Annotated in this window: 49 protein-coding genes (1 of these 49 only partly in view); 27 read left to right on the plus strand and 22 right to left on the minus strand. The window is 73.9% G+C overall.

Annotation, left to right across the window (positions count from 1 at the left end; genetic code table 11):
* Positions 1–272 carry the 3' portion of an ankyrin repeat domain-containing protein gene (locus M8J74_RS16100; protein ID WP_249837056.1) on the plus strand. Its footprint begins 145 nt before the window's first position, so the window shows 272 of its 417 coding nt (coding positions 146–417); the start codon falls outside the window, past its left edge; its stop codon occupies positions 270–272.
* On the opposite strand, the gene M8J74_RS16105 is transcribed toward M8J74_RS16100, so the two are convergent.
* Together M8J74_RS16105 and M8J74_RS16110 are read right to left on the minus strand one after the other, a co-directional pair.
* Positions 250–1,140, minus strand: a complete 891-nt coding sequence (locus M8J74_RS16105; RefSeq protein ID WP_249837057.1) for an LLM class flavin-dependent oxidoreductase — start codon at positions 1,138–1,140, stop codon at positions 250–252. The genes M8J74_RS16100 and M8J74_RS16105 overlap by 23 nt on opposite strands.
* Before the next feature lie 18 nt (positions 1,141–1,158).
* A complete protein-coding gene (locus M8J74_RS16110; RefSeq protein WP_249837058.1) occupies positions 1,159–2,178 on the minus strand; it encodes an aldo/keto reductase in 1,020 nt (339 codons plus the stop codon).
* A gap of 138 nt (positions 2,179–2,316) precedes the next feature.
* Here M8J74_RS16110 and M8J74_RS16115 point away from each other — a divergent pair, with 138 nt between their 5' ends.
* Complete coding sequence (locus M8J74_RS16115) at positions 2,317–2,916, plus strand: TetR/AcrR family transcriptional regulator (RefSeq protein WP_249837059.1); 600 nt, start codon at positions 2,317–2,319, stop codon at positions 2,914–2,916.
* On the opposite strand, the gene M8J74_RS16120 is transcribed toward M8J74_RS16115, so the two are convergent.
* The 6 genes from M8J74_RS16120 to M8J74_RS16145 form a co-directional block, all read right to left on the minus strand.
* Entirely contained in the window at positions 2,913–3,683 is a 771-nt protein-coding gene (locus tag M8J74_RS16120; protein ID WP_249837060.1) for a class I SAM-dependent methyltransferase, read from the minus strand. The two genes, M8J74_RS16115 and M8J74_RS16120, sit on opposite strands and share 4 nt — an antisense overlap.
* The gene (locus M8J74_RS16125; protein ID WP_249837061.1) at positions 3,680–5,248 is read right to left on the minus strand and encodes a phytoene desaturase family protein; all 1,569 of its coding nucleotides are present in this window, start codon (positions 5,246–5,248) and stop codon (positions 3,680–3,682) included. Before M8J74_RS16125 ends, M8J74_RS16120 begins: the two co-directional genes overlap by 4 nt.
* A gap of 95 nt (positions 5,249–5,343) precedes the next feature.
* On the minus strand, positions 5,344–7,701 hold the full coding sequence (locus tag M8J74_RS16130; RefSeq protein ID WP_249837062.1) for a serine/threonine-protein kinase: 2,358 nt from the start codon (positions 7,699–7,701) through the stop codon (positions 5,344–5,346).
* A gap of 62 nt (positions 7,702–7,763) precedes the next feature.
* Entirely contained in the window at positions 7,764–8,606 is an 843-nt protein-coding gene (locus M8J74_RS16135) for an oxygenase MpaB family protein (RefSeq protein WP_249837063.1), read from the minus strand.
* Between the two features lie 9 nt (positions 8,607–8,615).
* A complete protein-coding gene (locus M8J74_RS16140; RefSeq protein WP_249837064.1) occupies positions 8,616–9,794 on the minus strand; it encodes an acyl-CoA dehydrogenase family protein in 1,179 nt (392 codons plus the stop codon).
* 100 nt (positions 9,795–9,894) lie between these two features.
* Positions 9,895–10,269, minus strand: a complete 375-nt coding sequence (locus tag M8J74_RS16145; RefSeq protein ID WP_249837065.1) for a four-helix bundle copper-binding protein — start codon at positions 10,267–10,269, stop codon at positions 9,895–9,897.
* 117 nt (positions 10,270–10,386) lie between these two features.
* On the opposite strand from M8J74_RS16145, the gene M8J74_RS16150 reads away from it, so the two are divergent.
* Together M8J74_RS16150 and M8J74_RS16155 are read left to right on the plus strand one after the other, a co-directional pair.
* A complete protein-coding gene (locus M8J74_RS16150; RefSeq protein WP_058927205.1) occupies positions 10,387–10,740 on the plus strand; it encodes a DUF6479 family protein in 354 nt (117 codons plus the stop codon).
* A gap of 42 nt (positions 10,741–10,782) precedes the next feature.
* Positions 10,783–11,133 (plus strand): DUF8129 domain-containing protein, encoded by a 351-nt coding sequence (locus M8J74_RS16155; protein WP_249837066.1) that lies wholly within the window; start codon positions 10,783–10,785, stop codon positions 11,131–11,133.
* Positions 11,134–11,307: 174 nt separating this feature from the next.
* Here the strand turns inward: M8J74_RS16155 and ppdK are convergent, their stop codons facing one another.
* Entirely contained in the window at positions 11,308–13,983 is a 2,676-nt protein-coding gene (gene ppdK, locus M8J74_RS16160; RefSeq protein WP_249837067.1) for a pyruvate, phosphate dikinase, read from the minus strand.
* A 12-nt stretch (positions 13,984–13,995) separates the two neighbouring features.
* Positions 13,996–14,898: a universal stress protein gene (locus M8J74_RS16165; protein WP_249837068.1), complete on the minus strand. Its 903-nt coding sequence runs from the start codon at positions 14,896–14,898 to the stop codon at positions 13,996–13,998.
* Between the two features lie 165 nt (positions 14,899–15,063).
* Between M8J74_RS16165 and M8J74_RS16170 the strand changes: the two genes are divergently transcribed.
* The 12 genes from M8J74_RS16170 to hypE all read left to right on the plus strand — a co-directional run bounded on the left by M8J74_RS16170 (position 15,064) and on the right by hypE (position 26,239).
* The gene (locus tag M8J74_RS16170) at positions 15,064–15,708 is read left to right on the plus strand and encodes a universal stress protein (RefSeq protein ID WP_249837069.1); all 645 of its coding nucleotides are present in this window, start codon (positions 15,064–15,066) and stop codon (positions 15,706–15,708) included.
* An 80-nt stretch (positions 15,709–15,788) separates the two neighbouring features.
* Positions 15,789–16,277: a hydrogenase maturation protease gene (locus tag M8J74_RS16175; protein ID WP_249837070.1), complete on the plus strand. Its 489-nt coding sequence runs from the start codon at positions 15,789–15,791 to the stop codon at positions 16,275–16,277.
* A complete protein-coding gene (hypF, locus tag M8J74_RS16180; RefSeq protein ID WP_249837071.1) occupies positions 16,274–18,559 on the plus strand; it encodes a carbamoyltransferase HypF in 2,286 nt (761 codons plus the stop codon). Before M8J74_RS16175 ends, hypF begins: the two co-directional genes overlap by 4 nt.
* Before the next feature lie 6 nt (positions 18,560–18,565).
* Complete coding sequence (locus M8J74_RS16185) at positions 18,566–18,823, plus strand: HypC/HybG/HupF family hydrogenase formation chaperone (RefSeq protein ID WP_058927196.1); 258 nt, start codon at positions 18,566–18,568, stop codon at positions 18,821–18,823.
* A gap of 147 nt (positions 18,824–18,970) precedes the next feature.
* On the plus strand, positions 18,971–20,107 hold the full coding sequence (locus M8J74_RS16190) for a 4Fe-4S dicluster domain-containing protein (RefSeq protein ID WP_249837072.1): 1,137 nt from the start codon (positions 18,971–18,973) through the stop codon (positions 20,105–20,107).
* Entirely contained in the window at positions 20,107–20,571 is a 465-nt protein-coding gene (locus tag M8J74_RS16195) for a Crp/Fnr family transcriptional regulator (RefSeq protein ID WP_058927194.1), read from the plus strand. Before M8J74_RS16190 ends, M8J74_RS16195 begins: the two co-directional genes overlap by 1 nt.
* Positions 20,568–21,374, plus strand: a complete 807-nt coding sequence (locus tag M8J74_RS16200; protein WP_249837073.1) for an FAD/NAD(P)-binding protein — start codon at positions 20,568–20,570, stop codon at positions 21,372–21,374. The genes M8J74_RS16195 and M8J74_RS16200 overlap by 4 nt, the downstream gene beginning before the upstream one ends.
* Position 21,375: 1 nt before the next feature.
* Positions 21,376–22,128, plus strand: a complete 753-nt coding sequence (locus tag M8J74_RS16205) for an NADH-quinone oxidoreductase subunit B family protein (RefSeq protein ID WP_249837074.1) — start codon at positions 21,376–21,378, stop codon at positions 22,126–22,128.
* On the plus strand, positions 22,125–23,486 hold the full coding sequence (locus tag M8J74_RS16210; RefSeq protein WP_249837075.1) for a Ni/Fe hydrogenase subunit alpha: 1,362 nt from the start codon (positions 22,125–22,127) through the stop codon (positions 23,484–23,486). Before M8J74_RS16205 ends, M8J74_RS16210 begins: the two co-directional genes overlap by 4 nt.
* Positions 23,479–24,105 carry a CBS domain-containing protein gene (locus tag M8J74_RS16215; RefSeq protein WP_249837076.1) on the plus strand — a complete coding sequence of 209 codons (627 nt, stop codon included), beginning with the start codon at positions 23,479–23,481 and terminating at the stop codon, positions 24,103–24,105. Before M8J74_RS16210 ends, M8J74_RS16215 begins: the two co-directional genes overlap by 8 nt.
* A complete protein-coding gene (gene hypD, locus M8J74_RS16220) occupies positions 24,102–25,208 on the plus strand; it encodes a hydrogenase formation protein HypD (RefSeq protein WP_249837077.1) in 1,107 nt (368 codons plus the stop codon). The genes M8J74_RS16215 and hypD overlap by 4 nt, the downstream gene beginning before the upstream one ends.
* The gene (hypE, locus tag M8J74_RS16225) at positions 25,205–26,239 is read left to right on the plus strand and encodes a hydrogenase expression/formation protein HypE (RefSeq protein ID WP_249837078.1); all 1,035 of its coding nucleotides are present in this window, start codon (positions 25,205–25,207) and stop codon (positions 26,237–26,239) included. Before hypD ends, hypE begins: the two co-directional genes overlap by 4 nt.
* Positions 26,240–26,430: 191 nt before the next feature.
* On the opposite strand, the gene M8J74_RS16230 is transcribed toward hypE, so the two are convergent.
* Both M8J74_RS16230 and M8J74_RS16235 read right to left on the minus strand, forming a co-directional pair.
* Entirely contained in the window at positions 26,431–27,024 is a 594-nt protein-coding gene (locus M8J74_RS16230) for an Rv1733c family protein (protein WP_249837079.1), read from the minus strand.
* A 2-nt stretch (positions 27,025–27,026) separates the two neighbouring features.
* Positions 27,027–28,016, minus strand: a complete 990-nt coding sequence (locus tag M8J74_RS16235; protein ID WP_249837080.1) for an Acg family FMN-binding oxidoreductase — start codon at positions 28,014–28,016, stop codon at positions 27,027–27,029.
* A 260-nt stretch (positions 28,017–28,276) separates the two neighbouring features.
* On the opposite strand from M8J74_RS16235, the gene M8J74_RS16240 reads away from it, so the two are divergent.
* On the plus strand, positions 28,277–29,077 hold the full coding sequence (locus tag M8J74_RS16240) for a GerMN domain-containing protein (protein ID WP_249837081.1): 801 nt from the start codon (positions 28,277–28,279) through the stop codon (positions 29,075–29,077).
* A gap of 65 nt (positions 29,078–29,142) precedes the next feature.
* On the opposite strand, the gene M8J74_RS16245 is transcribed toward M8J74_RS16240, so the two are convergent.
* The 5 genes from M8J74_RS16245 to M8J74_RS16265 form a co-directional block, all read right to left on the minus strand.
* Positions 29,143–29,340, minus strand: coding sequence for a hypothetical protein (locus M8J74_RS16245; RefSeq protein WP_058927185.1), 198 nt, complete (start codon positions 29,338–29,340; stop codon positions 29,143–29,145).
* 30 nt (positions 29,341–29,370) lie between these two features.
* Positions 29,371–29,880, minus strand: a complete 510-nt coding sequence (locus M8J74_RS16250) for a flavodoxin domain-containing protein (RefSeq protein ID WP_249837082.1) — start codon at positions 29,878–29,880, stop codon at positions 29,371–29,373.
* Positions 29,881–29,900: 20 nt separating this feature from the next.
* The gene (locus tag M8J74_RS16255) at positions 29,901–30,638 is read right to left on the minus strand and encodes a CBS domain-containing protein (RefSeq protein WP_058927183.1); all 738 of its coding nucleotides are present in this window, start codon (positions 30,636–30,638) and stop codon (positions 29,901–29,903) included.
* A gap of 12 nt (positions 30,639–30,650) precedes the next feature.
* The gene (locus M8J74_RS16260) at positions 30,651–33,344 is read right to left on the minus strand and encodes a bifunctional acetate--CoA ligase family protein/GNAT family N-acetyltransferase (RefSeq protein ID WP_249837083.1); all 2,694 of its coding nucleotides are present in this window, start codon (positions 33,342–33,344) and stop codon (positions 30,651–30,653) included.
* Between the two features lie 115 nt (positions 33,345–33,459).
* The gene (locus tag M8J74_RS16265; RefSeq protein WP_249837084.1) at positions 33,460–35,841 is read right to left on the minus strand and encodes a phosphoketolase family protein; all 2,382 of its coding nucleotides are present in this window, start codon (positions 35,839–35,841) and stop codon (positions 33,460–33,462) included.
* 36 nt (positions 35,842–35,877) lie between these two features.
* Here M8J74_RS16265 and ppk2 point away from each other — a divergent pair, with 36 nt between their 5' ends.
* Positions 35,878–36,681, plus strand: coding sequence for a polyphosphate kinase 2 (ppk2, locus tag M8J74_RS16270; protein ID WP_249837085.1), 804 nt, complete (start codon positions 35,878–35,880; stop codon positions 36,679–36,681).
* A gap of 5 nt (positions 36,682–36,686) precedes the next feature.
* On the opposite strand, the gene M8J74_RS16275 is transcribed toward ppk2, so the two are convergent.
* From M8J74_RS16275 to M8J74_RS16285, 3 genes are read right to left on the minus strand one after another with little or no spacing between them, the layout of a single operon-like run.
* A complete protein-coding gene (locus tag M8J74_RS16275) occupies positions 36,687–37,559 on the minus strand; it encodes a universal stress protein (RefSeq protein ID WP_249837086.1) in 873 nt (290 codons plus the stop codon).
* Positions 37,560–37,564: 5 nt separating this feature from the next.
* On the minus strand, positions 37,565–38,587 hold the full coding sequence (locus M8J74_RS16280; protein ID WP_249837087.1) for a zinc-dependent alcohol dehydrogenase: 1,023 nt from the start codon (positions 38,585–38,587) through the stop codon (positions 37,565–37,567).
* A 31-nt stretch (positions 38,588–38,618) separates the two neighbouring features.
* On the minus strand, positions 38,619–39,524 hold the full coding sequence (locus M8J74_RS16285; RefSeq protein ID WP_249837088.1) for a universal stress protein: 906 nt from the start codon (positions 39,522–39,524) through the stop codon (positions 38,619–38,621).
* Positions 39,525–39,970: 446 nt separating this feature from the next.
* Here M8J74_RS16285 and M8J74_RS16290 point away from each other — a divergent pair, with 446 nt between their 5' ends.
* The 3 genes from M8J74_RS16290 to M8J74_RS16300 all read left to right on the plus strand — a co-directional run bounded on the left by M8J74_RS16290 (position 39,971) and on the right by M8J74_RS16300 (position 42,944).
* Positions 39,971–41,683 (plus strand): SulP family inorganic anion transporter, encoded by a 1,713-nt coding sequence (locus M8J74_RS16290; protein WP_249837089.1) that lies wholly within the window; start codon positions 39,971–39,973, stop codon positions 41,681–41,683.
* Between the two features lie 104 nt (positions 41,684–41,787).
* The gene (locus tag M8J74_RS16295; protein ID WP_249837090.1) at positions 41,788–42,252 is read left to right on the plus strand and encodes a cyclic nucleotide-binding domain-containing protein; all 465 of its coding nucleotides are present in this window, start codon (positions 41,788–41,790) and stop codon (positions 42,250–42,252) included.
* The gene (locus M8J74_RS16300) at positions 42,249–42,944 is read left to right on the plus strand and encodes a CBS domain-containing protein (RefSeq protein ID WP_249837091.1); all 696 of its coding nucleotides are present in this window, start codon (positions 42,249–42,251) and stop codon (positions 42,942–42,944) included. Before M8J74_RS16295 ends, M8J74_RS16300 begins: the two co-directional genes overlap by 4 nt.
* Positions 42,945–43,066: 122 nt before the next feature.
* Here M8J74_RS16300 and M8J74_RS16305 read toward each other — a convergent pair whose 3' ends face one another.
* Entirely contained in the window at positions 43,067–43,570 is a 504-nt protein-coding gene (locus M8J74_RS16305; RefSeq protein ID WP_249837092.1) for an Rv1733c family protein, read from the minus strand.
* 222 nt (positions 43,571–43,792) lie between these two features.
* Between M8J74_RS16305 and M8J74_RS16310 the strand changes: the two genes are divergently transcribed.
* The 4 genes from M8J74_RS16310 (at position 43,793) to M8J74_RS16325 (ending at position 47,023) form a co-directional block, all read left to right on the plus strand.
* On the plus strand, positions 43,793–44,494 hold the full coding sequence (locus M8J74_RS16310) for a response regulator (protein ID WP_058927173.1): 702 nt from the start codon (positions 43,793–43,795) through the stop codon (positions 44,492–44,494).
* Positions 44,495–44,624: 130 nt separating this feature from the next.
* The gene (locus M8J74_RS16315) at positions 44,625–45,641 is read left to right on the plus strand and encodes an Acg family FMN-binding oxidoreductase (protein WP_249837093.1); all 1,017 of its coding nucleotides are present in this window, start codon (positions 44,625–44,627) and stop codon (positions 45,639–45,641) included.
* An 86-nt stretch (positions 45,642–45,727) separates the two neighbouring features.
* Complete coding sequence (locus tag M8J74_RS16320) at positions 45,728–46,390, plus strand: GAF and ANTAR domain-containing protein (protein WP_283948228.1); 663 nt, start codon at positions 45,728–45,730, stop codon at positions 46,388–46,390.
* 258 nt (positions 46,391–46,648) lie between these two features.
* Positions 46,649–47,023 carry a hypothetical protein gene (locus M8J74_RS16325; RefSeq protein WP_249837095.1) on the plus strand — a complete coding sequence of 125 codons (375 nt, stop codon included), beginning with the start codon at positions 46,649–46,651 and terminating at the stop codon, positions 47,021–47,023.
* 206 nt (positions 47,024–47,229) lie between these two features.
* Here the strand turns inward: M8J74_RS16325 and M8J74_RS16330 are convergent, their stop codons facing one another.
* Positions 47,230–48,036: a universal stress protein gene (locus tag M8J74_RS16330; RefSeq protein WP_249837096.1), complete on the minus strand. Its 807-nt coding sequence runs from the start codon at positions 48,034–48,036 to the stop codon at positions 47,230–47,232.
* A gap of 242 nt (positions 48,037–48,278) precedes the next feature.
* Here M8J74_RS16330 and M8J74_RS16335 point away from each other — a divergent pair, with 242 nt between their 5' ends.
* Complete coding sequence (locus M8J74_RS16335; RefSeq protein ID WP_249837097.1) at positions 48,279–48,821, plus strand: universal stress protein; 543 nt, start codon at positions 48,279–48,281, stop codon at positions 48,819–48,821.
* Between the two features lie 201 nt (positions 48,822–49,022).
* A partial coding sequence (locus tag M8J74_RS16340; RefSeq protein ID WP_249837098.1) for an ABC transporter ATP-binding protein occupies positions 49,023–49,664 on the plus strand: 642 nt, incomplete at its 3' end.

Below are 49,664 nucleotides of genomic sequence, written 5' to 3' on the forward strand. Positions count from 1 at the left end.
CCGCCGTCAACGGCCGGGCCCCGATCGTCCGTCTGCTCCTGGCGGCCGGCGCCCCGCCCGACGCCGAGAGCGGCGGGATCGGCGCGGAGGGCACACCGCTGTGCGCCGCCGCGTGCTGGGGACACACCGAGGTGGTACGGGAGTTGCTGGCACACGGCGCCGATCCGTCCCTGCGCGAGGATCACGGCACCGGCTGGTCCCCGCTGCGGTGGGCCGAGAACGGCCCGCACCCCGGCACCGCCGCACTCCTCACCGCGGCCGGTGCGGGCTGACCAGTTCGTCGGCGACCCAGCGCGCGACCCCGGCGGGGTACGGCGCCGGCAGCCCGAGCACGATGTGCCCGAAGCCGGCGTCGAGGACCTCGCCGATCGCGGCGCGGGTGGTGCCGGGCCGGTCGTAGTCCACGGGCAGGTGGACCGAGCGGGTGACGGCCGCCGGATCGCGGCCGATCTCGGCGCAGTAGCGGTCGAGCAGCGCGCTGCGGCGGACCACGTCCTCGAGGTCACCGCCCGGGATGTTCCACAGGTCGGCGTGCTCGGCGGCCACCCGCAGGGTCGCGGCGGAGCGGCCGCCGATCAGGATCGGCGGATGCGGGCGCTGGACGGGCTTGGGGTTGGCGAAGGCTCCGGTGAGGTGGTGCTGGGTGCCGTGGAAGTCGAAGGGCTTGTCCTCCGTCCACAGCCGCCGGATCAGCGTGCAGGCCTCGGCGAGACTCCGTACCGCGTCCGCGGTGTCCTGGAAGGGCAGGCCGTACGCCGGGTACTCGCGCCGGGCCTCGGGAGGGTGGGGGCGGGAGCCGACGCCGATGCCGAAGTCGAGCCGGCCGCCGGAGACGATGTCGACGGTCGTGGCGATCTTGGCCAGGACGGCGGGGGGCCGGAACCTGTTGCTGGTCACCAGCAGCCCCAGCCGCAGCCGCCGGGTCTGCGCGGCGAGGGCCGACAGCAGCGTCCAGCCCTCGAGGATCGGCCCGTCCGGGTCGCCGCCGATCGGCATGAGGTGGTCGAACAGCCAGGCGTGCTCGATCTCCGGAACGGTGTCCGCCTCGCGCCAGACGGTGAGGACGTCCTCGTACGACACCTGCATGGGGGCGGTCATGATCCCGAAGCTGGGGGTGGTCGGCCGGGTGGTCTGTGACATGGCGGTTCTCCCCGGGTCTCAGCGGCGCCGCAGCGACGCGTCCAGCAGCGCCGGCGGCGCGTCGAACTTCTCGTGGGCGGCGAGGTCGGTGCCGGGCGCGACGACGGCGTCGATCGCGTCGAGCACGTCGGCGGAGAGCACCGTGTCGGCCGCGGCGAGCTGGCTGCGCAGGTGGTCGAGGGTGCGCGGGCCGATGAGCGCGGCGGTGACGGCGGGGTGCGCGGTCACGAAGCCGAGGGCGAGCTGGATCAGGGTCAGTCCGGCCTCGTCGGCGATCTCGGCGAGCCGCTCGACGGCGTCGAGCCGGGCCCTGTTGTGGGGCAGGCTCAGGTCGAAGCGTTCCGGCATGAGCGCCGAGCGGTTGGTGGTGACGTCACCGCCCCGGCGGACGGCGCCCGTCAGCCAGCCCGAGGCGAGCGGGCTCCACACCAGTACGCCGAGGCCGTACTCCTCGGCCACGGGCAGGACATGGGCCTCGACGCCGCGCTGCAGGATCGAGTAGCTGGGCTGTTCGGTGACGTAGCGGCCCAGGTGGTGCTCGCGGGCGGCCCACTGGGCCTGCACGATGCGGTGGGCGGGGAAGGTCGAGGAGCCGAAGTAGCGGATCTTCCCGGCCCGTTGGAGGTCGGTGAGGGCCGACAGTGTCTCCTCGTCGCTGGTCGTCGGGTCCCATCGGTGGATCTGGTAGAGGTCGACGTGGTCGACGCCGAGCCGGCGCAGGCTGTCCTCGAGTGCGGTGACCAGCCACCGGCGTGAACTGCCGCGGTGGTTGCGCTCGTCGCCCATCGGCATGGTCGCCTTGGTGGCGAGCACGATGTCGTCGCGGCGGCCCGCGATGGCCTTGCCGACCATCTCCTCCGACCCGCCGGCGCTGTACATGTCCGCGGTGTCGATGAGGTTGACGCCCGCCTCCAGGGCGGCGTCGACGATGGCCGTGGCCTCGTCCTGGGTGGTGTTCCCGATGGCGCCGAAGTTCATCGCGCCCAGCGCGAGCGAGCTGACCTGCACACCGGTGCGGCCCAAGGTGCGGTACTGCATGTCCGTGTCTCCTCATGGCAGGGGTGGTGACCGGGTTCGCGCTCTGCCAGAATGAACAGAACCGGAACCTCGTTCCGGTACTGACGATACGGAACCGTGTTCCGTTTTTGCAAGGCGACGGTGGAAGGGATCAACGCTGTGATCGACGGCGACAGCGACGAGACGGGCGGGCGCGGGGCCCCGTCCCGGCGCAAGGACGCCCGGCGCAACAAGGAGACGCTGCTGGAGGCGGCCGCCGCGGTCTTCGTCGCCAAGGGCGTGGACGCGCCGGTGCGGGACATCGCGGCCGAGGCGGGCGTCGGGCTGGGCACGCTGTACCGGCACTTCCCCACCCGGGCGGACCTGATCATCGGCGTGTACCGGCACCAGGTGGAGGCCTGCGCCGAGGCCGGCCCGGCCCTCCTGGAGAGCAGCGGGAGCCCGTACACCGCGCTGGCACTCTGGATCGACCGGTTCGTCGACTTCCTGGTCACCAAGCACGGCCTGGCCGGCGTACTGCAGTCCGACAGCGCCGGTTTCGAGACGCTGCACGCCTACTTCCTCGATCGCCTCGTCCCCGTCTGCGCACAGCTCCTCACCGCCGCGGAGACCGCCGGCGAGATCCGCACCGGGCTGACGGCCTACGAACTCATGCGCGGCGTCGGCAACCTGTGCGCCGGCGCGGAGACCGACCCCGCCTACGACGCCCGCCGCCTGGTCGAACTCCTCGTGGCGGGACTGCGCGCGATGCCGTCCTAGCCTGCCGCTCGGGCCGTCAGAACCGGCTGGTGGAAGCCGGTGGCCTCCGGCGAATGCCAGTCGAGGCCGTCGAACCCCGCCGCGCTCGCGGCTTCCACCAGCTGCTCCCGCGACAGCGCCCGGGAGGCGGCACGCCGGAGGCGGACCTCCCAGCCCTCCCCCTGCGGCAGGAGCTGGAAGTACTCCTGGTCGTAGTGCTCGCCGTCCTCGTGCCAGTGCCAGAGCTGGAAGGTGATCGTGCGGCCGTCCGGGCCGTACGACACCTGCGGCGGCGTCGAGGCGGGACGGGTGCGCCGGAGGGCGTCGTAGTCCCGGAGGGTGAGCAGGAGCAGCCCGTCGTCGCGCAGCGTTCGCCGCATCTCGCCGAGCGCCACGGCCGTGTCCTCGCAGCTCATGAGGTGGGCGATGGAGTTGTCGGCGCAGACGACCGCGTCGAAGGCGCCCGGCCGGAACGGCAGCCGGCGCATGTCGGCCGCCGTGACCGGGAGTTCGACGCCGCGGGCCGCGGCTTCGGCGGCGGCCCGTGCGGCGGCGACGGGGCTCAGGTCGCTGCCGACGACGCGGTGTCCGGCGCGGGCCAGCCCGATCGCCTGCGTGCCGATGCCGCAGGCGCAGTCCAGCAACCGGTGCGGCCCCGGGCCGAGTTCGCTCCGGAGCAGGCCGTCCAGGACGGCGGCCTGACGGGCGATGCTCGCCTCCCAGTCCGGGAAGATCCGGTGGTAGTCGGGGGCCAGCGAGTCGTAGAAGTCTCCGGCCGAGGAGGTCACGCGCCGGTCGCCTCCAGGACCGCCATCGCCGCGTTGTGGCCGGGGACGCCGCTCACGCCGCCGCCGCGTACCGCTCCGGCACCGCACAGCAGGACGTTGGCGTGGCCGGTCTCCACGCCCCAGCGGCCGGTGCCCTCCTGGGTGTGCGGCCAGGCCAGGGCGCGGTGGAAGATGTTGCCGCCGGGCAGGCGCAGGTCGCGCTCCAGGTCCAGGGGGGTCTTCGCCTCGATGCAGGGGCGGCCGTCCGCGTCGACGGCCAGGCAGTCGGCGAGCGGTTCGGCGAGGTGGGCGTCGAGCTGGGCGAGGGTGGACTTCAGGAGTTCCTCGCGCACGGAGTCGTTGTCCGCCTCGAAGAGCCGGGCCGGGGTGTGCAGGCCGAAGAGGGTGAGCGTCTGGTAGCCCTGCTCGACGAGGTCCGCACCGAGGATCGTGGGGTCGGTCAGGGAGTGGCAGTAGATCTCCGAGGGCGGTGCGGCGGGCAGCCGGCCCGCGGCGGCCTGGGCGTGGGCGGTGGCGAGCTGCTCGTAGCCCTCGGCGATGTGGAAGGTGCCGGCGAACGCCTCGCGCGGGTCGACGGAGTCGTCACGCAGCCTGGGCAGCCGCTTGAGCAGCATGTTCACCTTCAGCTGGGCGCCCTCGGCGGGGGCGGGCGGCGCGTCGCCGGTCAGCTCGGCCAGGGCCTGCGGGGAGGCGTTGACCAGCACGTGGCGGGCGCCGACCGTGGCCTCGCCGTCGGCCGTGCGGTACGTGATCTCGGCGGCTCGCCCGTCCGTGTCGACGCGCACCGCCTCGTGCCCGGTGGCGACGACCGCGCCCGCCTCCCGGGCCGCCGCGGCCAGGGCGTCGGTCAGCGCGCCCATGCCGCCGACCGGGACGTCCCACGCGCCCGTGCCGCCACCGATGACGTGGTAGAGGAAGCAGCGGTTCTGGGCCAGCGAGGGATCGTGGGCGTCGGCGAAGGTCCCGATGAGGGCGTCGGTGAGGACCACGCCCCGCACGAGGTCGTCGGCGAAGCGGTCCTCGACGGCGACGCCGAGCGGGTCCTCGAAGAGGATGCGCCACGCCTCCTCGTCGTCGATGCGCCGGCGCAGCTCGTCCCGGGTGGGCAGCGGCTCGGTGAGGGTCGGGAAGACGCGCTCGGCGACGCGGCCCGTCATGCCGTAGAAGCGCTGCCATGCCTCGTACTCGCGCTCGGAGCCGGTGAGCCGGGCGAAGGCCTCCCGGGTGCGCCTCTCGCCGCCGCCGACCAGCAGTCCGGTGGCCCGGCCGGCGCGTTCCACGGGGGTGTACGACGAGATGGTGCGGGCGCGGACGCGGAAGTCCAGGCCGAGGTCGCGCACGATCTTCTTCGGCAGCAGGCTGACCAGGTACGAGTAGCGCGACAGCCGTGCGTCCACGCCGGCGAACGGACGGGTGGAGACGGCGGCGCCGCCGGTGTGCCCGAGGCGCTCCAGGACCAGCACGGATCGTCCGGCGCGGGCCAGGTAGGCGGCGGCGACCAGGCCGTTGTGGCCGGCGCCGACGACGACGGCGTCGTAGCTGCGGTGTGCCTCGTGTGCGGTCATGGTTCTTGGTAACACGCGGTGATCCGGATCGGCCAGAGAGGGACACCGAGCGGTGAGCAGCGGGTGCCATCGGCGACACGGACGCGGCGACGCGATCACTGCCCGCCGGCGGCCTGCTGCCGCTGGCGCAGCACCGCCACCCTGCGGTACAGCTCGACGGCCTCCGCGCCGCGGCCGAGCTGCTCCAGGCAGTGGGCCTCGTCGTTGCGGCTGGCGAGGGCGTCGGGGTGCTCGGGCCCCAGGACGCGCTCGCGGGCGGCGGCCACCCGCCGGTACTCGGTCAGGGCGTCGGCCCAGCGGCCCAGCCAGCCCAGGCCGACGGCGACCTCGCGGCGGCTGACCAGGGTGTCGGGGTGCTCGGGCCCCAGAACGCGCTCGCGGATGGCGCACACGTCGCGGGATTCGGCCAGGGCCTCCTCCCAGCGGCCCAGCCGGCCGAGGTTGACGCCGAGGCCGTGCCGGGCGCGCAGGGTCTCGGGATGGGTGGCCCCCTGGACCCGGGTGCGGTCGTCGATCAGTGCGCGGTACAGGGCCAGCGCGTCCTCGCTGCGGCCGAGCCGGCCGAGGCTGATGCCGATCTCGTAGCGGGCGGCGAGGGTGTCGGCGTGGTCGGGGCCGAGGGCGCGGGCGCGGGCCTCGGCGACCTCGCGGTAGGTCTGCAGCGCCTCCTGCCAGCGGCCCAACTGCCCCAGCGCGTAGGCGACCTCGTAGCGGGTGACCAGGGTGTCGGGGTGCTCGGGGCCCAGGACGCGGGCGCGGGCGGCGGCCACGTCGCGGGCCATGCGGTAGGAGTCCTCCTGGCGGCCGAGCCTGCTGAGGTTGAAGGCGAGGTTGTGGCGGCAGCGCAGGGTGTCGGGGTGGTCGGCGCCCAGGACGCGCTCGCGGGCGGCGAGCACGGCGGTGTACACCTGGTGCGCGTCGAAGTGGCGGCCCAACTGGCCCAGTACGTAGGCCATTTCCTGGCGGGCGGCCAGGGTGTCGGGGTGGTCGGCGCCCAGGACGCGCTCGCGGGCGGCGCGCACGGCGGTGTACACCTGGTGCGCGTCGAAGTGGCGGCCCAACTGGCCCAGTACGTAGGCCATTTCCTGGCGGGCGGCCAGGGTGTCGGGGTGGTCGGCGCCCACGGCGCGCGTTCTCGCGGCGGCCACGAACTTGTACTCCCGCAGGGCGTCGGCCGCGTGGCCGGTGCGGCTCAGGGTGAAGGCGACCTCGTAGCGGCTGGCGAGGGTGTCGGGGTGCTCGGGCCCCAGCAGCCGCGCACGGTCGGCGGCCACCGCGCGGTGCACGTCCCCGGCTTCCGCCCAGCGGCCCGAACGGGCCAGCGCGAGCCCGGCGTTGTGCCGTCCGGCCAGCGCGGTGAGCGTCTCCGGGGCGGGCTCCGGCGCGGTCGCGCCCGGTCGTGCGGCGTCGGGGCGCGGGGTCCACTCGCCGGTCAGCCCGGCGGCCGCGTCCCGCGGGGTGGCGTCCGGGCCGGCGCCCGTGGCCTTGTGGCCCATGGTCATGCCGCGCGTCCACGACGGCAGGCGGGGCGTGCCCGCGGGCCGCTGCCCGGGCGGGTCGAGAGCCGGCCGCGGGGTCACGACGGTCGGCACGTACGCCGGTGTCGTACGCCCCAGGCCGATGCGGCGGCCCAGTTCCTGGGCGTCCGGCGGGCGTTGTTCCGGCCGCTTGGCCAGCAGGTCGAGGATGATCCGCTCGAGGTACTCGGGCAGCTCGGCGCGGTGATGGCGGGGCGGCCGGGGCGGGGTGTCGCGGTGGCCGACGAGGATCGCCCAGGGGTCGTCGAGGTCGAAGGGCGGCACGCCGGTGGCGATCTCGTACAGCACGCAGCCCAGCGAGTACAGGTCGCTGCGCTGGTCCACCTCGGAGCCGCCGATCTGCTCCGGGGACATGTAGTGCGGGGTGCCCATCGCGACGCCGGTGCCGGTCAGCCGGGAGGTGAAGCCGATGTCGTGGCCGAGGCGGGCGATGCCGAAGTCGCAGATCTTCACCGCGCCGTCGGTGAGCCGCACGATGTTGGCGGGCTTCAGGTCGCGGTGCACGATGCCCTGCTTGTGGGTGTAGGCGAGGGCGGCGGCGACCTGGTCGGCGATGTCGACGACGTCGGGGACGGGCAGCGGTCGGTGCTGGTTGTCCTCCAGCAACTGGCTGAGGTTGCGGCCCTCCAGCAGCTCCATCACCAAAAAGAGCACGCCGTCGGTCTCGCCGAAGTCGTGGACGACGGTCACACCGCGGTGCTGGAGGGCGGCGGCCACCCGGGCCTCGCGCCGGAACCGTTCCCGCAGCACCCTGGCGAAGGCCTGGTCGTGGTGGGGCCCGAGGGGCTTCAGGCACTTCACGGCGACATGCCGGCCGAGCGACTCGTCCCGGGCCCGCCACACCTCGCCCATACCGCCCCGCCCGATCAGGTCGAGCAGCCGGTACCGGCCCTGGATCAGCCTGCTGTCCCCCATCGTCCGCGACCGCCCCCGTACCTCTTCGCCCCGCCCACCCCTGGCTCGTCCAGTATGGCGACCTATCGTCCGAGTTTGTACGGTGCCGGACGGGAGCCGGGTCCGAGCCGGTCCATCGCCCGCAGGATGTGCTTGGGCGGCAGTTGCCAGCGCACACGGGCGGGGACGCAGCGCAGCAGGTTGCCCGTGGCCCGCAGGCGCCGGGTGACGGTCTCGGGTTTCGGTGCCGGTCTGCCGTACAGCTCGTGGGCGTACGGCGGCAGGGCGGCGTACGCCAGGTGCGCCACGCGCCGCCACAGCACCTCGCGCGCCGGGACCAGGAGGGGGTGCGTCGGCGGGCGGAGCAGGAAGTCGTCCACCTCGCGTGCCTCGGGTCCGACGGCGAGTTCGGGGCGGACCTTGTCGAAGTAGGCGTTCATCTCGGCCTGGTTCGCGGGGACGGCGTCCGGGTCGAGGCCCACCAGGCGGGCGCTGACGCGGTGTTCGCCGATGTAGCGGTCGGCCTCGGCGTCGGTGAGGCGGAAGCCGGAGCGGCGCAGGACCTGCAGATAGGAGTCGATCTCGGCGCAGTGCACCCACAGCAGCAGCTCGGGTTCGTCGACGCCGTACCGCTCGCCGGTGCCCGGGTCGACGGCCGACAGCATGCGGTGGATCTTGCGCACCCGGGCGCCGGCGCGCTCGGCCGCCTCGGTGGTGCCGTACGTCGTGGTGCCCACGAAGTCGGCGGTCCGCATCAGCCGCCCCCAGGCGTCCCGGCGGAAGTCGGAGTTCTGCATGACGCCGCGCACCGCGCGCGGGTGCAGGGCCTGGAGGTAGAGCGCGCGGATGCCGGCGACCCACATCATCGGGTCGCCGTGCATCTGCCAGGTCACGGAGTTCGGTGTGAACAGCCCGGGATCGCCCATGCCCGCAGGTTAACGCCGTACCCGCGGCATCCCCAGGCCGATCCAGGAGATGATCTCGCGCTGGATCTCGTTGTTGCCGCCGCCGAAGGTGAAGATGACCGCCGAGCGGTAGCCGCGTTCGAGCTCGCCGTGGAGCACCGCACCCGCGGAGCCCTCCTTCAGGGCACCGGCGGCGGCGACGATCTCCATCAGCCAGGCGTAGGCGTCCCGGCGGGCCTCGGAGCCGTAGACCTTGACCGCGGAGGCGTCCTGCGGGGTGAGGGTGCCGTTCTGGACGGCGTTGACCATCTGCCAGTTCAGGAGCTTCATCGCGTCGAGCCGGGTGTGGGTCTGGGCGAGGCGGCGGCGCACCCAGGGCAGGTCGACGACGCGGCGGCCGTCGGCGAGCTTGGTCTCCATGGCCCAGCGCTGCACGTCGTGCAGGGCGCGGATGGCCATGGTGCCGTGGGCGGCCAGGGTGACGCGCTCGTGGTTGAGCTGGTTGGTGATCAGCCGCCAGCCCTCGTTCTCGGCGCCGACCCGCCGGGAGAGGGGGACGCGGACGTTCTCGTAGTAGCTGGCGGTGGTGTCGTGGGAGGCGAGGGTGGTGATGACGGTGCAGGAGTAGCCGGGGTCGGTGGTGGGGACCAGGAGCATGGTGATGCCCTTGTGGGGCGGGGCGTCCGGGTCGGTGCGGGTGGCGAGCCACACCCAGTCGGCGGTGTCGCCGTTGGTCGTCCAGATCTTCTGCCCGTTGACCACGTACGTGTCGCCGTCCCGCACGGCGCGGGTCTTCAGCGAGGCGAGGTCGGTGCCGGCGTCGGGCTCGCTGTAGCCGATGGCGAAGTCGATCTCGCCGGAGAGGACCTTGGGCAGGAAGTACGCCTTCTGCTCGTCCGTGCCGTACCGCATGATCGTGGGGCCGACGGTGTTGAGCGCCATGAGGGGCAGCGGGACGCCGGCCTGGGCGGCCTCGTCGAAGAAGATGAACTGCTCCATCGCCGTCAGGCCGCGGCCGCCGTACTCCTCGGGCCAGCCCACGCCGAGCCAGCCGTCCGTGCCGAGGCGGCGGATCGTCTCGCGGTAGAAGCGTTTCTGCGCGGCGGGGTCGGCGTGGCGGGCGTAGGCGTTGTCCGGTACCAGCTCGGCGAAGTAGTCGCGCAGTTCGGCGCGCAGCCGCTGCTGCTCGGGCGTGTATTCGAGGTGCACGGCGCCTCCAGGCATCCCAGGCCGGTCCTGACGGCGCACACCGTAGAACGTGTTCCAGTAATTGGGAATGGCGAGGATGCGGAAAGAGCCGGGCGGAGCGTCAGCGCAGCGTGGCGAGGAAGTCCGTGCAGGCCTGCGCGCACTCCCGGCAGGCCTTCGCGCCGTCCTCGGCGCCCGCCAGCCGGTCGAAGGCGTGCGCGGCCTCCAGGCACACCGTGCGGCACCATTCCAGCTGGATGCGGATGCCCGCCTCGTCCAGCCGGTTCTGCTCGGACAGCACGCGACAGGTCGCGTCGCACACCTCCGCGCACATGATGCCCTTGCGTCGTACGAGTTCCTGCTCCTCCGTGCCGTCCGGGTCCACGAGGCTCGCGCGCAGAGCACACGCGCGTGCGCACTCCGTGCACGCCTGGGCGCACGCGAAGCGGTCCTCCAGGAACTGGAAGAGCTCCTGCTGGGTCGTTGTCGTAGTCACCCGATTCGGGTAGCCGGAGCCCTCGCCGTCAAACACCCGGCCGCCGCTGACCGTGCGGTTCGCGCCGCCCGGGCGCCCGGCCCGGTTCACGTCCCGGGCTCGGGGTACCCGCGGGTCATGAACAGCGCATCGATGGACATCGCCGCAAGCAGCGCCTCCGCGTTGGGGCTCATCGCGGCCGGCGTGGTGGTCGTGGCCCTGCTGCTGGGCGCCTTCCTGATGGGCTCACGCATTCGCCGCCGGGAGCCCGGTCCGCCGAGTCCGCAGGAGCAGCCGCGGCTGCCGGACGGGGGGCCGGTCCGCGAGGTGCGGGAGGTCCGTGAGCCCGACGAGGTGCCCCGCTCCGACCAGCGGCTGACCCCGCACGAGCTGCCGGGGCACGGCAACTCGCCGACCCGCTCCGCCGCCTCGCAGGACCGGCCGCGCTGGACCGGGGGCAACAGCGGTTCGTTCGGCTCGGGCGGTCACTGAGCCCGTGACCTCCCACTGCCCTCCCGAGAGGAAGTGAGAGCCATGACCGACTCCGCCCGCACCGCCCTGCCACTGCCCGACTACGACCGTCTTCCCCTGGGTGGTCTGGAGAGCCGGATACGGTCGCTGACCGCCGACCAGGTCGACGAGCTGCTCGCCTGTGAACGCGCCCACGCGGACCGGCCGCCGGTGACCGCACTGCTGGCGGCCCGGCGGGAGCGGCTGCGCGCGGGCGCCGAGCCGACGCCGGGCGCCCCCTCGGCGCTCCGTCCCGAGCAGCACGGCGGCACCGCGGGCTCCCCGGTCCCTCCGGCGACCTCGCCCCAGCCCTCCAGCGCGCCCCCGCACGGCACCCCCGACCAGCGGGGAAAGCCGAAGGGCGACCGCACCTAGGAGTCCCCGGCCACGGCGCACGGGCACCCGTGCGCCGTGCTGCCCAGTAAGAGTGACGACCAAAGGAAAAGGCGGCCGCACCGGCGCCTGGCGCGGCCGCGCCGTCCTCCTGTCCACCGCCATGCGGCGGCGGGTACCCGGGGCGGCGAGCCCACTCACCGTCCCCGGGGTCTCTCACCTGCTGTCGCTCGTGCCGGTGGTCTCCGTCAGAGCCGCGCGGCCCGCCTCCAGCCGCGCCGCCGGAATCCGGAACGGCGAGCAGGAGACGTAGTCCAGGCCGGCGCGGTGGAAGAAGTGGATCGACTCGGGGTCACCGCCGTGCTCGCCGCACACACCCGTCTCCAGACGGGGGTTGACGGCCCGGCCGGCCTCGACGGCGATCTCCACCAGCCGTCCGACGCCCTCCTGGTCGATCGTCTCGAAGGGCGACACCGAGAACACGCCCTTGTCGATGTACAGGGGGAAGAAGGACGCCTCCGCGTCGTCACGGGACAGGCCCCACGTGGTCTGGGTGAGGTCGTTGGTGCCGAAGGAGAAGAAGTCGGCGGCCTCGGCGATGCGTCCCGCGGTGAGCGCGGCGCGCGGCAGCTCGATCATCGTGCCGATCGGGCAGTCCAGGGTCAGACCGGTCTCCCGCTGCACCTCGCCGAGCACGGTCTGCGCCTCGTCGCGGGCCAGCCGCAGCTCCTCGACCGTGTCGACCAGCGGGATCATGACCTCGGCGCGCGGGGTGCCGCCGTCGCGCAGCCGCTGGACCACGGCCTCGGCGATCGCCCGCACCTGCATGGCCATCAGACCGGGCACGGCCAGGCCCAGACGGACGCCGCGCAGGCCCAGCATCGGGTTCTGCTCGTGCATCCGCTCGACGGCCGCGAGCAGTTCGCGGTCGTGCGGGTCGGGGTGCTCGGTGCGGGCGAGGCGGACGGCGAGTTCCGTGCGGTCGGGCAGGAACTCGTGCAGCGGCGGGTCGATCAGCCGGATCGTCACCGGCAGCCCGTCCATCGCCTCGAGGATGGCGGTGAAGTCGGCCCGCTGCAGCGGCAGCAGGGCGTCGAGCGCCCGCTCGCGCGCGGTGTCGTCGCGGGCCAGGATCATCGCCTCGACCAGCGCCCTGCGCTCGCCGAGGAACATGTGCTCGGTACGGCACAGGCCGATGCCCTGAGCGCCCAGCGCACGGGCGCGGACGGCGTCCTCGGGGGTGTCGGCGTTGGCGCGGACCTCCAGCCGGCGCACCGAGTCGGCGTGGGCGAGGGCGCCCAGGACCGCGTCGGTGAGCGCGTCGGAGGCGGTGGCGGTCTCCAGCGCGCGTCCGACCTCGGACGCGGTCAGCGGCAGGGCGCCGAGGTGGACGGTGCCCGCGGTGCCGTCGACGGAGACGACGTCGCCCTCGCGGACCACGGTGCCGGACGGAGCGGTGAACTGCCGGGCCACCGTGTCGACGGCCAGCTCCTCGGCGCCGCACACGCACACCTTGCCCATGCCGCGGGCGACCACGGCGGCGTGGCTGGTCTTGCCGCCCCGGCTGGTCAGCACCGCCTCGGCGGCGATCATGCCGGGCAGGTCGTCGGGGGTGGTCTCTCGGCGGACCAGGACCACGTGCTCGCCGGCCGCGGCACGGCGTACGGCCTCGGCGGAGTCGAAGACGACGGCTCCCACCGCGGCGCCCGGCGAGGCGGGCACGCCGTGGGCCAGCGGACGGTCGGTGGCCTTGACGTCGAAGCGGGGGAACATCAGCCGGGTCAGCTCGGCGCCGTCGACACGGACCAGGGCCTCGTCGGCGGTGATGGTCCTCTCCTCGCGCAGGTCGTGGGCGATGCGGAAGGCGGCCTCGGCAGTGCGCTTGCCGACACGGGTCTGCAGGACCCACAGCTTGCCGCGCTCCACCGTGAACTCCACGTCGCACAGGTCGCGGTAGTGGTCCTCCAAAGTGTGCAGGTGCCTGCCGAGATCGGCGTAGGCCTCCGGGTCGAGCTTGCCGAGCTCGCTCAGCGGCAGCGCGTCGCGCACGCCGGCGACGACGTCCTCGCCCTGCGCGTCGGGCAGGTAGTCGCCGTACCGGCCGCGTTCGCCGGTGGCGGGGTCGCGGGTGAAGGCGACGCCCGTGCCGGAGTCGGAGCCCAGGTTGCCGAACACCATCGCCTGGACGTTGACGGCGGTGCCGAGGTCCTCGGGGATGTGTTCGCGGTGACGGTAGACGCGGGCGCGCTCGGTGTTCCAGGACTCGAAGACCGCGCGGATGGCGCGGGAGAGCTGGACGGCCGGGTCCTGCGGGAAGTCCTCGCCGGTCTCCTCGCGGATGATGGCCTTGAACTCCTCGGTGAGCCGCTTGAGGTCGTCGGTGTCGAGGTCGTGGTCGTCCTTCTTCTTGTGCCCGGCCATGGCCTTCTCGAAGAGGTCGCCGTCGACACCCATCACGGTGTGGCCGAACATCTGGATGAGCCGCCGGTAGGAGTCCCACGCGAACCTCTCCTGCCCGGATGCCTCGGCGAGGCCGGTGACGGAGCGGTCGTTGAGTCCGATGTCGAGGATGGTGTCCATCATGCCGGGCATGGAGAAACGGGCACCGGAGCGTACGGACACCAGCAGGGGGTCGTCGGCCGCGCCGAGGCTGCGGCCCATGGCCTGCTCCAGGCCGGCGAGCGCCTGGGCGGCCTCGACGCCGAGCTCGGGCGGCTCCTCGCCGGTCTTGAGGTAGACCTTGCAGGCCTCGGTGGTCACGGTGAATCCGGGCGGGACGGGCAGACCGATCCGGGTCATCTCGGCGAGTCCGGCTCCCTTGCCGCCGAGCAGGTCGGCCATGTCGCGGCCGCCCTCTGCGAATCGGTACACGTACTTCACGGGCGTGCTCATTGAAGAGGCCTCTCAGGCGTGAGGGACGACGGCCACGGGGCAGCCGACGTGGTGGATGGCGGCGTGCGTGACGGGACCGGTGCGCGGGACCGTCGGGTGTTCGGTGGTGCGGCGGCCGACGACCAGCAGGCTCGCGCCCGAGGCGGCGCGGACCAGCACGGACTGCGGGCGGCCCTCGGTCACGGTCTCCACGACCTCGACCTCGGGATACTTGTCACGCCACACCTGGAGCACGGCGCCGAGGAAGCCGAGCCACTCCCCGGGCCGCTCGGACTCGGCGACCAGTCCGAGATCGCCCGGGCCGAGGCCGATCGCGGAGGGCTGCTGCCAGGCGTGGACGGCCTTCAGGCGCGCACCGCGCGTCCGGGCCGCCTCGAAGGCGAACTCGATCACGTCGTCGCAGGGGTCGTTCAGGTCGATGCCGAGGACGACGTCGCGGTACCCGGTCTCCTCGGACGCCCGGCCGTCGGGCCCCGGAAGGTGCTCGTCGGCGGCTTCCTCGTCCGCCCGGACCAGGACGACGGGGCCTGCGGCCCGCGCCACCACGCCGAGGGCCACGGAGCCGACCAGGAATCCGGTGAAGCCGCTGAGACCGCGCGAGCCCAGCACCAGCAGGTCGGCTCCTTCGGCTGCCTTCAGCAGGGCGGCCGTCGCGGGTCCCTCGACCTGCTCGTCCTCGACCTTGACGCCCGGACAGACACGGCGGACACGTTGCTCGGCGTCCCGCAGGGCGCGGCGGGCCAGGAACCGCTGGGCGGCCGTGGGATGCTCGCCCTCGTCCTGGCGCGGACCCCAGTTCCATGCGTGCACGAGCCGCAGCGGCCGGTCTCGGCGGGCCGCCTCCCGGGCGGCCCACTCTGCGGCGGCGAGACTCTCGGCGGAGCCGTCGACTCCGGCGATGACGGGCGGAAGCATGTGCGCACCTCCAGCGCTCGAACTGCTCCTCGGTCCCAGCGTGGTCCCCTGCCCGGGGCGGCGATATGGGCCGCCGGGTCTTCGGGCGGGGACCGTTCGGCCCTCTGTCGCGGGCGGCGTCCGGCGGGCACGGTGGGGGTCCGGCGGACGGAAAGGGGACACGGCATGGGGTGTGTGGTCGTCGCGCGTGACGACGGTTCCGCGGCGGGACGGGCCGCGGTGGCATGGGCCGAACGGGAGGCCCGGCTGCGCGGGCTGACTCTGTCCTCGGACGACCTCGCCGAGCCCCACCGGGTGGGCCGGGACGTGGAGTTGGTGGTACGGCCATGCCCTGCGGCGGACACGGACGGCACCGTGACCGCGGTGCCGGGCCGGCCCGTCGTCTTCGTGCCGGGCGCCCCGGACAGGCTGCCCGGGAGGGTGGCGGTTGGCGTCGACGGACGGAACCCGGCACAGGCCGCGCTCCGCTTCGCCTTCGAGTCGGCGCGGCTGCGCGGTGCGGAACTGCACGCGGTGCACGCCTGGACGCTGCCCGCCGAGGCCGCCGGGACGCCGTTCGCCGTGCCCGAGGGGGACCGTGCGCGGTGGGAGGACCAGGAGGTGCAGCTGCTGTCCGACGCCCTGCGCCCGTGGCGGGCCGGACACCCGGACGTCGAGGTGTGGCCGGACGTCCTGTGCTTCCCCCCGTCCCACGCCCTCACCCACGCCTCCACGACCGCCGGCCTCCTGGTCCTCGGCCACCACACGGGCCACACGGCGTCGGCACTCCTGCGCAGGGTCCACTGCGCGGTGGCAGTGGTGGCCGACTGACGTGCTGGGGAGGGTCGGCCCGGTGTGCGGGTCCGTTCGGCCCATGCCGGGGAGGGGTGCGGCGAACCACCGTGAGGGGCATGAGGACTCGCACGGGTATCGCCGTGATCGGCGTCGGCAACGAGTTCCGGCGCGACGACGGCGTGGGCTGGGCCGTGGTCGCGCGTCTGAAGGAGCGGGCGGCGGACCACCCGCTGCCCGCCGGCACGGTGTTCGCCACCTGCGACGGCGACCCCGGGCGGCTGATCGGCCTGTGGGAGGGCGCCCGGCTCGCCGTGGTCGTGGACGCGGCGCACGCCCACCCCGGCACCCCCGGCCGCGTGCACCGCCTCGAACTCGACGCAGGGCACATCGCACCGCCGTCCGCGACCAGCTCGCACGGGCTGGGGCTGGGCGAGGCCGTCGAGCTGGCCCGCGTTCTCGGCCTGCTGCCGGAACATCTCGTCGTCTACGCCGTCGAGGGCGCCGACAGCGACTTCGGCACCGGCCTGTCCGCCGCCGTCGCGGCCGCCGTAGAGCCCCTCGTGGCGGCGGTCGAGGACGAGATCACGGCCGGGAGCGGGACATGACCGTACGGCGCTTCCAGGTGGAAGGCATCGTCCAGGGCGTCGGCTTCCGGCCGTTCGTGTACCGCACCGCGTCCGCGCTGGGCCTGGACGGCTGGGTGGCCAACGTCGACGGGCACGTGGAGGGCGAGGTCGCGGGCCCGTGCCGGGACATCGAGGAGTTCGCGGACCGCCTGCGCACGGACGCCCCGGCCCTGGCGCGGGTGCGCCGGATCCGGCTGAGCGACGACGCCCGGGCGTATCTGCCCGCCGGCTTCCGGGTCCGGCACAGTCCGCCCGGCGACCCGGACGCCGCGCCCCGCGAGATCCCCCCGGACGCGGCGATCTGCGACGCCTGCCTGCGCGAGCTGCGCGACCCGGCCGACCGCCGGCACCGCTACCCGTTCATCAACTGCACGGACTGCGGCCCGCGGGCCTCGATCATCGAGGACCTGCCCTACGACCGGGTCCGCACCACCATGCGGCACTTCCCGCTGTGCGCGGACTGCGCCGCCGAGTACGCCGACCCGGCCGACCGCCGCTTCCACGCCGAACCCGTCGCCTGCCCAGTCTGCGGGCCGCGGCTGGCCTGGGACGAACTGCGCGGCGAGGAGGCGCTCCGGTCGGCCGTGAAGACGGTCGCCGACGGCGGGATCGTCGCGCTGAAGGGCCTGGGCGGCTACCAACTGGTGTGCGACGCGGGCGAGTCCGCGGCCGTAGCGGAACTGCGGCGGCGCAAGCGCCGTCCCGCGAAGCCCTTCGCCGTGATGGTCCCCGACCTGCCCACGGCGGACCGGCTGGCCCGCGTCGGCGCCACCGAGCGGGCCGCGCTGGCCTCCCCGGAGCGCCCCGTGGTGCTGCTGGCCCGGCGCAGCCGGCACGGCGCTCCCCCGCTGGCGGCCGAGGTGCACCCGGGTCTGGCCCGCGTCGGCCTGTTCCTGCCCACGACCGGTCTGCACCACCTGCTGCTGGACGAACTCGCCCGCCCGCTCGTGGTCACCAGCGGCAACCTCAGCGACGAGCCGCTCTGCATCGACGACGCCGAGGCACGGCACGCGCTCGCCGGTGTCGCCGACGGCTTCCTCACCCACGACCGGTCCATCCGCTCCCGCTACGACGACTCCGTCGTGCAGTTCGCCGGACGGACCCGGATCACGGTGCGCCGTGCCCGCGGCCTCGCCCCCGCTCCCCTGCCGCTGCGCGCCGAGCGGCCGGTCGCCGGGGTGGGCGCCCAGCTCAAGCACACGTTCACGCTGGCCGCCGACGGCCGCGCCCACCTCGGGCCGCACACCGGCGACCTGGCGGACGTCACGACGCACGACGCGTTCGTGGCGTCGTACGAACACCTCAAGCGGCTGACCGGCATCGAGCCCGCCGTCCTCGCCCACGACCTGCACCCGGGCTATCTGTCGACCCGCTGGGCGAAGGAGCAGCCGGTGCGGCGGATCGCGGTGCAGCATCATCACGCGCACGTCGCCGCGTGCGCGGCCGAGCACGGGGTGCGCGGCCCGTTCATCGGGGTCGCCTACGACGGCCTGGGGCTCGGCGACGACGGAACCCTGTGGGGCGGCGAGATCCTCGTCGCGGGCCTCGGCGGCTACCGCCGTGTCGGCAGGTTCGCGACCGCGCCGCTGCCGGGCGGCGACTCGTCGGTGCGCCACCCCTCCCGTACGGCCCTGGGCCTGCTGCTCGGCGGGGAGACACTCGGCTCCCCGCGGCCGTACCCCTGGCTGACCCGGCCCTTCACCGAACGGCTCGACCCGGCCGAGGTGGTCGCGGTACGGGCCATGGTGGCCCGGGACGTCAACTGCCCGCGCGCCTCCAGCGCCGGACGGCTCTTCGACGCGGTCGCCTCCCTGCTGGGACTGTGCGACCGGACCGGATACGAGGGCGAGGCGGCTGTCCTGCTCGAGACGGCGGCCGGTGATCTGCACGCGGTGCCGCTGGCCCATCGGATCGTGCGGGCGCAGGGCCTGTGGGTGTACGACCCCACGCCGACCGTCGCGGACCTGCTGCGGCGGCGGCTGGACGGGGAACCGGTTCAGAACCTGGCAGCGGCCTTCCATCTGACGCTCGGGATCGTCACCGCGGAGCTGGTCGCCCAGGTGGTGGCCGACGGCGCGCCGCACACGGTGTGTCTGGGAGGCGGTTGCTTCGTCAACCGCCGGCTGCTGACCGAGGTGAAGCGGCGCCTGCACGCGCAGGGGCTGCGGGTGCTGGTCGGCGGCGAGGTGCCGGTCGGGGACGGCGGGATCAGTTACGGACAGGCGGCGGTCGCGGCGGCGCGGCTGGGCGCGAAGGGATGAGGGCGGATGTGCCTGGGGATTCCGGGGCGGGTCGTGGAGGTGCACGACGACGCCGGACTGCGGATGGCGACGGTGGACTTCGGCGGCGTACGCCGTGAGGTCTGCCTGAGCTGCACGCCGGACGCGGACGTGGGGACGTACGTCATCGTGCACGTCGGTTTCGCGATCACGGAGGTCGACGAGGCGGAGGCCCGGCGGACGCTGGACGTGCTGCGGGCGATGGCGGGAGCGGTCGAGGGCGAGCTGGGTGAAGCCCTGCCCTAGGACGGGCCCAGGGGTTCGGGTCGTCCCAGGGGCGAGGACCCGGTCGGCTCGGGCGGGAGGGCCGGTCGGCCCCTGCCACGGGCGTGCCTCCCCGACCCAATCTGAAAGTGGATCCGTACGACCCGCCTTTCGACGAGGAGGACCGTCATGACCGCCACCGCAGCGCCGGCCGTGCTCGACCGGAAGGGCCTGGACGCCTTGGTCGCGGCACTGGTGGCACAAGGGCGGACCGTCGTCGGACCGACCGTCCGCGACGGGGCGGTCGTCCTGGCGGAGCTGACCTCCGCGGACGCCCTGCCCTTCGGCTGGGGGGTCGAGCTGGAGGCCGGGCGGTACCGGCTCGTGCGCCGGGAGGACGGCGCCGCCTTCGCGCACAGCGCGGGGCCGCAGTCCTGGAAGAACTTCCTGCACCCGCCGCGGGAGCGGCTGTGGAGCGCCGACCGGAAGCCGGACGGCGAGGTCGTCTTCGGCGCGGAGGAGCCGGCCGACCCGTCGTACGCCTTCCTCGGCGTGCGGCCCTGTGATCTGCGGGCCATCGCGATCCAGGACCGGGTGCTGACCGGGGGGCGGTTCGAGGACTCCGGCTACGGCAGGCGGCGCTCCGGGGCGCTGCTGATCGCCGCCGAGTGCACCGAGCCCGGCGCCACCTGCTTCTGCGTCTCCACGGGGGGCGGGCCCGCCGCCGACCCGGGATACGACCTGGCGCTGACCGAGGTCGTGGACGAGCACGGGCACCGGTTCCTGGTGCGGGTGGGCAGCGAGGAGGGCGCCCGGCTGCTGGAGCAGGTGCCGCATCGCGCGGCCGACCCGGTCACCGAGGACACCGCCCGGGCCTCGGTGGAAGGCGCCCGGGACCGTATGGGGCGCTCGCTGCCGCCGGTCGACCTGCACACGCTGATGGGTTCGAGCCTGGACGCCGACCGCTGGAACGACGTCGCCGAGCGCTGTCTGACCTGCGGCAACTGCACCATGGTGTGCCCGACCTGCTTCTGCACCACCACGGAGGAGGTTACCGACCTGACCGGTGACCACACCGAGCGCTGGCAGCGCTGGGACTCCTGCTTCGACCTGGACTTCTCCTATCTGCACGGCGGGCCGGTGCGCCGTTCGGCCCGCAGCCGCTACCGGCAGTGGCTCACGCACAAACTGTCCACCTGGCACGACCAGTTCGGCACCTCGGGGTGCGTGGGCTGCGGGCGCTGCATCGCCTGGTGCCCGGTCGGCATCGACATCACCGAGGAAGTGGCCGCGCTCAAGGCCGAATCCGAAACGGAGACCGACTGATGCCCCCCTCGATCGCCCTGCGCATGAACCACGCTCTGCCCGCCGAGCACCGCGAGCGGCTGCTGCGCATCGGCCGTGAGGCCGAGTTCCCGCAGGGCGCCCGTCTCTTCGAGGAAGGCGGGCACGCCGACCGCTTCTGGATCGTCCGCAGCGGGACGGTCGCCCTCGACATGCACGTGCCGGGCCGCCGGCCGCCGGTCATCGAGACCATCGGCACCGGTGACCTCGTCGGCTGGTCCTGGCTGTACGAACCGTTCGTGTGGCAGCTCGGCGCGGGAGCCGTGACGGCGCTGCGGGCCTACGAGTTCGACGCGGTCGCCGTCCGTCTGATGTGCCTGAACGACGCCGAGTTCGGGCGCGCGGTCGAGCACTGGGTGGGCCGGGTGCTGGCGCACCGGCTCAACGCGGCGCGCGCCCGGCTCGTCGACCTCTACGGCATCTACGAGACGAAGGAAGAGCGATGACCGCCGTACCGGTCCCCCATCGTGTGATCTCCCGGCGCCCGGAGACCGCGGACACGGTCACGCTGCGGTTCGAGCCGGTCGGCCGTCCGCTCGCGGACTTCCTGCCGGGACAGTTCGCGATGGTCCATGCCTTCGGCCGGGGCGAGATCCCGGTGTCGGTGAGTTCGGTGCAGGCCACGGGCGGCCTCGCCCACACCGTGCGGTCGGTCGGCGCGGTCTCCGACGGGCTGTGCGCGGCCCGGGTCGGCGACGTCGTCGGCATCCGCGGGCCGTACGGCACCAGCTGGGAGCTTCAGCGGGCGCGCGGCCGGGACGTGGTGATCGTGGCGGGCGGCATCGGCTTCGCGCCGCTGCGCCCGCTGATCCTGGGAGCGCTGGCCGAGCCGGAGGCGTACCGGCGCATCAACGTCCTGATCGGCGCGCGCACCCCGAGCGACCTGATCGCCCGTGCAGAGGTGGCGAGTTGGGCCACCGCGTACACCGGGGTGACGGTGGACCAGCCCGAGCCGGACTGGCGCGGGGACGTCGGCGTGGTCACCCAGCTGCTGGGGCGGGCGCAGTTCGAGCCGGAGGAGACGACGGCGTTCGTGTGCGGGCCCGAGCCGATGATCCGGGCCACCGCACGTGAACTGATCCAGCACGGCGTGCCCCACGACCGGGTGCAGGTGTCGCTGGAACGCAACATGCGCTGCGCGACCGGGCACTGCGGGCACTGCCAGCTGGGACCGGTGCTGGTGTGCCAGGCGGGCCCCGTCGTGGACTGGGCGCACGCCGAACCCCTGCTCGCGGTAAGGGAGTTGTGAGATGGCACCGAAACTCGCGGTGTTCAAGCTGGCCTCCTGCGACGGCTGCCAGCTCACCCTGCTGGACTGCGAGGACGAACTTCTCGCGCTCGCCGGCGAGGTGGAGATCGCGCACTTCCTGGAGGCCACCAGCGCGGTGCAGCCCGGCCCCTACGACCTGTCCCTGGTCGAGGGCTCGGTGACCACGCCCTCCGACGCCGAGCGCATCCGGCAGATCCGGGCCGCCTCCCGGCACCTGGTGACGATCGGGGCGTGCGCGACCGCGGGCGGCATCCAGGCCCTGCGCAACTTCGCGGACGTCGACGAGTTCCGGCGCACCGTCTACGCGCACCCCGAGTACATCGAGACGCTCGCCACCTCCACCCCGGTCTCGGCCCATGTGGACGTCGACTTCGAGCTGCGCGGCTGTCCGATCGACCGGCGCCAGCTCATCGAGGTGCTCACCGCGTTCCTGGCCGGCCGCAAGCCGGACATCCCCGACCACAGCGTGTGCTTCGAGTGCAAGCGGCGCGGCACGGTCTGCGTGACCGTCGCGCACGGCACGCCCTGTCTGGGTCCGGTCACGCACGCCGGCTGCGGGGCCCTGTGCCCGGCCTACCACCGCGGCTGCTTCGGCTGCTTCGGGCCGTCCGGCTCGGTGAACCTGCCCGCGCTGATTCCCGTGCTGCGCCGCGACGGCCTGGACGACGACGCCGTGGAGCGCTTCCTGCACACCTTCAACGCCCCTGCGTTCGACAAGGAGTTGGGCAAGTGACGCACCGCGGATCCCGTGTCCTGCACGTCGGCTCGCTGTCCCGGGTCGAGGGCGAGGGCGCGTTGCGCCTGCACGTCCACGACCGCACGGTCACCGAGGCGCGGCTGGAGATCTACGAGCCGCCCCGCTTCTTCGAGGCGTTCCTGCGCGGCCGGTCCTACACCGAGCCGCCCGACATCACCGCCCGGGTGTGCGGCATCTGCCCGGTGGCCTATCAGATGAGCGCCTGCGCGGCGATCGAGGACGCCTGCGGGGTCGAGGTGGACCCGGTGATCCGGGATCTGCGCCGGCTGCTGTACTGCGGCGAGTGGATCGAGAGCCAGGCCCTGCACATCTATCTGCTGCACGCCCCGGACTTCCTGGGCCGTCCCAGCGCGATCGAGCTCGCCCGGACGCACCGGGCCGAGGTGGAGCGCGGACTGCGACTGAAGAAGGCCGGCAACGACATCATGGAGCTGGTCGGCGGCCGTGCGGTGCACCCGATCAACGTGCGGCTGGGCGGCTTCCACCGCGCCCCGACCCGCGCCGAACTGCGGCCGCTGCGCGAGCAGTTGAAGCGGGCCCTGGACGACGCGTGGGAGACCGTGCACTGGGTGGCGGGCTTCGACTTCCCCGAGGGGCGCACGGACGCGGACCTGCTGGCGCTGGCCGCGGCCGACACGTACGCGATCGAGGGCGGCACGCCGACCGTGGTGCGCGCCGACGGCAGCCGCGACTCCTTCCCGGTGCGGGAGTTCCTCGAGCATGTCACCGAGACCCATGTGGCCCACTCCACCGCGCTGCACTCGCGGCTGGACGGGCGGCTGCACCTGACCGGCTCGCTGGCCCGGTTCGCGGTCAGCGGCTCCCTGCTGTCGCCGGTGGCGCGACAGGCCGCCGTGGCGGCGGGGCTCGGTGACCCGCGCGAGGGCGCCGTGTGCCGCAACCCGTTCCGGTCCATCCTGGTGCGTGCGGTGGAGGTGGTGTACGCCGTCGGCGAGGCGCTGCGCATCATCGACGGTTACGAGCCGCCCGCGTCCCCGTACGCGGAGGTGCCGCCGGTCGCGGGTGTCGGGCACGGTGCCACGGAGGCCCCGCGCGGGGTGCTCTACCACCGCTACGAGATCGACGCCGACGGCCTCGTCGCCGACGCGACGATGGTGCCGCCCACCGCTCAGAACCAGGGCGCGATCGAGGACGACCTGCGCCGGCTGGCCCAGGCCGCCATCGGCGAAGGCGACGTGGGCGACGAGGAGTTGACGGACCTGTGCGAGCGGGCGATCCGCAACCACGACCCGTGCATCTCGTGCTCCACCCACTTCCTCGACCTGACCGTCGTCCGTACCTCGGGCCCGACCGCGGGAGGCCACCGTGCCTGAATCTCCGTACACCGTGAGCGATGTGATGACGCAGACCGTCATAGCCGTCGGGCGCGACGCCTCCTTCAAGGAGGTCGTCGGCCTCATCGACCAGTGGAAGGTGAGCGCCCTGCCCGTCCTCGTCGGCGAGGGCCGGGTCGTGGGCGTGGTCTCGGAGGCGGATCTGCTGCCCAAGGAGGAGTTCCGCGACGGGGGCGAGGAGAACGCGGAGCGCACCGAGCGGGAGAAGGCGGCCGCGCTGACCGCGGGCGAGCTGATGAGCACCCCCGCGGTGACGGTGCACGCCGACGCCACCGTCGCCGAGGCGGCCCGCATCATGGCCCGCCGGCACGTCAAGCGGCTGCCGGTGGTGGACTCGGTGGACATCCTGCAAGGGGTGGTGAGCCGCAGCGATCTGCTCAAGGTCTTCCTGCGGAACGACGAGGAGATCGCCGACGAGGTCCGCCACAGCGTGCTGAGCCAGCTGCCGATCACCACTCCCCTGACGGTGACCGTGGCCGACGGCGTGGTCACCCTGGGCGGCGTGCTGCCCGACCGCACCCTGGTGCCGATCGTGGCGCGGGCGGTGCGGGCCGTGGAGGGCGTCGTGGACATCCGGCTCGACCTCACGCACCGATGAAGTATCTCGACGAGTACCGCGACCCCGCGCTCGCCCGGCGGCTGCTGGAGGAGCTGCGGGGCACGGCCACCCGGCCCTGGCGGATCATGGAGGTGTGCGGCGGGCAGACCCACACCCTCGTCCGCCAGGGCATCGACGAGCTGCTGCCCGCCGGGATGCGGATGATCCACGGCCCGGGCTGCCCGGTGTGCGTGACCCCGCTGGAGACCCTCGACCGGGCCATGGCGATCGCCGCCCGCCCCGGCGTGATCTTCACCAGCTTCGGGGACATGCTGCGCGTGCCCGGCAGCGAGACCGACCTGCTGTCGCTGCGGGCGCGCGGCGCGGACGTCCGGGTGGTGTACGCCCCGATGGACGCCGTGCGTCTGGCCGCGGCGAACCCCGACCGGGAGGTCGTCTTCCTCGCGGTCGGCTTCGAGACGACGGCGCCGGCCAACGCCACGGCCGTCCTGCACGCCGCCCGGCTGGGGCTGACGAACTTCTCCCTGCTGGTCAGCCACGTCCTGGTGCCGCCGGCGATGACCGCGCTGCTGGAGGACCCCGACTGCGAGGTGCAGGCGTTCCTGGCGGCGGGGCACGTGTGCGCGGTGATGGGCTGGCGCGAGTACGAGCCGATCGCCGCCCGCTACCGGGTGCCGATCGTGGTGACCGGCTTCGAGCCGCTGGACCTGCTGGAGGGCGTCCTGATGGCCGTCCGGCAGCTGGAGGCGGGCCGCTTCGAGGTGGAGAACCAGTACGTGCGGGCGGTGCGCCGCTCGGGCAACACCGACGCCCAGGAGGCCGTACGGAAGGTCTTCCAGGTCACCGACCGGTCCTGGCGGGGCATCGGCGCGCTGCCCGACAGCGGACTCGAACTCGCCGACGCCTACGCCGGGTTCGACGCAGCCCGCAGGTTCGACGTGGGCGGGCTGCGTCCCGTGGAGGACCCCGAGTGCATCGCGGGCGCCATCCTGACCGGTGCCCGGCTGCCCACCGACTGCCCCGCGTACGGCACCCGCTGCACGCCCCGTCATCCCCTCGGCGCGCCCATGGTGTCGTCCGAGGGCACGTGTGCCGCCTTCCACGCGGCCGGACGCACCGCCTCGGCGAGGAGCACACCATGAACATCGACTGCCCCACCCCCCGGCACGAGGAGGAGGTCGTGCTGCTGGGCCACGGCGCCGGCGGCCGGCTCACCGAGGAACTCCTGGAGTCCGTGGTGCTGCCCGCGGTCGGCGAGGCCGAGGGGCCGCTGGAGGACGCGGCGCTGCTGCCGGGCCGGCCGGACCTGGTGATGAGCACCGACAGCTTCGTCGTCAGCCCGCTGTTCTTCCCCGGCGGCGACATCGGGTCCCTCGCCGTCCACGGCACGGTCAACGACCTGGCGATGCGGGGCGCCCAGCCGCTCGCGCTGTCCGTCTCGCTGATCATCGAGGAGGGCCTGCCGCTGTCCGAACTGCGCTCGGTGATGGCCTCGCTGGGCAAGGCGGCGCAGGACGCGGGCGTGCCCGTGATCACCGGGGACACCAAGGTCGTGGGCCGTGGCGCCGCCGACCGGCTGTTCATCAACACCACCGGCGTCGGCCGGCGGTACGCGCCGTTGTGCCCGTCGGCGGCGAACGCCCGGCCCGGCGACGTGATCCTGCTGTCCGGGCCGATCGGGCTGCACGGCACGACCGTGCTCAGCACCCGGGAGGGCCTGGGCTTCGAGGGGGACATCGCCTCCGACAGCCGTCCGCTGCACCGCCTGGTGCACGCGCTGGAGCCTCTCGGTGCCGCCGTGCACGTACTGCGCGACCCGACGCGGGGCGGGCTGGCCGCCTCGCTCAACGAGATCGCCCGGGACTCGTCGGTCGCCGTCGAGATCGAGGAGAGCGCGGTGCCCGTGCCGGAGGCCGTCGCCTCCGCGTGCGACCTGCTCGGCCTGGATCCGCTGGTCGTCGCGAACGAGGGCTGCATGGTGGCGTTCGTCGCCCCGGAAGCGGCCGAGGACGCGCTGACGGCGATGCGGTCGCTGCCGGAGGGCGCCCAGGCGGTGCGGATCGGCGAGGTGCTGCACGAGGGTCCGCGGGGTCGCGCGACCCTGCGGACCCTGGTGGGCGCCCGCCGCATCGTGGAGATGCCCCTCGGCGAGCAACTGCCGCGCATCTGCTGAGCCTCGGGGCCTGCGGCTCGGCGAGCGGCGCCGCGAACCGCCTGCTGAGGCGCCGCCCCTCCGCGGACACACGAAAGAGCCGCCGTGAGGATGCGGCGATCGGACCTCCGCGCCGGACCTCGCGGCCCGTCGTCGACGAGGTCGGGAGCGCGGCTCGGGCCGTCCGCTTCGGACTGCGGGCCGCAGCGGCGTCAGCGGGTCTTCCCGCCCCACTGCCGGTCCGCGCGGGCCCACTCGGCGTCCCACTGGAGCAGTCGGCGCCGGTCGAGCAGGGCGCACATGCCCGAGCCGGCGAGCAGCATCCCCCCGGCGGCGGTCACGCCGGCCAGCGCGCCCAGCACGACGGCCTGGAACCGCGCTTGGCCGACGCCCGCGGGCTCGGGCACGAGCCGGTCCTGGGCGTCCAGCCAGATCCGGGTGGTGCTGCCGGCCCTGCTCGCGGCCGCGACCCGGGTGACGCCCGTGCGCCGCGTCCCGTCCGCCGCGGTCCAGCGCACGGTGGCCCACGCGTGGGCGTCGCCGATGCCGTCGACGGAGGAGGTGCCGCTTTCGGCGTCCTTGGTCAGCACGGCCTGCACGGGGTGCCGCTCGGCCCGCAGGGCGGCGCCGTCGCGTTCGACGGCGCCGGCGGTGCCCAGGCCCGCGGCGACGGCCGCCAGCAGGGCCAGCGTCCAGACGGCCAGCAGCAGCCATCCCTCGACCAGGTAGCTGGGGCGGCGGAGCGGGTTGTGCCGCAGCCGCCACCACCGCGTCCGGGCCGGTCCCGCGTGCCGTACCGCCGCCATCGTCACCACCGGACCAACACGTCGTCGCGGACGAGGACTTCGGACGCCGGCCGGCGCGCGGTGGTCCACACCTGCGCCGGGACGCCGAGCCGCAGCACCATCTGCGGGAAGTTCCCGGCGGCCAGTCGCCGGCGCAACTCCGCACGGATCTCGGGGAGTTCCAGCGGCTGGGTGTGGAAGGCGGCCATGACGTGGCGGGAGGCGGCGGACAGCAGCACGCGCTGCAGCGCCTGTCCGGCCCGCAGCCAGTCCAGGCGGCCGTCGCGCGGGGTGGACAGCACCGCGACGGTGCCCGTGCCGAGGCCGCGCCGGCGGGCGGGGACGATGAACCGGCGGGCCAGGTCGAGGTAGTCCCGGCCGGCCAGCAGCGTGGCGTCCGGGTGGAAGCGGGCCGCGTCGGCCGGCACCTGGTCGGGACCGACACTGCGCGTGACCTCCCAGCTGTGGCCGGGGTCCGCGCGGTGCACGTCCTCGGCGGTGCGCACCAGGTGGGCGATCAGGTCCAGTTCCTCGGGCTCCTCCAGGACGTGGAGGACGGCTCCCTCGATCCGGGCGTGTTCGCGCAGGTCGTCGAGGAGGCCGCTGGGCAGGGCCAGGGAGGCGAAGGGACCGCGGTGGGTGTGGCGGTGGGGCATGGCGTCGATCAGCGCGGTCTCCTCGGCGCCGGCCGGGGCGTGCGCGGCGAAGCCCACGCGGGCCAGGAAGGCGGAGTCGCCGGGCCGCGGCAACAGGTCGACGGACGGCTGGAAGCCGAGGTGGCGCACGGCCATCCGGGTGTTGAACAGTGCCGCCCCGCAGGCGATCACCATCTCCCGGCCGCCGGGGTCGGTGAGGATCAGGCGCCGCCCGCCGTCGGCGTGCACCTCGAAGCCGTGGTCATGGCCCTCCTCGACGAAGAACCAGGGCTGGCTGTTGTGCGGGGAGGGCGCGAGGGAGGCGGCACGGGCCAGGTGAAGGGCCGCGTGGCCGGACTTCTCGTACGACACGGTCATGGTGGATCCCGCCTTTCGAGAACCGTCCACCCTTCGTGAACCATCCACCCCCAGCGTCCCCGGGCGCGGTCGGCTCAGGCAGGGGCCGAGGGTCCCGGTGCGCGGCCTGTGCGGCCCTCTTCCGGCCCGCCGCCCCAACCGGTCTCCTCCGCGGGTTCCGGCCGACCCGGTGGGCAGCCGTTCGGCCCCCGAACGGAGCCGGACGGCACTTGGGGACCCCCGCGGGGAGCGGTTCGCTGGAAGCGTGGGAGGAGGACGCCATGTCCAGTGGAACACGGTTGCCGTCGGCGACCCGCGCGGCGACGGTCCCGAAGCCGTCGGCCGGCGGCACGGGCCCCTCGTCGGCGAAGAGGGTCCGTACGGCGGTGTACTTCCTGCACGACGCGAAGCTGTCGGCCGTCCCCCGCACCGTGACGGCTCCGGCGACCGCCGCCGCGGCCGTGCGCGCCCTGCTGTCCGGACCCAGCCGCTTCGAGGGCCGCCGGGGCCGCACCACCGCCGTCCCGTCCGGCACCGAGCTGCGCTCGGTCGACATCCAGGGCCGTCTCGCGACGGTGGACCTGTCCGACCGCTTCCTCGACGGCGGCGGCAGCCTGTCGATGCGGGCCCGGATGGCCCAGGTCGTGTTCACGCTGACCAGGTTCCCGACGGTGCGCAAGGTGGCCTTCGAGATCGAGGGCAAGCCGGTCCGCTACGTCGGCCCCGAGGGCGGCGTCCTGGACGGGCCGGTGGGCCGCGCCGACTTCGAGGACCTGTCGCCCGCCGTGCTGGTGGAGTCGCCCCTGATCGGGGACTCGGTGCGCACCCCGCTGCGGGTGTGGGGCAGCGCGGACACCTTCGAGGCCGAGTTCCGGCTGCGGCTGACCGACGTCTCCGGGCACCGGGCGGCCGACGTGCCGGTCCGCGCCACGTCGGGCACCGGCACCCGCGGCACCTTCGACGTCACCTTCCCCTACCGGGCGGTGCGCACCGGGCCGGGTCTGCTGACGGCGTACTTCGTCTCGCCCGAGGACGGGCGCCCGGTGACCGTGGACACCGTGCCGCTGGCCGTGAACCGCTGACTCCGGCCCGCGGCACGAGGACCCCGGCGCGAGGACAGCGCCGGGGTCGTCGATGCCGCCGCCCCTCAGACCTTGGTCATGGGGTGGCGGTGGGCCAGGTGCCGGGCCAGCAGGACCAGGGCGACGATGGCCGGTATCACCAGCGGGACCAGGGGCAGGCCCGCGACCGACGCGGCCAGTCCGAGGCACAGGAAGGCCAGGATCCCGGCGACCAGGTACAGCACCGCCTCGGTGGTGACGACGGGGATCTGACGGATGTTCATGACACGCCTCCTTTCCCGGAGGGTCCTTCCTCAGATGGTCTGCTCCCTCTTGATCAGTTCGTCGGCGACCCGGGCCGCCCACGCCTCGATCTCGGGGAAGTCGCGGAAGTCACCGCCCTTGCCGTTGCGGATGATCATGCGGGCGATGCGCCCCTTGGCGCCCTCCTCCAGGCAGCCGCCGAAGGTGACGTGCCCGCGGGCGTCGAGCCGGTCCACGGCACGCCGCACCCAGGGCACCGGCGGGATGTCCTTCTCGGAGGCCGAGGCGTCGAGCGGGCCGCTGCTGAACAGCCACAGCGGCCGCTCGGCCAGGGTCCGCCGGTTGCGGCGCACGAAGCGGCGGGCGTCGCGGTGCCAGCGCCCCGCGTACAGGGCACCGCCGACCACGAAGGCGTCGTACGGCGTCACGTCGGTGACCGTGGCCGCGGACGCCGTGTCGGCGCTCAGGCCCTCCTTGCGCAGGACGTCGGCCACCGCCTCGGCGATCCCCCGGGTCGATCCGTTGGTCGTTCCATAGGCGACCAACACGTTCGCGGGCATGCGGTCCGCCTCCTCTCACGTCACAGCTTGCGCATCCAGTCGTCGGCGACGCCGTGCATGGCGCTCTGCTCCTCGGCGGGCCGGATGTGCGAGTCGTCCAGCCGGAAGGTGAGCTTGTCGACGACGGCGACCACACCGTCGATCTGACGGGTCATGGAGACGGCGATCTCCGTCTCGCTCTTGCGCTCCATGTGGCCGGCGAGCGTGACCACGCCCTCCACCACGGAGACGTCGATGCTGCGCGGGGCGAGCCACAGGGCGCGGACGACGACCTCGTCGACGACCTCCTTGCGAATCTCGGGGTCGGGCCGCAGGAAGACCTGCAGCAGGTCGCGGCGGGTGACGATGCCGACGAGCCGCTGCTCCTCGTCCAGCACGGGCAGCCGTTCCACATGGTGCAGGGCCATGGTGCGGGCGGCCGAGACGATGGTGTCCTCGGCGTGCACGGTGATGGCCGGTTCGGTCATCAGCTGGCCGGCGGTGCGGGCACGGCCCTTGGCCTTGCGGGTGCGGCTCTCCCGGGACAGGGCGGCGAGCGGGTGGTGCCGGGGCTGCTCGTAGGGGTCCGGCGTGTCGGCCTGCCGGATCATGAGGTCGGTCTCGGAGATGACACCGATGACCTTCTCGTCCTCGTCCACCACCGGCAGTCCGCTGATGCGGTTCTCACCGAGCAGCCGGACCACTTCCTTGAAGGGGGTCCCGTACTCGGCGCGGACGACGTCCGTGGTCATGACGGAGCCGACCTTGTTGTGCTTCATGGCTTGTCCTCCTCAGCGGAGCCGGCGCAGATAGGGGTCCTGCGGCCTGCTGGGCAGCAGGCGCACCCGCGCATCGAGCACGCTGACGCCGCCCGGTGACGCGAGTACGGGGTTGAAGTCGGCCTCGGCCAGCTGCGGCAGGTCGCTCGCCATCCGGGACAGCCGCAGCAGCAGCTGCTCGAGGGCTTCGAGGTCGGCGGGCCGCTCGCCGCCGGCCCCGAACAGCAGGGGGGCGCAGCGGGGGGCGGTGATCAGATCGTGCACGTCGTGGTCGGTGAGCGGGGCCAGACGTGCCGCGTGGTCGGCGAGGATCTCGGTGGCGGTGCCGCCGAGCCCGAACAGCACCAGCGGTCCGAAGACCTGGTCCTGGACGACGCCGGCGAACAGTTCGGTGCCGCGCGGCGCCAGGGGCTGCAGGACCACGCCCGTCAGCCGGCCCGCGAACCGGGTCTCCAGATCGCGGAACGCGGCCCGCACCTGCGCGTCGCCGCGCAGGTCGAGATGGACGGCGTGCTCGACGCTCTTGTGCAGCAGTCCCGGCCAGTACCCCTTCATGACGACCCGGCCGTCGGCGCCGCGCAGCCGGTCGGCGGCGAGGACGGCCTCGTCCTCGGTCTCCGCCCAGGCCCAGGGCGAGAGCGGGAGGCCGTAGCAGCCGAGGAGTTCGGCGCAGACGCGGGGGTCGAGCCAGCCGCCGTCGGGGTGGCTGTCGAGGTAGTCCTCGACGACCGCGTGGGCGCGGGCGGTGTCGACGTCGGCCAGGGCGGGGACGGTGCCGGCGGGGCGGGCCAGCCAGGCGGCGCGGCGTGCCGCGTGGGCCAACGCCCGTGCGGCGGCCTGGGGTTCGGAGTAGGCGGGGACGGCGCCGCCGTCGGAGGTGGCCAGCAGCTCGACGGGCAGGGCCTGTTCGAGCCGTACCGCGGCGATCGGCTTGGCCCTGCGGCCGGGAGCGCGGGTGAGGGCCCGGACGAGGTCGTCGCCGGTCGCCGCGGCGACCGCCGTGGGGACGAGGGCCACGAGGACGGCGTCGACCCCGTCGTTGCGCATGATCCGGTCCACGCAGTCCATGAGCTGGTCCTCGCCGACGGCGGCGGTGGCGTCGACGGGGTTGCCGGCGGCGGCGCCCTCGGGCAGCACGGCGAGCAGGTCGTCGACGAGCTGCGGGGTCGGCGCGGGCAGGATCAGCCCGGCCTCGGCGCAGGCGTCGGCGGCGAGCACTCCGGCGCCGCCCGCGTTGGTGACGATGGCGACGCGGGGCCCCGCGGGCAGCGGCTGGGCGTGCAGCAGGGCGGCGGTCTCCAGGAGTTCGCCGACCGAGCGGGTGGCGGTGATGCCGGCCTGGGTGAACAGCGCGCCGCGGGTCATGGTGCGGGTGGCGGCGGCCGCGGTGTGCGAGGCGGCGGCCCGGCGGCCGGCGTCGGTGCGGCCGGCGTCGACGGTCAGCACCGGCATCCGGCGGGTGACCCGCCGGGCGGTGCGGGAGAAGGCGCGCGGGTTGCCGAAGGACTCCAGGTGCAGCAGGGCGAGGTCGGTGCGGCCGTCGCTCTCCCACCACTGGAGCAGGTCGTTGCCGCTGACGTCGAACTTGTCGCCGAGCGAGACGAAGGAGGAGACACCGATGCCGAGCCGGGACATGCCGTCGAGCAGGGCGATGCCCACTCCCCCGGACTGCACCGCGACGCCCGCGGTGCCGGGGCGCGGGTGGTCGGCGGCGAAGGTGGCGTCCAGGCGCAGTTCGGGGTCGGTGTTGGAGACCCCGAGGCAGTTGGGGCCGACGAGCCGCATGCCGTAGGTGCGGCAGGAGGTCAGCAGTTTGCCGGCCTCGTCGGCGCCGAGGCCCGCGGTGACGACGAGGAGGGCCCGTACGCCCGCCTTGCCGCACTCCTCGGCGGTCTCGGCCACCGCGGCCGCCGGTACGGCGAGGATCGCGAGGTCGGGTGTCCTGGGCAGGGCCGAGACGGAGGGGTAGGAGGGGATGCCGAGGATCGAGGTGGCGGCGGGGTTGACGGCGAACAGGCGCCGGGTGAAGCCGCCGGAGTGCAGATGGCGCAGGATGGCCCGGCCCACCGAGCCCGGCTTGCGGCCGGCGCCGACGACGGCCACCGCGTCGGGGCGCAGCAGGGGCTGGAGGCTGGCGACGTCGGCGGCCCTGCCGCGTTCCTCCACGGCCGTGAGGTAGGACTCGCTCTCGGCGAGCTCGATGGTGCAGCGCACCTCGGGGCCGTCGAAGTGGCGGGCGGTGCGCAGACCGAGGTCGGCGAAGAGCCGCAGGATCTCGTGGTTCTCGCACAGGGCGTCGGCCTTGAAGGCCGTGACGCCCTCGGCGCGGGCGGCCGAGACCAGGTGCTCGACCAGCAGGGTGCCGACGCCCCGGTGGTGCAGGGTGTCGGCGACGGCGATGGAGATCTCGGCCTCCCGGCCGGTGCCGGAGGTGTCGTACTCGGCGAGGCCGATGACGCGGCCCTGGGTCTCGGCGACGAGGGCGCGGTATCCGGGGTGCGGCGTCGCGCAGGCCCGGTCGGCGGCCATCTCGGCGGAGCGCCTGCTGATCGCGAAGAACCTGAGCCTCAGGTTCTCCGGCGACATCTCCTCGTAGAAACCCCGCAGCTGCTCGTGGTCGCCGGGCCGCACCTCGCGGATGCACACCATGGTGCCGTCGGCGAGCAGGGCGTGGACCTGGGGCCTGCTGAGAGCGTCGTGCGACATCGCGGATCCCTTCCACGTCTGATGACACTTCGAGGGTCCAGCGGAACGGGGCGCGCTCCCATGGGCTGTCCGGGGACGGATCGAGGGCCGGTCGGCCCCCGATCCCGGCCGTTTCTCAGGCGTTCCAGCCCCAGTCGGCGACCTCGGGCAGATCGGTGCCGTGCTCCCGGATCCACGCCTGGTGGCGGCTGCGGACGTCGGCCATCTGCTGGCGCACGGCGGCGGCCCGCACGGCGAGTCCGGGGACGCGGTCGATGACGTCCATGACCAGCCGGTAGCGGTCGAGGTCGTTGCGGACGACCATGTCGAACGGCGTGGTGGTGGTCCCGGACTCCTTGTAGCCGCGCACGTGCAGGTTCTTGTGCCCGGTGCGGCGGTAGGCGAGCCGGTGGATCAGCCACGGGTAGCCGTGGTAGGCGAAGATCACCGGCTTGTCCTTGGTGAACAGGCCGTCGTACTCGAAGTCGCTCATGCCGTGCGGGTGCTCCTCACGGGGCATCAGGCGGGCCATGTCGACGACGTTGACGACGCGTACGGCGAGACCGGGCAGGTGGCGGCGCAGCAGCTGGGCGGCGGCCAGGACCTCCTGGGTGGGCACGTCCCCGGCGCAGGCCAGGACGACGTCCGGCTCCCCGCCGTTCTCGGTGCCGGCCCAGTCCCAGATGCCGGCGCCACGGGCGCAGTGGGCGCGCGCCTGATCCATGGAGAGCCAGTCGAAGCAGGGCTGCTTGCCCGCCACGATCACGTTGACGTAGTCCTTGCTGCGCAGCGCGTGGTCGGCCACCGACAGCAGGGTGTTGGCGTCCGGCGGCAGGTAGACGCGGACGACCTCGGGGCTCTTGTTGAGGACGTGGTCGACGAAGCCGGGGTCCTGGTGGGAGAAGCCGTTGTGGTCCTGGCGCCACACGTGCGAGGTGAGCAGGTAGTTGAGGGAGGCGATGGGCGCCCGCCAGGGCAGCTCCCGGGAGGTCTTCAGCCACTTGATGTGCTGGTTGACCATGGAGTCGACGATGTGCACGAACGCCTCGTAGGAGGAGAACAGTCCGTGCCGGCCGGTCAGCAGGTAGCCCTCCAGCCAGCCCTGGCAGGTGTGTTCGGAGAGGATCTCCAGCACCCGGCCGTGCCGGTCGAGGTGTTCGTCGACCGGGAGCATGGCGGCCTGCCAGGCCTTGCCGCTGGCGTCGAAGACGGCCTGGAGCCGGTTGGAGGCGGTCTCGTCGGGGCCGACGACGCGGAAGTCGCGGCGGTGGGAGGTGTTCTTCATGACCTCTTCGAGGAGGTCGCCGAGGATGCGGGTCGGCTCGTGCAGGGTGGTGCCGGGCTTGTCGACGGGTACGGCGAAGCGGTCCAGGGAGGGGACGGGCAGCTCGTGCAGCAGGACGCCGCCGTTGGCGTGCGGGGTGGCGCCCAGCCGGCGGTCGCCGTCGGGGACGCAGGCCAGGACGTCGGCGACGGGCCTGCCCTCGCCGTCGAAGAGGCTCTCGGGGTGGTAGGAGCGCAGCCAGGTCTCCAACTGCCGCAGGTGCTCGGGGTTTTCGCGGACGGCGGCGAGCGGCACCTGGTGCGCGCGCCAGGTGCCTTCCACGGGCAGGCCGTCGACCTCGGCGGGGCCGGTCCAGCCCTTGGGGGTGCGCAGCACGATCATGGGCCAGTGCGGGCGTTCGGTGACCCCGTCCTCGCGGGCCGAGCTCTGCATCAGGGCGATGCGGTCCAGGGCGGTGTCGAGGGCCTTCGCCATGGCGCGGTGGACGGCGATCGGGTCGTCGCCGGTGACGTGGATGGGGGCGTGGCCGTAGCCGCGCAGCAGCTCGTCGAGTTCGTGCTCCGGCAGCCGGGACAGCACTGTCGGGTTGGCGATCTTGTAGCCGTTGAGGTGCAGGATCGGCAGGACGGCGCCGTCGTGCACCGGGTCGAGGAACTTGTTGGAGTGCCAGGAGGCGGCCAGCGGGCCGGTCTCCGCCTCGCCGTCGCCGATCACGCAGGTGACCACCAGGCCGGGGTTGTCGAAGGCGGCGCCGTAGGCGTGCGAGAGGGAGTACCCGAGCTCACCGCCCTCGTGGATGGAGCCCGGTGTCTCCGGTGCGACGTGGCTGGGCACGCCGCCGGGGAAGGAGAACTGCCGGAACAGCCGCTCCATGCCGTCGCCGTCCCGGGAGACGTCCGGGTAGGTCTCGCTGTAGGTGCCCTCCAGCCAGGAGTTGGCCAGGACGGAGGGGCCGCCGTGGCCGGGACCCCAGATGCACAGGGCCTCCAGGTCGCGGGCCCTGATGACGCGGTTGAGGTGGGTGTAGACGAGGTTCAGGCCGGGCGAGGTGCCCCAGTGGCCGAGCAGCCGCGGCTTGATGTGCTCGGGCCGCAGGGGCTCGCGGAGCAGGGGGTTGGCCATCAGGTAGATCTGTCCGGCGGCCAGGTAGTTGGCGGCCCGCCAGTGGGCGTCCAGGGTGCGCACCTCGTCGTCGGTCAGTACGGTGGCGTCCTGGTGTTCGACCTTGGGCATGAGTGACTCCACAAGTCATCGAGGGGAAGAGGCGGCATGGCCGGCAAGAAGGCGGCAAAGCTGCCGCGCAAGGCGTACGAGAAGGAACTGCTGCGCCAGCAGACGGAGTTGGTGCAGCTGCAGGAGTGGGTGCGGGCGCAGGGCGCCCGGCTGGTCGTCGTCTTCGAGGGCCGGGACGCGGCGGGCAAGGGCGGGACGATCAAGCGCGTCGCCGAGCACCTCAATCCCCGTGTGGCGCGGATCGCGGCACTGCCCAAGCCGACGGAGCGCGAGCGCACCCAGTGGTACTTCCAGCGGTACGTCGAGCATCTGCCGGCGGCCGGGGAGATCGTGCTGTTCGACCGGTCCTGGTACAACCGGGCCGGCGTCGAGCATGTGATGGGCTTCTGCACCAAAGAGGAGTACCAGCTCTTCCTGCGCCAATGCCCCATCTTCGAGCGCATGCTCGTGGAGGACGGGATCCTGCTGCGCAAGTACTGGTTCTCGGTCAGCGACCGGGAGCAGCAGGAGCGCTTCCGGCGCCGGCTGGAGGATCCGCTGCGGCGCTGGAAGCTGTCGCCGATGGACCTGGAGTCGATCACCCGCTGGGAGGCCTACTCCCGGGCCAAGGACGAGATGCTGGTGCACACCGACATCACCGAGGCCCCGTGGTACGTGGTCGAGAGCGACGACAAGCGGCGCGCCCGGCTGAACATGATGGCCCACCTGCTGGACTCCCTGCCGTACCACGAGGTGCCGCCGCCGGTGCTGAAGCTTCCTCCCCGTCCGGCGTCGACCGGTTACGTGCGGTCGCCGCGCGATCTGCAGAACTACGTCCCGGATCACACGGCGGGCCTGTAAGGCGCTCACGCCGGCTGCGGTACGACGGCGACGGGGCAGGCGGAGTGGTGCAGTGCCGCGTGGGCGACGCGGCCGAGCTGGAGCCCGAGGTGCCCTTCGCGGCGGCGGGCGCCGACGACGAGCAGGTCGGCGTCGCGGGAGAGGTCCACCAGCACCCGGCGGGCATGCCCCTCGACGGTACGGCGCCGCACCTCGATGTCCTCGGGAGCGTCCCGCAGCGCCTCCTCCAGGGCCTCGGCGGCCCGTCCCTCGTGCAGCCGGGCGGGTTCGCCGGCCATCAGGGGATGGTCGGTGGTCTCGTGCGCCGGGCACCGCCAGGCCCGTACGGCCTCCACGGACGCCCCGCGGCGCCGGGCCTCGTCGAAGGCGAAGCGCACGGCGGCCAGGTCCTTGGGCTCCTCGCCGACGCCCACCAGGACGCGCCCGTGGGTCGCGGGCTGGGCGCGGTTGTCGTGGCTGCCGCGCAGCACGATCACCGGGCAGTCGGCGTGGGCGGCGACGGTGAGGCTGACGGAGCCGAGGAGCATCTCGGCGATGCCGCTGCGGCCGCGGGTGCCGACCACCAGCGCGGAGGCGTTGCGGCCCTCGCGGACCAGGGCGTACTCCGGCTCCTCGGGCAGCACCTCGCCGGTGACCCGCAGATCGGGGTGCCTGGTGCGGGCCCGGGCGACGGCGCCGCCGACGATGTCCTCGGCCATGACCTCTTCGGACGGCTTGCCGAGGTCCTCGGCGAGCGCGTGGCCCTCGTAGCGCTCCCACAGCGAGGCGTACACCACCCGGAGCGGCACTCCGCGCAGCGCTGCCTCGTCGGCCGCCCAGTCCACGGCACGCAGACTGGGTTCGGAGCCGTCGGCCCCCACGACCAGGGGCAGTTCCATGGCGCTCACCTTCCCGTGCCGAGATCGAACACGATGCGGGCCTTGACCTCGCCGCGCAGGACTTCGTCGATCGATTCGTTCACGCTCTGCAGGGGCCGGGTCTCGTAGATGACCCTGGTGCGGCCGTCCGCGTGCAGCCGGAACACCTCGGCGAGGTCCTGCCGGGTGCCGACGATGGAGCCGATCACCGAGGTGCCGTTGAGGACGGTGTCGAAGATCGGGACCTGGATGGTGCCGTGGGCCGGCAAGGCCACCATGACGAGCTTTCCGCCGCGCCGCAAGCCCGCGTTGACCGCCTCGAAGGCGGCCGGGTTCACCGCGAGGGCGATCGCGGCGTGGGCCCCGCCGTGCCGCTTGAGGACCGCGCCGACGTCCTCCTTGCGGGCGTCGACGACGATGTCCGCGCCGAGTTCGGCGGCCAGTTCGAGCTTGTCGTCGGTGACGTCGATCGCGGCGACGGTGGCGCCGGCGATCTTCGCGTACTGCACGGCCAGATGGCCGAGCCCGCCGACGCCGGAGACGGCGACGAGTTGGGCGGGCCGCACGCCGGCGACCTTGAGCGCCTTGTAGGTGGTGACGCCGGCGCAGGTCAGCGGGGCGGCCTCCAGGGCGCTGACGCCCTCCGGCACCGGCTGTGCGTAGTCGGCCCAGGCCAGCATCTTCTCGGCGTACCCGCCGTCGCAGCCGTAGCCGGTGTTGATCTGCTGCTCGCACAGCGTCTCCCAGCCGGACAGGCAGTGCTCGCACCGTCCGCACGCCCGGCCGAGCCAGGGCACGGCGACCCGCCGGCCGACGGCCAGATGGGTGACGCCCTCGCCGAGCTTCTCGACGAGTCCGACGCCCTCGTGGCCGGGGACGAACGGCGGGTTGGGCTTGACGGGCCAGTCTCCGTGGGCGGCGTGGATGTCGGTGTGGCACAGCCCGGAGGCCTCCAGGCGGATGCGCACCTGGCCGGGGCCGGGCTCGGGGTCGGGGCGTTCCTCGATGACCAGGGGTTCACCGAACGCTCGGACGACCGCTGCCTTCATGGTTGTTGCTCCTCAGGGGTGTCGGGGGGCGTCAGTCGTGGGCGACGACGGCGACGGGGGCCTTGGCGTGGTGCAGGACGGCGTGGGCGACGGGGCCGATGTGCGGGCCCAGCGGGCTGCGGCGGGTGCGCCGGCCGACGACGACCAGGGAGGCGTCGGCGGAGCCGTCGATCAGGAAGGTGGCCGCGCTGCCGGCCCGGGACTCCTCGACGACCTCGACGTCGGGGTACTTCAGCCGCCACGGGTGCAGGGCCGTGGCCAGGGCCGTGGCCTGCTGGCGGCCGACCTCGCGGTCGAAGTCCGGGTCCACGGACAGGCCGTAGGCGTAGTAGGGCGGCAGGTTCCAGCCGGCCACGACCCGCAGGGCGGTGGAGCGGCGGGCGGCCGCGTCGAAGGCGAACTCGATGACGGAGTCGTCGGCGTGGGCCGGGTCGAGGCCGAGCAGCACGGGCAGGTAGGGGGTCGCGGCGGACGGGATGCCCACCGGGTCCGCCTGGTGCTCGTCGGCGGCCTGCTCCCCGGCACGGACCAGCACGACCGGCCGGGCGGCGTGCGCGACGACGCCGAGGCCGACGGAGCCGACCAGGAAGCCGCCGATGCCGCTCAGTCCGCGGGAGCCGAGCACGAGCAGTTCGGCCTCCTCGGCCGCCTTCGCGAGGATCTCGGCGGGCTGGCCGGTGGAGTGCTCGATGCTCACCTCGACGCCGGGGTGGCGCAGCCGCAGTCCTTCGGCGGCCTCCCGCGGGATGCGCTCGGTCCAGTGCTGCTGGGTCTCGGCACCGAGCAGGGGGGCCTGGGCCATCGGAGCGGGCACGGGCTCCCAGATGTGCGCGATCTTCAGGGGAAGGCCGCGCAGCTTCGCCTCGCGCGCCGCCCACTCGGCCGCGGCGCGGCTTTCGGGTGAGCCGTCGAGACCTGCGACAACGGTGCGGACCATGATGCTGCCTCCTGATCGGGTGTCTGCGTCCAGCGTCGGCCCGGGAGGCGTCCGTGCTGCAGGGGCCGCTTTTCCCCAACCGGGACCGACCGGCCCAACGGCCATGCGGAACGGCGGGTCCCCTGCATCCGGGATCCGCCGCCCCTCCCGCGCTCGGCGGGCCGGCCGTACGGGCGACGACCACGCGCCGACGGCCCACCGGTGAACGACCGTCCGGGGAGCGGATGTCCGCGCGTTGCCGCCACGGTCCGGTGCCCGGGGGCGTCCACATGTCCGACGCTGCTCCGGACCGGTCCGCGGCGCACGGTGCCGATGGTCGGCGCGTGCGGGGCCGAACGGCGTCGGGCGCGGGACCGTCGGGCCTCGCGGGGCCGAAGCCCTTCCCCGTGACCGGGCGGGTGGCCGATTCTCGGTGGATGCTGAGGGAGTGTGACGACACAAGGCCCATGTCGCGGGGCCGGAGCGGGTACGTACGCGCGTGGCGCCGCTTGACGCCCGGACTGGCCTCGCTGTCCCGCTACCGCCGTTCCTGGGTCCGCGGCGACGTGCTGGCGGGCCTGACGGTGGCCGCGTACCTGGTGCCGCAGGTGATGGCGTACGCCGGCGTGGCCGGTCTGCCGCCGGTGACGGGGCTGTGGGCCATCCTGCCCGCGCTCGCCCTGTACGCGCTGCTGGGCTCCTCCCGGCTGCTGTCGGTGGGCCCGGAGTCGACGACGGCACTGATGACGGCGACGGTGGTGGCTCCGCTCGCCGGCGGCGCCCCGGGCCGCTACGCCGAGCTGGCGGCCTGTCTCGCCCTCACGGTGGGCCTGCTGTGCGTGGCGGCCCGTGTCCTGCGTCTGGGGTTCATCGCCGATCTGTTCTCCCGCCCGGTGCTGATCGGATACCTGGCGGGCGTGGCCCTGATCATGATCATGGACCAGTTGCCGCGGCTGACCGGGGTGCCCACGACGGGGTCGGTGTTCTTCGCCCAGCTGTGGTCGTTCGTCGGGCACCTGGGGCAGGCGGACCCGGCCACGGTGCTGTTCTCCGCGCTGACGATCGTGTTCCTGTTCACCGTGCCCCGGCTGGCCCGCGCGGTGCCCGGGCCGCTGCTGGCCGTCGTGCTGGGCACCGCGGCGGTGGTCGCGTTCGACCTCGACGACCGGTTCGGCATCAAGGTCATCGGCACGGTGCCCTCGGGGCTGCCCTCGTTCGCGCTGCCCGATCCGGCCGAGCTGCCGCGGCTGGTGCTGCCGGCGCTCGGCGTGCTGCTCGTGGCCTACACCGACTTCGTCCTCACCGCGCGCGCCTTCCCCGGCCCCGACGAGGACGCGCCGCCGCTCGACGCCGACCAGGAGTTCCTGGCGCTGGGCGCGACCAACATCGGTGCGAGCCTGCTGCACGGCTTCCCGGTCAGCAGCAGCGCCAGCCGGACCGCGCTCGCCTCCTCGGCGGGCGCCCGCAGCCAGGCGTACTCGCTGGTGGCGGGCGCGCTTGTGCTGTGCGTGCTGCTGTTCCTGAGCCCGCTGCTGAGCCGCACCCCGTCGGCGGTGCTGGGCGCCCTCGTCGTCTACGCGGCCGTCTGCATGATCGATCTGACGGGTTTCACCCGGCTGGCCGCCTTCCGGCGCCGCGAACTGCTCCTGGCGATCGGCTGCCTGGCCGGGGTGCTGGCCCTGGACATCCTCTACGGGGTGCTGGTCGCCGTCGGCCTGTCCGTGGCCGAGCTGCTCAGCCGGGTCGCGCGCCCGCACGACGCCGTCGAGGGGCTGGTGCCCGGGGTGGCCGGCATGCACGACGTGGACGACTACCCGCAGGCCCGCACCATCCCGGGCCTGCTCGTCTACCGCTACGACTCCCCGCTGTTCTTCGCGAACGCGCAGAACTTCCACCGCCGCGCCCTGGCCGCCGTGGACGAGCAGACCCAGCCGGTGCGCTGGTTCGTGCTCAACACCGAGGCGAACGTCGAGGTGGACATCACCGCGCTGGACGCCGTCGACGCGCTGCGGCGCGAGCTGACGCGCCGCGGGATCGTCTTCGCGCTGGCGCGGGTCAAGCAGGACCTTCTGAACGACCTGGAGGCGTACGGGCTGGCGGAGTCGGTGGGCCGGGACCTGATCTTCCCCACCCTGCCGACCGCCGTGACCGCGTACCGCGAGTGGAGCGGAAAGCACTGAATCGCCAGGTGGCCCGCAGCTGGGGCCGGGTGGCCCATGGCCGGTGACACGGCCCGTCGACACCCTGGAGGTGGCAGTTCCGTACGCCTGAGTGGAGGCACGCCATGAACGCTCCCGCAACGTCGAACCTGACGCGGGCTCTGTCTCCCGAGTACCGGGAGCGGCTGATGGGGATGGCTCGCGAGGTGTCGTATCCGGAGGGCGCCCGGCTGTTCGAGGAGGGCGGCCACGCCGACCGGTTCTGGATCATCCGTACCGGCACCGTGGATCTCGACATGCGCGTGCCGGGCCGCCAGGCCGCCGTCATCGACTCCCTCGGCCACAACGAACTGCTCGGCTGGTCCTGGCTCTACCCGCCGCACACCTGGCATCTGGGCGCCGAGGCGGTCACACCGCTGCGGGCCTACCAGTTCGACGCCGCGCAGGTGCGGGCCGAGTGCCAGCGGGACGCGGAGTTCGGCCGGACCGTCGCCGAGTGGGTGGGCCGGATCGTGGCGCACCGGCTGCAGGCGGCCCGCACCCGGCTGCTGGACCTCTACGGCCCCTACGGCAGCGGAGGCCTGCGATGACCACGCGCCAGGACCACGAGGACCACACCGGCCGCGCGGCCGGCGGACCCGGGTCGCCGCACCTGGTCAGGGACGTGATGACCGCCGACGTCGCGGTCGTGAGCATCGGGGCGGCCTTCAAGGACATGGTGCGCACCGTGCAGGAGCGCCGGGTCAGCGCGATGCCCGTCGTGGACGCCACGGGAGCGGTCGTCGGGATCGTCTCGGAGGCAGATCTGCTGCCCAAGGAGGAGTTCCGCGACAGCGACCCCGACCGCTACACGCAGTTGCGGCGGCTGTCCGACCTCCTCAAGGCCGGATCGGTCACCGCCGGAGAGCTGATGACCTCCCCCGCCCTCACCGTGGCCCCGGACGCGACACTCGCGCAGGCCGCGCGGGAGATGGCGCGGGCCCGGGTCAAGCGGCTGCCCGTCGTCGACGCGTCCGGGCACCTGGTCGGCATCGTCAGCCGGGCCGATCTGCTGAAGGTCTTCCTGCGCGCCGACGAGGAGATCGCCGAGGAGGTGCGCCGGGAGGTGGTGACGTACCTCTTCCCCGCTCCCGGCTCGAGCGTCCGGGTCGAGGTCCGCGACGGTGTGGTGACGCTCGGCGGCCGCGTCCACGACACGTCCCTGGTGCCGGTGGCCGCGCGCCTGGCGCGGGCCGTCGAGGGGGTCGTGGACGTGCGGTTCGCCCTCGCCGGCCAGGACTGAGCCGGCTGATCAGCCGGCGGTGTGCCCCCAGCGGCCGTCGATCCGCTCCCATGCGGCGCCCCACGCCTCGGTGGCGCGCCGCTGCACCCGCAACCGGACCAGCCGCCCGCCGGCGAGGGCCGTCAGGCCCGCCGCCCGCCGGCGAGGGCCGTCAGGCCCGCCGCCAGTCCGGCACCGGTGCCGGCCAGTACCGCGCGGGTCGTCGCCTCCGCGGGTCCCACCGGTTTGTGCAGCAGGCGGCCGTGGCCGTCCGTCCAGGCCCGCACGCCGCCGCCGGCCCTGGCCGTGGGGGTGACCTCCATCGTTCCGGTCCGGCCGGTCCCGTTGGCGTCCCGCCACCGTACGACCGCCAGGGCCCGGTCGTAGCGCACGCCGGAGACGGCGTCGGGAGCACCGCCCGGGAGGATGCGGACCAGCACCGCGGAGACGGGCTCACGGCCCGCCCGGTCCCGCTCGGCCGCGCGTTCGGACAGCTGCGCGCCGAGGAGCCCGGCGCACGCCGCCACGACCGTGGCGAGCGCCCAGGAGGCCAGGACGATCCAGGCCTCCAGCACGTCACTGCGCCGCCGCAGCGGATTGTCACGCCAGCGCCACCCCAGGACCTTGCCGCATCTCGCCTTCCGCATCGGTCACACCCCCTCGGGGAGCAATGGGACGGACACCCCTAAAAGGTCTCATCCATCGAACTCGAGCGGGAGAGGATTGCGACCGCGCCCCGGGGGGAGCTTTGATGGTGGGTCAAGGTCCGGTGGGGCCGGTCGGCCCTAGTGCCTCCGGCCCCGGCGAGTCATGATCTTCAACACAGACGGCCCGCAGTCCGTCTCACATCCGGGGAACGAGAGGTCGACATGACCGAGGCACGCACCTTCACGGCGCAGGATCCCATCCGCGTCTTCCTGCTCGACGACCACGAGGTCGTCCGCCGCGGCCTCGCGGACCTGCTGGACGCCGAGCCGGACATCAGCGTCGTCGGCGACGCCGAGAACGTCGAGCACGCCCTGGTGCGCGCCCCCGCGGTCCGGCCGCACGTGGCCGTCCTGGACGTACGGCTCCCCGACGGGGACGGCATCTCCGTCTGCCGTGAGCTGCGCAGCCGCATGCCGGAGCTGGCGGTCCTGATGCTCACCTCGTTCGACGACGAGGACGCCCTGCTGGACGCGATCATGGCGGGGGCGTCCGGATACGTGCTCAAGCAGATCAAGGGCTCCGACCTGGTCTCGGCGGTCCGCACGGTCGCCTCGGGCCAGTCGATGCTCGACCCGGCGACCACCGCCCGGCTGATGCGGTCGCTGCGCACCGAGCCGGCCGAGGCCCCCGAGGTCTCCCCCGAGCTGGCGAGCCTGTCCCCGCGCGAGCGGGAGATCCTCACCCTCATCGGGGACGGCCTGACCAACCGGGAGATCGGCAAGCAGCTGTATCTGTCGGAGAAGACCGTCAAGAACCACATCTCGCGGCTGCTGGCCAAGCTCGGCGTGCAACGCCGGGTCCAGGCCGCGGTGCTCGCCTCGCATCTGGAGCAGCCCGAGCAGGGCGCCCCGCACACGCGCTGAACCGGACGGGGCCGTACGGCCGGATGTCAGGCCTTACGGCCCCTGCCCCGGGGGCCGCGCCGGGACCACCCTGGACAGGGTCAACGACCCGTTCCACCGCCCTCGGTCACCGGGCGGGGAGGAGGCCCCCATGTCCACCGCGCCGCTCGACGTGGCGACCCTGGAGAAGCTGATCTCGGCCGCCGTGGCCGCCCCCTCCATCCACAACACCCAGCCCTGGCGGTTCCGGCTCGACCCGGACACGCTCACCCTGGAGATCCGGGCCGCGCAGGACCGCGGACTGCGCCACATCGACCCCTCGGGGCGGGCACTGCACCTGTCGGTGGGCTGCGCGGTGTTCAACCTGCGGCTGGCGGTGGCGCACTTCGGATGGGCCCCGGTGACCCGGCTGCTGCCCCGGCCGGGCGAGCCCGAACTGCTCGCCTCCGTCCGGCTCGGCGGTCCGGCCCGCTTCACGCCGTCGCCCGAGCTCTACGAAGCCCTGTGGCACCGGCGCAGCAGCCGCTTCCCGTTCTCCGACCGGCCGCTGCCCGCCGCCCTGCGCCACGAGCTGGCGGACGCGGCGCACGCGGAGGGCGCCCTGCTGAGCAACCCGGAGACCGGCGAGACCGACCGGCTGCTGCGCGTGACCCTGGAGGCGGAGCGCCGCAACCGGGCCGACGCCGACCGGGCGGCGGAGAGCCGCCGGTGGATCCGTGAACCGGACGAGTCGGCGCTCGGCATCCCGCCGGCCGCCGTCGGCCCGCAGGACTACCGCGACCAGGTCCCGATGCGGGACTTCGGGGCCCATCTCCATCCGTCGACGCTGGCCGCCCGTGCCTTCGAGAAGCGGCCGACGCTCGCCGTGCTGTCGACCCCGCACGACCGCCGCGCCGACTGGCTGCGGGCCGGGCAGGCCCTGCAGCACGTGCTGCTGGTGGCCACCCGGCACGGTGTGCGCGCCTCGCTGCTGCACCAGGCCCTGGAGTGGCCCGACCTGCGCGACCAGCTGGTGCGGGACGAGGAGGACGGGCGCGTGCACGCCCAGATGGTGCTCCGCCTCGGCTACGGGCCGCAGGGACCGCCCTCGCCCCGCCGCACGGTGGCGCAGACGCTGGACCAGGACACGTTCGCGGCACCCGGCACGGCGGCGACGGTCACCGGGTGAACGTCGCGCGGATCCGGGTAGATGGTTGGGTCCGGAGAACGCGACAGGCGGAGGACGGCGTGGAGTGGGCACGATTCGGGCAGCAGATGGCGGCCATGGCCCGCGACCTGCTGGCCCAGGACTCCGTCGACGCCACGCTGGAGAGGATCACCTCCTCGGCCGTGGAGCTGGTCGAGGGATGTGACGCGGCCGGCATCCTCGTGCTGCAGGGCCGGAAGGTGCGGACGCTGGCCCCCACCGACGACCTGGTGATCGACAGCGACCGGCTGCAGGAGCGGCTGGGCGAGGGGCCGTGCTTCGACACCGCCCGCAGCTCGGTGCGGGAGCGGGTCTTCCGGATCCCCGACCTCACCGGGCAGCAGCTGCGCTGGCCCGCCTTCGCACCACAGGCCTCGCGGCTCGGCATCGGCAGCATGATGGGCTTCCTGCTGTTCACCGAGGACGAGGACTTCGGCGCGTTGAACCTGTACTCCCGCAAGCCCGGCATGTTCACCGAGGCCAGTGAGCTGGCCGGGTGGCTGCTGGCCTCGCACGCGGCGGTCGCGTTCTCCAGCGCCCGCACACACGCCCAGCTGGAACAGGCCGTGGCCACCCGCCATGTGATCGGCGAGGCCATGGGCATCCTCATGGGCAGCCGTCGGCTCACCGAGGAGGAGGCGTTCGACGTGCTCCGCCGCTATTCGCAGGAGCGCAACCTCAAGCTGCGGGAGGTCGCCCGGATGATCTGCGAACAGGGCGGCATCGACTGAGGCGGCGGCGGCTTCCCTGGCTCGGTGTCAGAACCAGAGAAGCCTGGCCGGGCCGGCCCCCCGGGGGAGCGACGCCGCACCCGACGTGCCCACCAAGTCCCCTGTGTCGCGACCTCCACACACGTCGCGGGCGGTTCACCGATCAGACCGCGCGGGGCGTCGTCACCGAAAAGGAGTCCGTGCAGGTGGGAGCCTTCGGCGCCGGCCGTGGCGCTGAACGGGATCAGGGCCCGCCTGCACGCCGCAAGGACGGCCACGATGCCGCCGGGCTGCGCGGCGAGCGCGGTGCCTGGTTCGGCGCCGTGGCACGGGGGCAGGTCGGCGCTCTGCGCCGCGTCGCCGAGCAGCGCCACCCCGGGCACCGGGTTTCCCCTGTGCCCGGCCGGCAGCACGTGCAGGGCACAGGACCGGCGCGGCGTCGGTGATCAGCGGGGTGAGCTGCGGCGCCCGGCCCCCTCGAACTCCGCCGCGACACGGGCCGTGGCCGCCGCGGCGATCGCCGGCCAGAACGCCGTCAACGCCCGGTCGCAGCGGCCTGGCACGGACCGCACCGACTTCCTCGACGCCGGGGCGACTGCGTGGACGGAGCTGGACGCCGACACGATGACCGCACCGAGTTCGTCGCCGGCATGAATCACGGCGAGCCGGCCTCCGGCCGACGGCTGCGGGCGGTCCTGAGACGGCACTCGGCACAGGCCGAGGCCGCCGGTCGTCTACCGGGAGCCAGGGCGGACCCACCGGCGCGGGCCCGGGCGGGCCGACGGGCGGGGCTTGCCTCAGGCGCCGTGGGCCCGCCGGGCCGGCAGTCGGCGTGCGGCGCGGCGGGGTCGTCTTCGGCGTCAGTGCCGCGGGGGCTCGGCCGGGACCACCGCGACGGTGCACCGGGCGTGGCGCAGGAGGGCGCGGCCCAGAGAGCCCGTCAGGGTGTCCGTGAGGCCGGCGTGGGCGGGCACGCCCACCACGGCGAGTTGCGCGCCCGCGCTCGCCCCGGCGACGACCGGGCGGCTGCGGCCCCGGATCCGCTGATGTCGTACGACGACGTCGGGGTACGTACGCCGCAGTTCGGCCACCACTGCCGCGCCGTCGCGGCCGCCCCCGTGCAGGACGAGCAGCTCCGCGGCCCGCTGGGCGGCCTCGGCGAAGGCGAACTCCGCTGCGGCGCGGGCCACGGGCGAGGCGCCGTCGGACGCCAGGACGACGGGGCCGCCGCGGCCGGTGGTGCCGCGCACGACCAGCACCGGGCAGCGTCCCTGTGCGGTCAGCCGGCCGGCGACCGAGCCGAACGGCAGCCCGCCGAACCGGCCTTGGCGGCGACCGCCGACCACGGTCAGCGAGGCGGCACGCGACTCGGCCTCCAGCACCGTCCCGGGCTCGCCGACGAGCACCTCGCTGGTGATCGACAGCCCCGGCGCGACGCGCCGCGCGTGCCGTTCGGCCTCGGCGAGTGCTCCCCGGGCCGACGCGCTCAGCCCGGCACCGTCCGGGTCCCAGGGCGGCACACCGGGCGCCACGGGGTCGGCGGGCCATACGACGGCGTGCGCCAACTGCAGGCCCACGCCTCGCCGTTCGGCCTCCCGCGCGGCGGTCTCCACCGCGGCCAGGCTCGACGACGACGCGCCCACCCCCACCACCACCGGTCCGTTCATGACGCCTCTCTCCTCTCGGGCCACCCCGCCCCCGGACCGGGCCGCCCCGGCCTCGCGGTCGCCTCCGCTCGTGCCGCATCCAGCGTCCGCTCCCGGCCCGCCCCCGGCACTGGGCCGTACGGCTCCGAACGGCGCACCGACCGACCCGTTCGGCGCCGGTGGCGGAGCCACTCGGCCCAAGTGCCGTGCGGAGCGCACCGGGAGACTGAGACACCGGGGAACATCCGGCGAGGGAGGCTGTCATGGTGGAAGGCGCGGTCGGCGACAGTGTCGTGGTGGGGGTCGACGGGTCGCAGGCGTCGGTGGCGGCACTGCGCTGGGCCGCCCGGCAGGCGCGGGCCCTGCACGCCACCGTCGTCGCCGTGCACGCCTGGCAACGGCCCGGCCTCGCCCCCTACGCTCCCGCCACGGCACGGCCGACCGCCGCCGAACAGCGCGAGGGGGCGGCGCGGTTGCTGGCCGCGACGCTGCGCGAGGCCTTCGGGCCGCAGGACGACGGCGCGGTACGCGCCGTCGTGGCCGAGGGGGCGCCGGCCCGCGTCCTGGTCCAGCAGGCGCAGGGCGCCGTCCTGCTGGCGCTCGGCCGCACCCCGCGCGTTGGGTACGACGAGCACGCGTCGGGAGCGGTGATGCGCGCCTGCCTGGAGCGGGCGACGGTCCCCGTCGTCACGGTGCCGGGGAACCGGCCCTCCGCCCCCGCGCTCACGGCCACCGGGTCGCCGGGTCACTCCGTCGCCCCAGCCCCGCGGCACGGCGCCCGCTGGACGTGCACCGTCGCCGGCTGAACCCGCGACGACCGCCCCCGGGCGACGGGACACGGCAGCCATGTGGCGCCGGGCGGCGGGGAGTTCTCCAGCGCGGGCACCTGCCGCATCCGGTCGACGCCGTAGGGGCCGACCGGCCCGGGAAGGGGACGGTCGGGGCATGCGCCGGCGTCGTCGACCGCTCCACGCTGGAGTGAGGAGAAGCACCGGGAGGGATGGGTCATGGCATCGGTCACCTTCGAGAAGGCCACCCGCCGCTTCGCGGGCATGGAACGCCCGGCGGTCAGCGACCTCGATCTGGACATCGCCGACGGGGAGTTCATGGTGCTGGTCGGGCCCTCCGGCTGCGGCAAGTCCACCAGCCTGCGCATGCTCGCCGGCCTCGAGGACGTCGACTCCGGAACGATCCGCATCGGCGAGCGGGACGTGACCCATCTGCCGCCCAAGGACCGCGACATCGCGATGGTCTTTCAGAACTACGCCCTGTACCCGCACATGACGACGGCCGACAACATGGGCTTCGCCCTGAAGATCGCGCGCATGCCCAAGCCGCGGGTGCGCGAACGGGTGCGGGAGGCCGCCGCCATCCTCGATCTGCAGGACTACCTCGACCGCAAGCCGAAGTCGCTCTCCGGCGGCCAGCGCCAGCGCGTCGCCATGGGGCGGGCCATCGTGCGCGAGCCGCGGGTGTTCCTGATGGACGAGCCGCTGTCCAACCTGGACGCCAAACTGCGGGTGCAGACGCGCACTCAGATAGCGGTGCTGCAGCGCCGCCTGGGCACCACCACGGTGTACGTCACCCACGACCAGGTCGAGGCGATGACCATGGGCGACCGGCTTGCCGTCCTCAAGGACGGGGTGCTG

The organism is Streptomyces panaciradicis, from assembly GCF_023516615.1.
In the GTDB taxonomy this organism is placed as follows: domain Bacteria; phylum Actinomycetota; class Actinomycetes; order Streptomycetales; family Streptomycetaceae; genus Streptomyces; species Streptomyces panaciradicis.

Excerpts from the sequence above, each read along its gene's own strand:
- M8J74_RS16105 (WP_249837057.1), bottom strand. The coding sequence starts at position 1,140 with ATGTCACAGACCACCCGGCCGACCACCCCCAGCTTCGGGATCATGACC.
- M8J74_RS16110 (WP_249837058.1), bottom strand. The coding sequence starts at position 2,178 with ATGCAGTACCGCACCTTGGGCCGCACCGGTGTGCAGGTCAGCTCGCTC.
- M8J74_RS16125 (WP_249837061.1), bottom strand. The coding sequence starts at position 5,248 with ATGACCGCACACGAGGCACACCGCAGCTACGACGCCGTCGTCGTCGGC.
- M8J74_RS16130 (WP_249837062.1), bottom strand. The coding sequence starts at position 7,701 with ATGGGGGACAGCAGGCTGATCCAGGGCCGGTACCGGCTGCTCGACCTG.
- M8J74_RS16135 (WP_249837063.1), bottom strand. The coding sequence starts at position 8,606 with ATGGGCGATCCCGGGCTGTTCACACCGAACTCCGTGACCTGGCAGATG.
- M8J74_RS16150 (WP_058927205.1), top strand. The coding sequence starts at position 10,387 with ATGAACAGCGCATCGATGGACATCGCCGCAAGCAGCGCCTCCGCGTTG.
- M8J74_RS16155 (WP_249837066.1), top strand. The coding sequence starts at position 10,783 with ATGACCGACTCCGCCCGCACCGCCCTGCCACTGCCCGACTACGACCGT.
- ppdK (WP_249837067.1), bottom strand. The coding sequence starts at position 13,983 with ATGAGCACGCCCGTGAAGTACGTGTACCGATTCGCAGAGGGCGGCCGC.
- M8J74_RS16165 (WP_249837068.1), bottom strand. The coding sequence starts at position 14,898 with ATGCTTCCGCCCGTCATCGCCGGAGTCGACGGCTCCGCCGAGAGTCTC.
- M8J74_RS16170 (WP_249837069.1), top strand. The coding sequence starts at position 15,064 with ATGGGGTGTGTGGTCGTCGCGCGTGACGACGGTTCCGCGGCGGGACGG.
- M8J74_RS16175 (WP_249837070.1), top strand. The coding sequence starts at position 15,789 with ATGAGGACTCGCACGGGTATCGCCGTGATCGGCGTCGGCAACGAGTTC.
- hypF (WP_249837071.1), top strand. The coding sequence starts at position 16,274 with ATGACCGTACGGCGCTTCCAGGTGGAAGGCATCGTCCAGGGCGTCGGC.
- M8J74_RS16185 (WP_058927196.1), top strand. The coding sequence starts at position 18,566 with ATGTGCCTGGGGATTCCGGGGCGGGTCGTGGAGGTGCACGACGACGCC.
- M8J74_RS16190 (WP_249837072.1), top strand. The coding sequence starts at position 18,971 with ATGACCGCCACCGCAGCGCCGGCCGTGCTCGACCGGAAGGGCCTGGAC.
- M8J74_RS16195 (WP_058927194.1), top strand. The coding sequence starts at position 20,107 with ATGCCCCCCTCGATCGCCCTGCGCATGAACCACGCTCTGCCCGCCGAG.
- M8J74_RS16200 (WP_249837073.1), top strand. The coding sequence starts at position 20,568 with ATGACCGCCGTACCGGTCCCCCATCGTGTGATCTCCCGGCGCCCGGAG.
- M8J74_RS16205 (WP_249837074.1), top strand. The coding sequence starts at position 21,376 with ATGGCACCGAAACTCGCGGTGTTCAAGCTGGCCTCCTGCGACGGCTGC.
- hypD (WP_249837077.1), top strand. The coding sequence starts at position 24,102 with ATGAAGTATCTCGACGAGTACCGCGACCCCGCGCTCGCCCGGCGGCTG.
- hypE (WP_249837078.1), top strand. The coding sequence starts at position 25,205 with ATGAACATCGACTGCCCCACCCCCCGGCACGAGGAGGAGGTCGTGCTG.
- M8J74_RS16230 (WP_249837079.1), bottom strand. The coding sequence starts at position 27,024 with ATGGCGGCGGTACGGCACGCGGGACCGGCCCGGACGCGGTGGTGGCGG.
- M8J74_RS16235 (WP_249837080.1), bottom strand. The coding sequence starts at position 28,016 with ATGACCGTGTCGTACGAGAAGTCCGGCCACGCGGCCCTTCACCTGGCC.
- M8J74_RS16240 (WP_249837081.1), top strand. The coding sequence starts at position 28,277 with ATGTCCAGTGGAACACGGTTGCCGTCGGCGACCCGCGCGGCGACGGTC.
- M8J74_RS16245 (WP_058927185.1), bottom strand. The coding sequence starts at position 29,340 with ATGAACATCCGTCAGATCCCCGTCGTCACCACCGAGGCGGTGCTGTAC.
- M8J74_RS16250 (WP_249837082.1), bottom strand. The coding sequence starts at position 29,880 with ATGCCCGCGAACGTGTTGGTCGCCTATGGAACGACCAACGGATCGACC.
- M8J74_RS16255 (WP_058927183.1), bottom strand. The coding sequence starts at position 30,638 with ATGAAGCACAACAAGGTCGGCTCCGTCATGACCACGGACGTCGTCCGC.
- M8J74_RS16260 (WP_249837083.1), bottom strand. The coding sequence starts at position 33,344 with ATGTCGCACGACGCTCTCAGCAGGCCCCAGGTCCACGCCCTGCTCGCC.
- M8J74_RS16265 (WP_249837084.1), bottom strand. The coding sequence starts at position 35,841 with ATGCCCAAGGTCGAACACCAGGACGCCACCGTACTGACCGACGACGAG.
- ppk2 (WP_249837085.1), top strand. The coding sequence starts at position 35,878 with ATGGCCGGCAAGAAGGCGGCAAAGCTGCCGCGCAAGGCGTACGAGAAG.
- M8J74_RS16275 (WP_249837086.1), bottom strand. The coding sequence starts at position 37,559 with ATGGAACTGCCCCTGGTCGTGGGGGCCGACGGCTCCGAACCCAGTCTG.
- M8J74_RS16280 (WP_249837087.1), bottom strand. The coding sequence starts at position 38,587 with ATGAAGGCAGCGGTCGTCCGAGCGTTCGGTGAACCCCTGGTCATCGAG.
- M8J74_RS16285 (WP_249837088.1), bottom strand. The coding sequence starts at position 39,524 with ATGGTCCGCACCGTTGTCGCAGGTCTCGACGGCTCACCCGAAAGCCGC.
- M8J74_RS16290 (WP_249837089.1), top strand. The coding sequence starts at position 39,971 with ATGTCGCGGGGCCGGAGCGGGTACGTACGCGCGTGGCGCCGCTTGACG.
- M8J74_RS16295 (WP_249837090.1), top strand. The coding sequence starts at position 41,788 with ATGAACGCTCCCGCAACGTCGAACCTGACGCGGGCTCTGTCTCCCGAG.
- M8J74_RS16300 (WP_249837091.1), top strand. The coding sequence starts at position 42,249 with ATGACCACGCGCCAGGACCACGAGGACCACACCGGCCGCGCGGCCGGC.
- M8J74_RS16305 (WP_249837092.1), bottom strand. The coding sequence starts at position 43,570 with ATGCGGAAGGCGAGATGCGGCAAGGTCCTGGGGTGGCGCTGGCGTGAC.
- M8J74_RS16310 (WP_058927173.1), top strand. The coding sequence starts at position 43,793 with ATGACCGAGGCACGCACCTTCACGGCGCAGGATCCCATCCGCGTCTTC.
- M8J74_RS16315 (WP_249837093.1), top strand. The coding sequence starts at position 44,625 with ATGTCCACCGCGCCGCTCGACGTGGCGACCCTGGAGAAGCTGATCTCG.
- M8J74_RS16320 (WP_283948228.1), top strand. The coding sequence starts at position 45,728 with ATGGCGGCCATGGCCCGCGACCTGCTGGCCCAGGACTCCGTCGACGCC.
- M8J74_RS16325 (WP_249837095.1), top strand. The coding sequence starts at position 46,649 with ATGCCGCCGGGCTGCGCGGCGAGCGCGGTGCCTGGTTCGGCGCCGTGG.
- M8J74_RS16330 (WP_249837096.1), bottom strand. The coding sequence starts at position 48,036 with ATGAACGGACCGGTGGTGGTGGGGGTGGGCGCGTCGTCGTCGAGCCTG.
- M8J74_RS16335 (WP_249837097.1), top strand. The coding sequence starts at position 48,279 with ATGGTGGAAGGCGCGGTCGGCGACAGTGTCGTGGTGGGGGTCGACGGG.